Genomic DNA, 50,712 nt, shown 5'->3' with positions numbered 1-50,712 from the left:
GGTCCCTATCTGTCGTGGGCGCAGGATATTTGCAAGGAGCTGTCCCTAGTACGAGAGGACCGGGATGGACGCACCTCTGGTGCACCAGTTGTCACGCCAGTGGCACAGCTGGGCAGCTATGTGCGGAACGGATAAACGCTGAAGGCATCTAAGCGTGAAGCCGCCCTTAAGATAAGATATCCCTTCCTTTATGGAGTAAGACCCCTGGAAGACTACCAGGTTGATAGGCTCAAAGTGTAAGTGCGGTGACGTATTAAGCTAGCGAGTACTAATAGGTCGAGGGCTTAACCTTTATTATGTTAAACCTTCCCTCTTTGCTTAAACACTTTTTCACATTATTCAATTTTGAAGCTATCACTAAGCTTCTTTAGTCGGTGATGATTGAGATGAGGTCCCACCTGTTCCCATGCCGAACACAGTAGTTAAGCTCATCTTCGCCAACGATACTTGGCTGGCAACGGCCCGGTAAAATAGGTCTCGCCGACTTCTTTGCACCATTAGCTCAGATGGTAGAGCAACTGACTCTTAATCAGTGGGTCCTGGGTTCGAGTCCCCGATGGTGCACCAAATTGGCCCGTTGGTCAAGCGGTTAAGACTCCGGCCTCTCACGCCGGCGACGGGAGTTCGATTCTCCCACGGGTCACCACTTGGTGCTTTTTGCCTTGACCTTACGGGCATTAAGTATTTAATATGAGGTCAAGCAAATGCTCTTTTGCTTGATTCTTTTTATTAGTGGGCCATTAGCTCAGTTGGTCAGAGCAACCGGCTCATAACCGGTCGGTCCTGGGTTCGAGTCCCCGATGGCCCACCACTTTTAGGGGTATAGCTCAGCTGGTAGAGCAGCGGTCTCCAAAACCGCGTGCCGAGGGTTCGATTCCTTCTGCCCCTGCCACAGAAAACGCCGTAGATAAACGTATCTATGGCGTTTTTGTGTTGTCTGCACAATTTGGGGCAGTTCAATTATTATAAGGAGTTAGTAAATGAAAATAAGTTATAATGCAATCCTTGAATTTGCTGAAGATGGTATAAATATTACTTTTCCTGATATTCCTAATGCATTTACATGTGCTTATACAAAAGATGAAGCAATAAAGATGGCTAAAGATGTATTAAAAATCACACTACACAAGAATAAATATAATACGCTACCTACTCCCACTCCCAAAGAAAACATATCATTAAAAAGTGGAACTGAAATAGTAAAAATAACAATTTTCATGGAATTGCGTGATGATTTGCTTTACGGCAATGGAATAATTGATATAAATAGATAATATTATGATTTGTATTCCTTATTAACAATACTTTCAGTCATTACTAATTGAGTTAATGTACCTGCCCATTTGAAACAGCACATATCACTTTGGTATATATCAAAATATATTGGATACTCTATTGATATTAAAGCAAATGAAAAAGTCAGGAGTGTAAAATATGAAACGCAATGAGTTGATCCAACAGGTAAAGGAAAAATATGCCAGTATAGCTTCTGCTGAAAGTCAGAATCATTTTCATCAAACAACAACGGAAATAACGGCGGAAGCTTATTATGAAAAGCTGCTTCAGGCAGTTGTAAACGAAATTTCAAACGGAACCTTTGATAATGTTCAGTCAGCTGATGAGATAATAAATAAGGTTGCCGCTGATAAATCAGTTCTCTCCAATTGGAAGTAACAATTTATGTAAAAAGTAAGGAGTGCATTATAAGCACTCCTGTTTTTTGTATTTAAATTGCTTTACAGATCATGAGCCTACCATAGTTCCTCCATTCGGATGCAGTACCTGACCGGTCATATAGCTTGAATCGTCCGAAGCAAGAAAAACAAAGGAAGGAGATATTTCACAAGGCTGACCAGCTCTCATCATCGGAACCTTTGAAGTTTTTATGCCGAAGGTTTTTACCTCCTCCGCCGAAAATGACGACGGAATCAGCGGAGTCCATATGGGTCCCGGAGCAACGGCGTTTACCCTGATTCCTTTTTCAGCAAGCGACTGTGAAAGTGATCTTGTCAAGGAAACTATTGCTCCCTTTGTCGAGCTGTAATCAATCAGATCCTTGTTTCCCTGATATGCAGTCACGGAAGCGGTATTTATAATACTGCAGCCCTTTTTCATGTACGGCAAAGCATATTGTATAAGATAAAAAAACGAGAACACATTGTTTCTGAATATAAATTCAAGCTGTTCGTGGGATATGTCAAGAATGCTTCGCTGAACAAACTGAACTGCGTGATTGTTCACCAATATATCCAATCTGCCGAAACATTCGACAGTTTTTTCCACGCATTGCTTTGCAAAGCACGGGTCTTTAAGATCGCCTCTTAGCAGCAAACATTTTCCACCGAGTTGTTTTATTCTTTCAGCGGTTTCATTAGCGTCTCGTTCCTCATCGTAATAAACTATCGCAACATTTGCACCCTCTTTTACGAAATCATAGGCAACTGCTCTGCCGATGCCACTGTCTCCTCCCGTTATCAGAGCGGCTTTGCATTCAAGCCTCCGGCATTTTTTTCCGCATTCTGAAATTGGTCTTGGCTTCATTAAATATTCGAGTCCGGGCTGTTTATTCTGGTGCTGCGGCGGAAATGCATACGGCACTTCCGTGCAATCGGTCATATAACCGTAATTGTCTTTATTCTGATTCATTGGCTGATACCTCCTTGATATATATTTTATGCCGATATAGGTGAAAATGTAAACAAAGCGAAGATTTAATCAGCATTATTACAGACCAGCTGTCTTACCAGTTGTTCGCATATCTCATACCGAAAAAGCAATAATAATTATGGTGATGATATGGTAAGAAAGGTTTATGTCGAGGTAACGGCAAGATTTGACACCTTGGGAAATTTAACACCTCTGTCAATTACATGGGAGGACGGTACGGTTTATAAAATCGACAGGATACTTGACCAGCGGAGAGCTGCAAGTCTCAAAGCCGGAGGTATCGGTATGCGCTATACCTGCCGTATTCTTGGCAGAGAGACTTATTTATTTTATGAAGAGCCTAGATGGTTTGTAGAGGGTAAAAGATAAATTGGATAAAATTATGGATACAGCGCTATCGGCTTTATAAAAAAGTCTGTGAAAATTCACTTTTGTGTGGTAAAATAACACAGTAGAATGAAGATATATGGCAAGAGGAAAACGCAAACCAATTATTTACATTTTGTGCCGCTTTTGCATCTCCAAAAAATATGACATTTTTCTCCAGACCAGTCCGTAATCATACCCCAGCCATATACTCAATTTTCAATGTATTCCTCTGTCACATTCATCGTTTCATCATATCCCACCTCTAAGAATTCGTCTGTTTTTTCATAAGCTTCAATAGCATCTTTTTTAATCTCTTTTGCAGTTTCGCCAATCTCTTTAGCGAGGCTTCGTTAAATATTTCTCCTTAAAATCCTTTAAGCTGTTATCCTGTGACATATTATGCCTCCGTTGATTATTTTTAACTTATTGTAAAATTAATGAGTACGAATATAACTCCCCATTATCATTAAATAAAAATCCTATAACATTTTCCTGTGTATCTTTATCCACATAAATTAACGCATTATCGATTTTTTTATCAGCTTCACCAAATGAAAGTTCAACCTCTTCACTCGATGAACCAAGGTGAATCCCATTAAACACAAGATAATTGTTTTCATACTTATCGTTTTTGTTTTTCCAATATGTACTTATGCCTTGAACATTTGCATTGCGTAATTGATCAAAACTTTCAATATCTTTATAGTTTAATGTGAGGATCTCAATATCATTGTAATACAGTGTCGTTCCACAATCCCCACTATCTAATATCTGAGTTGTATCTTCTTTTATGCTATAGTTTTCTCCTAAATTTTCTATAGTAAATGGAACACTGATTTGGTTTCCATTTATATAAAAAACTTTTGCTGCTGCTTCAACTGTCCATCCGCCGTCTGGAATAGCTACAGGTTCAATTTTTGACATATTGGGAACAGATTCTGTCATATCCTTATTAAGATCAGATAATTCAGAATTTTGCATGGTATTGCTATTGCTGCTGTTTGTTTTAGAAACATTCCCGCAGCCTGTCATAGTTAATGATAAAAGAGCCGCCGCCATAAATAAAACAAGTTTTCTTTTCATAGAACCTCCATCTAATTCAGTAGTTAAAATTGCCTTTTATAAACTGATTATAATTTTCTTCAGAAATAAGATAAGATGCACCACCTTTATAGGCTTCAAATTCATCACTCATAGTAGGCACTCTCCATCATCTAATAAATTTTTATCCATTCTTATTATATCGCTCCATAAACCATCTTTTTGATTGATTCCTTGCCATTCATTACATACTCGTAATTTATTTTCGCTTGCTAATATAGAAGATTTAACAGAATTCCAAAACTCAACATCCTGTATAACAAGAGTCGGCTGTTTGCGATTTTTTTTGTAAACTAAATTCCAACATACGGAATAGGCGATCCAAACTTGAACGGCACTGCCTTTAGCAAGAGCTAAGATAGCTTCTTTGAATTTTTTTATAATCTTTTCATTTTTTGACTCTTCATAGAGTTTAAAAACTCCAAAATTAACAATTCTGCCGAAATCCGTTGGTACATTTGCTGGAACAAAGCGACTTATAGGACAAGAATATCCTTTTTCTCCACAAAGAAATTCAGCAACCTCATCATTCTCAAATGCTTTTTTTGTAAGTTCAAGCAGCTCTTCATTTGTAATTTGTTTTTGCAATTTCATAACATTTCCTTTCTCGCCAAACGACGAATAAACATTTTTTATTTTTATATAAATTATTATAAAATATCACTTAATATACCTATATTAATTAAAATATTAGCACAATATACACAATAATTCAAGAGTTTAATTAATAATTATTGGCAATTTAAAAAAACTATAATTTACATAAAATTAACAATATAATTTTGTCAGATTTATACATAGCCTGTCTATATACTAAAAAAGCGGACAAGTAAGATAAAATAAAAATAACAAAATAGAAGACAAGCAGGAGGAATAAAAAATGTCAGGAAAAAGCACCGCAAAGTACACAGAGGAATTCAAGAAAATAATCGTAAATCTATAATCATCAAGAAAGCAATCGTTAAAAGGAAAACCGTCATATACGCAAATGTATTCTTGAGCTTTATACAAGGACTAAAAAGCGTTTTGGCGCTGACAAAATGAAAATTTGTCTTTAGCGTGATTATCGCATAAACATCAGCGTCGGCAGAGTATACCGTCTGATGAAGGATATGAACCTGCATAAAATGAGTACCGTTAAGCCATTCAAGCAATAAAATCGGTGCGACCGGACTACCTGCCAGTTCTGCAAGATTGCGTTGTGTTTTTATCTTTGTTCCTATATATTACCATATAAACGCCCATTTTTCCATAAAAATATGGCAATCTGCTTATTACTGCAAACCGCCACATTATCATTTTCCATTATCTGCATTAACTACATGGTGCTAGAACCATGTTCAAATCACTACTAAAAAAATTTTTTCCCTTTTTCGCCACAGACCAAAATTTGCGCTACTGTTAAATCAATTCCAATGCCCTTTTATAAAGTGGGTCTAAATCACAGCCACAACTTCCACATTCTTCATCTGCCTGCTTGATTGCCGATACTAATGTATCTTTATCAGCTTTACCGTCTAACCATTCTTTTGCCGGAATGGATATTAAATTCCAACCAGACGCAGCAAACTTTTCCATAATTGATTTTAATTCTTCCATTATGTAATTCCTTTCAAATTAAAAATTTTTGATTTGTCAGTTCTACAAACTGGAATTTCACGCTTCAATACTAAATGCAAGACGAATTTATCAGAGGCTATAAAGAAGAACACCGCTATACCGAAGAGATGAAAATGTCACATCCGCTTATGCGACGGTTTATCAATTTTTATGGTTATGCGCGATTGATTCGGTGTGTTGCAGAAAAATTTGATAATGAACCTGATTGGCTGGTAGAATTGAGGATAAAACTAGATAAATCTATTTCTGAAAAAGAAACAATCATCTTAAAGTAACCAACACGAAATATCAGAGACGGGCGCCCTTATCAACGATAAATGAACGGGCTGCGCTTGTCGTTGACAAGCCCGTCTGTCTCTGTTTATGCGGCCAATTAAGAGGGCGAAAGCAAAGAGTGCTATCGCCCTCTCTGCGATGAAGACAAATCTATTCAGCCTTGGTTCAAGCGGCTTTCAAATAAAAGAAAACGCCATAGTAAGGGGTTAATGCATAAGCTATCAAAAATGACATTCCATCATGTGACAATTACAGGCAAATAAAACTCGGAATTTTACAGCTTGACTTTACCATATTTCTTTATAACTTCATATTTGTCTTTATTCGCTCCCGTAAAATCCGGGCACTATTTGGACACCGAAGCGTCAAAAGTTGAAGCTTTTTCCGCCGTTTGGATACCAAAAAAGCCCGTAGCTACGGGCTTCAAGACACTTTTATCTATTATTTTGTCAGTGTAATATGGTGGAGCATAGGGGACTTGAACCCCTGACCCCCACACTGCCAGTGTGGTGCGCTCCCAGCTGCGCTAATGCCCCTTTGATATGTATAAATAAAAGAGTAAAAAAGCATTCACTATGTGAATGCCTTTTAAATTTTGGTGGGAGAGGATGGATTCGAACCATCGAAGCAAATGCAACAGATTTACAGTCTGCCCCCTTTGGCCACTCGGGAACTCTCCCAAAATAAAATATGGAGCTGGTGGACGGACTCGAACCCCCGACCTGCTGATTACAAATCAGCTGCTCTACCAACTGAGCTACACCAGCTTGTTTTCCGCCGCCATAACGTAAATTATTATAGCATATCCTGTCCGCTTTGTCAATACTTTTTTCTGAGAAAATTTATTGTTCAAACATGATCAGACAGCTTAATTATTATACACTTATTTTTTCTGTCTGTCAAGGATAAAATATTTTTTTGTCGGAATATACAATAATATAATGACGTATCAACAGTATATTGTGCAATTTAAACCTCAATTATAGCTTTGATCTAATATTATTATTTACAAAACCAAATTTAAATAATGTCATACTTGACGTGAACTGATAAATATATTATAATATATAATTGTAATTGGAAAGATCTGCGGAAGGACTGATTTTTAATGTCAAACAATGCCGTTATTCTGGCCGGAGGTCAGGGGAAGAGAATGAAAACCAACAAGCCTAAGGTTCTTTGCAGCGTAATCGGAGAGCCTATGCTTGAATGGGTGCTGACTGCCTGCGAAAATGCGGATATAAACGATATCTGTGTTGTTAAGGGATATGAAAGCGCACAGATAGATAAATTTCTTGAAGAGCGCAGCTCAAGAGCGGAGGTTTCCTCTGTTTTACAGGAGGAGCAGCTCGGAACAGGTCATGCGGTAATGCAGGCCCGAGAATTTTTGGAGGAGTATAAGGACGGGAATACGCTGGTGCTGTGCGGCGACGCCCCGTTTATTGACGCTGATACGATAAGCAGCGCTCTGGAGCTGCACAAAAGCAAAAGCTGTTCCGTTACCGTTGTAACGTCAAGGGTCGAAGATCCGTCGGGCTACGGAAGGCTGATCAGAAATGAAAACGGTATAAGCGGGATCGTTGAGCATAAGGACTGTGATCCTATGCAGCTTGCGATTACCGAGGTTAACAGCGGCTGCTATTGGTTCAATACTGCGGATCTGCTGGAAGTGCTTTTTGAATTAAAACCGGAAAACGCTCAGGGAGAATATTATCTTACCGACTGCATTGAGCTGATCATTTCAAAGGGCAAGACTGCCGACGCTTATATATCAGGAAATCCTAATGTCGCTCTCGGCGCAAACGACCGCAGAGGACTGCTCAGGCTTAACGATATAGCACGAAGTGAAATAATAGGAAAATGGCTTGACGAGGGGATCGAATTTTGCTGCACGGACGGCGTTTCTATAGGGAACAGCGTTAAAATAGGGCAGGGAACAGTTATTCATTCTGGTGTAATTCTTCGTGGAAACACCACGATCGGTGAAAACTGTGTAATCGGAAATAACTGCATTATCGATAATACTCAGGTCGGAAACAACGTAAACCTCAACAATGTTCAGGCTTATGATTCAGTTATTGAGGACGATGTTAAAATCGGTCCTTACGTTCAGCTCAGACCGAATTCGCATATTAAGAAAGGTGCGAAGATCGGAGATTTTGTTGAAATCAAAAATTCCACTATCGGAGAATATACCGCTGTATCTCATCTTACCTATATCGGTGATTCCGACGTAGGCGCAAACGTAAACTTCGGCTGCGGCGTCGTAACGGTAAACTATAACGGCGATAAGAAGTTCAGGACAGTTATAGAGGATAATGCGTTTATCGGCTGCAATACAAATCTTGTAGCGCCGGTAAGAATAGGAAAGGGCGCTTATACTGCGGCAGGTTCTACAATTACCTGTGACGTTCCCGCGGATGCTCTGGCTATCGAGCGTACTCAGGCTCAGATAAAGGAAGGCTATGCAGTGCGCAAGCTTAAAAACCGTACCGAAAAATTTGAAAAGCAGGTCAAGGTAAAGGGTGCGGAGAAATAAGTATAAACAGGTCTTATACGGCATTTTTTAATATGCTGTATAAGACTTTTTTGCATCCCGGCTTATTGAAAAGCATTGCAATTTGTTTTGCAGTATGCTATAATAATTTTATATATTTCGTGAAAGAGGTTGATCATCTATGACAAACAGCTATGAAAGTCCTTTCTGCACCAGATATGCCAGCAAGGAAATGCAGTATATTTTTTCGGCTGATAAGAAATTCACCACATGGAGAAAGCTCTGGGTCGCTCTGGCAAGAGCTGAAATGAAGCTCGGACTTCCCGTAACTCAGGAGCAGGTGGACGAGCTTGAAGCAAATATTGAAAATATAGATTACGCCGTTGCCGCAGAAAGAGAAAAGCTTGTGCGCCACGACGTTATGTCGCACGTTTACGCTTACGGAAAGGTATGTCCAAAGGCGGCGGGAATTATACACCTCGGAGCGACCTCCTGTTATGTAGGCGACAATACCGACGTTATAATAATGCGTGACGCTCTTAAGGTCGTAAAGAGAAAGCTTGTCAAGGTTATAGACCAGCTTGCGAAGTTTGCCGATAAGTATAAGGCTCTGCCTTGTCTTGCATATACTCATCTTCAGCCTGCTCAGCTTACGACAGTCGGCAAAAGAGCTGCGCTTTGGTGCAACGAGCTGCTTATGGATCTGGAGGATCTGGATTTCAGGCTTTCAAAGCTGAAGCTTTTAGGCTCGAAGGGAACAACCGGAACTCAGGCTTCGTTTATGGAGCTTTTTGAGGGGGACAGCGCAAAGGTAAAACAGCTTGAGCAGATGATCGCTGAGGAGATGGGATTTAACGAGTCAGTTCCCGTTTCGGGGCAGACCTATTCCAGAAAAATGGATTATCAGGTATGCTCGGTACTGGCGGGTATCGCTCAGTCGGCAAGTAAGTTTTCAAACGACATCAGAATACTTCAGTCCTTTAAGGAGATAGAAGAGCCGTTTGAAAAGAATCAGATAGGCTCGTCGGCAATGGCATACAAGAGAAATCCTATGCGTGACGAAAGAATAACCTCACTTGCGAGATATGTTATGTGCGATGTGTTAAATCCTGCGTTTACGGCAGGAACACAGTGGTTTGAAAGAACTCTCGACGACTCGGCAAACAAGAGGATATCCGTTGCGGAGGCATTTCTCGGAACAGACGCTATTCTTAATATCCTGCTTAACGTTACCGACCCTGAAAACGGTCTGGTAGTATACGATAAGATAATAACCCGCAGGGTAATGGCAGAGCTTCCGTTTATGGCTACGGAGAATATAATGATGGACGCTGTAAAGAAAGGCGGAAACCGCCAGGAATTGCACGAGCGTATCAGAGAGTATTCTATGCAGGCAGGAAAGCGGGTCAAGCAGGAGGGACTTGACAATAATCTGTGCGAGCTTATTCTTGCTGATCCTATGTTTATGATAACGAAGGAAGAAATGGACGCAATAATGAAACCCGAAAACTTTATAGGAAGATGTCCTCAGCAGGTTGAGGAGTTCATAGAAAACTGCGTCAAGCCTGTAGTTGAAGCCAACGGCGTTTCGGACGATACAGCGGAGATCAGCGTATAACAGTTCGTACAGAGCTTTAGAGGGGTTAAACGTTATGAGCATATTTGACAGATTTAAGAAACCCGGGAACGGTCTTCAGATAAGAGCCGGTACGATAGATAAGCAGCCGTCGTATATAATGCTGATACCAAAGGACGGAGTATTGCCTGATGACGCTTCGGAGCTGATGGAAAGGCTTATGGTACTGCCTTTTATAAATATCATTTCCAAAAAGCTTACGGATAACGGAGGTTTTGAGGTTACGCTTGAATACAAAGGCTCGGAATATAAATTCGAGGCGTGGATAAACGAATTTCAGCTCCCAGAGCTTTTCAGGATAGGACACGATTTTACCGATGAGGAGATTCAGGCTATGGAGTCTGCCGAAAGCGGACTTGAAAGCTGTATGGTATTTTCCGGAGATAACTGCGAATCGTTTCATTTGCAGATAAAGCTTTTGTGCGCAATGGTCGGAGAACCTGCGGGAATAGTGGATTTTAGCGGCGAAAGAATGCTTTCCGGCAGATGGGCCGTGCTTGCGGCTCAGTCGGAGGTTCCCCCGTCTCCGGAATACCTGTACGCTGTTCAGGCGGTAAGCGGTGATACAGACGACGTCTGGCTTCACACCCACGGACTCAACCGCTGCGGAGGGATAGAGCTTGAGATACTCAATTCCGATAAGGAGTATTATAACGATCAGGCGTGCGTTATAAATACTTTGGCTTCAAATATTATTTCAAAGGGCGGGTTTATTGACGAGTATGAGCCGGTTTATATCATGCGGCTCTCGCAAGATACCGAGATAGTTGCGACCTGGATAAGCTGGGAAAAAGCCGTTGCTATGTATCACAAGGATATCCTCGGCGGCGCAAAAGACAGAACAGAGGGTCACAATGAAAATACCGGAGCAGTATATCTTTACAAAAGTGAAGCTGACAGCCGAAGCCGCAGACTTTCTCATATCAGCGTATATAACAGCCAGTTGAGAGAAAATCCAATCCTTATGATTACAACACAGGAAACCGAGCGAATGTGCCGTCTGGCAACTGAAAGACTTGAATACATGACAAAACTTTTTGAAAACAGGGATAATTTCAATGATTTCGGAATTATCGTCAAGGTAGGATTAGAGGTTGACGAGGAATATAAAGACGGAGATATGAAAGAGCATATCTGGTTCGAGATCAGGGATATCGATATTCAGGCCGGGAGGTTTACAGCCGAGCTTACTCAGGAGCCGTATTGCATAAAGGCTATGAAGCAGGGGGATATAAGAGAATGCCGTTTTGACGAGATAACCGATTGGATAGTTTATGCAGACGGAGAACGAATAACCCCTGACAGCGTATACAAGCTAATAAAATAGAAAGTAATTAATTCCGAAAGGATCTGATAATAATGAAAATCGAAACACAGCTTCTGCATGAGGGCTATACTCCTAAAAACGGAGAACCGAGAGTAGTGCCTATAGTACAGAGCACGACGTATGTCTATGATTCTACTGACGATGTTGCGGCGGTTTTTGACGACCCAACCAAGAGCTTGATCTATTCGCGTTTTGAAAACCCTACTACAGACGCTGTAGAAAAAAAGATAGCTGCGCTTGAGGGCGGAGCTGCAGCAATGTGTACTTCGTCGGGTCAGGCGGCGTCGCTTATCTCGATACTTAATATCTGCCAGGCGGGCGACAGCTTTATTGCGGCTTCATCTATTTACGGCGGTACGGTAAATCTATTTGCCGTAACCTTTGCTAAAATGGGTATCGAGTGTATATTTGTAGACGTAGATGCTTCGGTAGAAGAGCTTGCGGCGGCGTTCAAGCCAAACACAAAGGCAATGTTCGGTGAAACTATAGCTAATCCTGCGCTTACGGTTCTTGATATTGAAAAATGGGCAAAGGTCGCTCATGCAAACGGAGTTCCGCTTATTGTGGATAATACCTTTGCAACTCCTTATCTCTGCCGTCCTATCGAGTGGGGCGCAGATATAGTAATGCATTCAACCTCAAAGTATATGGACGGTCATGCCGTTCAGGTAGGCGGAGTTATCGTAGACAGCGGCAGGTTCGACTGGACAAACGGAAAATTCCCATGCATGACTGAGCCTGACGAAAGCTATCACGGAATTGTTTACACAGAAAAGTATTCGTTTGCGCCGTATATTGTCAAGGCAAGAATGCAGCTTATGAGAGATTTTGGCTGTTATCCTGCGGCAAACTCGTCGTTCCTGCTTAATCTGGGGATCGAAACTCTTGCAGTAAGAATGGATCGCTACTGTGAAAACGCTGTAAAAGCGGCAAAGTTCATACAGTCTACAGGAAAGGTAGAATCGGTTTCATATCCTGGACTAGAGGGCGATAAATACTACGGTATTGCACAGAAATACCTGCCTAAGGGCTCAAGCGGCGTAATTTCATTCTCTATAAAGGGAGGACGTAATGCGGCGGTCAAATTCATGGACAGCCTGAAGCTTGCTTCCAATGAGGTTCATGTAGCCGATATCCGAACCTGTGTGCTTCACCCGGCTTCCGCTACTCACCGTCAGCTTACCGACGAGCAGCTTGCAGCGGCAGGGATAGACGGAGGACTTATCAGATTATCGGTAGGCCTTGAAAATATCGACGATATAATCGAAGATCTTAGGCAGGCTTTTGAAGCAATAGGTTAAAGTCTGACAATCTTAATTACCGGCTGAATTTAAAGTATTAACTGAAAATTCCGACACAGATATATTAAATAAAAACAACCTGCGGTGTCAGCTTTGATACCGCAGGTTGTTTTTTGTCTTATTGGTTACTGTCCTCCGTTTTCCGCAAGGAATTTTTCCGTATCAAGAGGATAATTTTTCAGATCGGGCAGTTCGTCCAGAGTCAGCACCCTTTCGCTGTTATATATCTTCTTCCACAAGTCGATCGAGGTATATTCGCCTGATAGCTGAGCGTCTTTGATTGTGAATTCGCCGTTCCAGGTTGAGAACCAAGCCCAGCGCGAACCGTCGTTGAAGGCTGCGTCAGGATCAAAAAGAGAGCCGTTTTCAGTCATTGCAATGATTTTATTTGTATCGGTCACCGTTTTCATAAGATCGTAGGTATCCTTCTGGGAAGAACTATCCTGAGGATCGGGATACAGATCGTAGCCTATAATGTCAACATATTCATCACCCGGATAATATGTCGGATCCTGACCGTTCCATACCCAGATAAGATTGTTTATATTATGTACGTTTGTAAGTCTGTCGTACATCAGCTTCCAAAGCTCGATATAAGCGTCTGCCCCTGACGAACCCCACCAGAACCACGGATTTTTCCACTTCGGATCTCCGCCGCCCTCATGAAGCGGTCTCCAGAGTATCGGAACATGATTGTCATCAAGATCCATAAGAATTTCGGCTATAGCGTCAATATCTCTTATCAGATAATCATAGCCTTCGGGGTCTGATCCGTTAAGTGCGGCGGCAAGATCAAAGTTGGTATATTCTGAATAGAAGCCTTCAAACCATGCGCCTCCGTTATAGTTAAGGTAAGGCTCGGGAGCGTTCCAGTGCCAGCACATAGAAACTATGCCGCCCTTGTTTTTCCACCAGTCCATAGCCTGAAGCGGGACCATATCTCCTCCTCCCGAACCGTTTGCAACCCGGCTCGGAGATGATTCTATAAGGTCTAGACCGAGTATAGCGGGGGTTTTTCCCGTCTTATCCTGAATTTCAATAAATTCGCGGCAGTCTGCTCCGAAATTGTTTGAGGAATACTGACCAGAGATCGTATATTTTCCGTAAACATCGGTAAGGAAGTTATAAAGACGTCTGGTTTCCTCGGAAGCATTTGGATTGCTGAGCGTATTGCTTACTTCATACTGTGAAAGGTCAAGCTCCTTTGCCGGAGTGATGACGAGCTTATCTATATAGCAGAGACCGTCGGAGGCCTTGAAGCCTATCTTATGCTTTCCTTTCGGTATAAGTACGTTTGAGGCGGTATTTTCTCCGAACTTTGTTGTGTTTGTTTTGAATGACGTGAGGGAAGCTCCGTCTACGGTAATAAGATTTGAAACGCCTTCCTTGTCTGCGGCGGCAGTAATACTTATATCATAGCTGCCCTCTGCTTTAAATTCGATCTCAAATTCAACCGCATCGTTTTTTGAGGAGATCGAAACAAATCCCGAACCGCTGTAATCTCCGGCAAAGTTCTGATCCAGTACGGCGGCAGTACCCGACAATTCGCCGTCCTCCGCTTCGGCTTCGTACTTGAAATTAGCCGGGATATCGTTTTTGTTCTGAACGTCAGACAGATCCAGATCGCCGAGAGTTTCAACTACCGGGGCGGTAGTGATAGTCTTTCTTGTTGTCGTTGTTTCTCCTTCAGAGCCTTCATCTGACGAAGAGCCGCTTTTGCCGCAGCCTGCCATTGCCGCAGTAAGCGCTATGGCGGTTATAAAAGATATTGCTCTTTTTGAGGTTAAATACATATTCCGTTTTCTCCTTAACTGTTTTTAAGATTCTGCACTCTGCCTGCCGCCGGACGTTTTCTGATCAAGGCAGGACAGTACATACCTATTGGTGCTGAATTTCATTTTATACTCACTTTAAAATGTTGTCAATAGGTTTTTCAGGGTTTTACAATCAGTTCAAAACTGGAAACGTTTTCGACTGTAACTCAAACGTTTACGTAAAAATTATCTTCTCAATATCTTTTTATAGACCCATCCTGTAAAGCTTGAAGGAAGTATAAATAGTCCAAGCTGTAAGGCACAGGGAATGACCATATCGGCAAAGGAAGAAAAGCCGGAGCTGTGAATAATGCGTCTTACCTTTATAAAACCCTTTGTCTGCTTCCAGCTTCCGCGCTTCTTAAAGTCGCCGCCGTAGGTTCTGTAGCGTACAAGCGTTTCGGGAATGTTCTGACCGACTGCGCCGTTTTGAAGCATTCTTACAATAAACTCATAGTCCTCGCATAATTTCAAGTCAGAATATCCGCCTGCCTTTACAGCTGCTGCTTTTTTAAAGGCTATCGTCTGGCGGTTAAAAGGGTTTCTTCGCCTTGCATATTTCAGTATCTGCTCCTGCTTTACAGGCATTTTTTTAATGCTTACCGTTTCGCCGGTACCGCTGTCAAATTCCTCAACAAAGGTTCCGACTATATCAAGCTCAGGATGCATTGCAAAAAGCATTATCTGCTTTGCGCAGCGGTCGGGCAAGGATATATCGTCTGAATCCATTTTAATTATTATCGGGCAGGAACAGGCTTTTATCCCGGCGTTGTTTGCCGTTCCTGCTCCTGCGTTTTCATCTGTCCTGATAATTTTTATTGTATCTCTGAATTCGCTTTGGAATGATTTGGCAATAATATTCAGCTCACAGGTCAGCGTTCCGTCGCAGACCAGCACAAGCTCCTCGGGCGGATATGTCTGCATAAGCATACTTTCAAGGCTTTCGTTGAGGTTAGCGGGCAGCTCCTTGTCGTACACAGTCATAAGAACACTGTACGGCGGCAGATTATACCTTTTATTACCGGCTCTGATACATATCCCTCCCTTTCTTCAGTATAATTCGCTTATAAACAGTATAACAGACGTTCATAATTTTGTCAATTATTTTTTTACAGCATTTTGAGCTTTGAAAAAGTTTAAACTCAATATCTTGTTGTTCAGAAATAAGTGGTTGGTTTTTTGTCTTTTTATGTAAAATATTTTGAGAATAAATATATGGATAGAATATACTGTTTTGTTTGTTAATTTATTGAAAATGAGCTTCAGTACTTGATTATAATACGAAACTATGATATACTGTATATCGACAAAGATTTTAAGAAAAAATGAAAGTTGTCGCATTGCTAAAAATGAAAGGAGAGCGAAGCGGAATGAAAAATAAAGAGCAGTTTAAAAGAATATTGATTTTTATTGCGGGCTTGATCATTGTACTTGCATTTTCAAAAGCGTTCGCTCATGTATGGTACGAATACTATAACAGCAATATGCACGATCCTTACTGGAAAAGAGGAAACATACTGCTGATACTTATATACGCTTTTGTATATGTGCTTGTAACGAGAAGCGTCAGCGGCTTCAAGGTATCATATCTTAAAACAGGAGCGCTGTTCGGCTCTCAGATACTGGGGATACTTGTGACCAACGTTATAACCTACGTTCAGATAAGCCTTATTGGACGAGGACGTCTTGATGTTCTTCCTATGCTCTGTCTTACGGCGGCGGAAGCGGTCTTTGCGTTTGTTTGGAGCTTCTGCTTTACGAAGCTTTTTACAAGGATCTATCCTCCGAGGAAAATGATCATAGTATACGGAAACGTAAATGCGCGGGAGCTTGTTCAAAAGATGAGCAACCGTCAGGACAAATACCTGATCTGCGAATCTATCAGCTGCGACGAGGATATAGAAATAATAAAGGAACAGATATTAAAATACGAAGCGGTAATAATTTCTGACGTACCCAGTGAACTTAGAAACAAGCTTTTGAAATTTACGCTTGACAGATCAATAAGAACCTACATAAATCCCAAGCTTTCGGACATAATTATCAGGGGCGCGGAGGATTTTCATCTTTTCGATACGCCGCTGCTGCTCAGCAGGAATGACGGTCTTACATTTGAGCAGGCGTTTGCAAAACGGTTTATGGACCTGTTTTTGGCGGTTATTGCTTTTGCGGTCGCTTCACCGTTTATGCTTATTACGGCTCTTGCCATAAAGCTGTACGACCGCGGGCCTGTGCTTTATTCTCAGGAAAGGCTTACTTCCGGCGGCAAGGTTTTTAAGGTATATAAGTTTCGCAGTATGATCGTAGACGCCGAGAAGGACGGAGTGGCAAGGCTTGCCGGACAGAAGGACGACCGAATTACTCCGGTAGGTAAAATAATCAGAAAAATACGCTTTGACGAGCTTCCGCAGATACTTAACATTTTAAAGGGAGATATGTCGTTTGTAGGCCCGCGTCCCGAGCGTCCCGAGCTTGCGGCAAAATATCAGGAAACAATGCCTGAATTCCGCTACAGGCTTAAAGTAAAAGCAGGACTTACAGGCTACGCTCAGGTAATGGGCAAATATAATACTACGCCGTACGATAAGCTGAAGCTTGATCTGATGTATATTGAACGTCAGTCGGTACTGCTGGATATAAAAATAATTCTTATGACGATAAAAACCTGTTTTGTTCCGGAGGCTTCCGAGGGCGTTCAAAGCAATGAAATGCTTGAGACCAAACGTCAGGAGCACCCGAAGAGGGCAAAGGAAGAGCTTGATAAAATACTGAAATAAATTGACCGGCAGGCAGAGAATCATACCCTCTGCCTGCCGGCTTTAATTTTGTAAATTGCTGCGGTGAAATTACGCTGATGGTTTTAATTGTCACTGCTTTGCTTTGTAATACAGCTTGCAATGGCAGTAGCCCTCAAATTCCGGGTCGGCGATCTGCTCTCTGAATTCTTTGCATATACATTTGGTTTCGTCGTTTTGCTGTAATCTGCAAGGACAGTAACCGCCGGTACGCTTTAATCCCTCCCGTATCTGCTTTACAATTTCTGAGTCTTTATTTAAGGTAACATTTTTATTCATATTCCGCTCCTTTAAGTTCAGTTGCTTTCAAGCGTCTGCCTGTAGGTCTTAACAAAAGCGTCAGCAACGATTTTTCCGCCCTCTCCGTTGGGGTGACCTCCGTAAATCGCCGCAGAAGGATCGTCTGGATTGCTGAGATACGAGGCAAAGTCGAAAAATTCCGCTCCGTATTCTTTTGCCGTTTTTTCTGCAAGCTTATTATATTCTGTTCTTACCGCTTCAAGTTCTTCATTAAAATCCTGCGGCGGCGCGCTGAAAACTATTACTTTGCATCCGGAATCGGTAAGTACGTCCAGCAGAACCCTGAGGTAAGAGTCGATCTCTTCGGCGGTATCTCCTTTGTCTGCTCCGTATTTGCCGGAAACTATATCGTTTGTGCCAAAGGCTACGATCACTGTATCTGCGGTTTTGGTTCTTGCCAGCCAGTTCCCGCATTCGGCGGCGTCGCTGGCTCTTGCCCAGCCCAGTCCGCAGTTCCAGAAGCCGCAGTCTTTACCAAGCTGCTGAGAGATCCCTGCTGCCCAGAATTCGTATTTCATAAATTCAGTCTGACAGCCCTGCGTTATAGAATCTCCGATTGCCGCAATACTGTACTTTACTTCTCTTTCAGCGCCTATCAGCTGCGGCAGCGGTATCCTGTCGCAGTAAGCAAATTCGCCATCTCCGTATTCGTCAGCTGTCGCTGAGGTAAGATTGGACATATTGGTGCAGGGTATATTCTCTCCTGTCAGCGTCCACTCCCATACCAGATAATGTCCATCCGGAACATTAAATTCAACGGGATCACTCCAGTAGGCTTCGTCAGGCTTTACCTCTTTGGCTTTGCTTCCGCTGAAAGTTACCTCGGTTTTATTTTTTATCTCGTCTTTCGGATCTGTTCCGCCGTCTGCGATAAATGCGCTTTCTATCTTGTACGCTCCGCCGGACTGCCCTGCATAGGCATTCTTTCCTTTGTCATAGGTTGAATCTACGGTGTTTGAAAAATAGAAACGGTATTCGAGACCGCCGTATTCTTCCACCGGGAAGTATGCTCTGTAGGTGACCTTATCCGCACTTTTTACCGTAAAGTTATTGCCGGTTGCGACAACAGTATTTGATATGTATCTGTCAAAGTTATCGTCGTTCAGCTCGCAGGCGGCTTTCTTTTCGGCATACGGATCGTTCTGCTGCTGTGATGATGTTTCAGGACTGCTTGCTGCGCCGCTGTCCTTTTCTGCTTTGCTTCCGCATGAGCTTGCCGTAATCGTTATCAGTCCGCAAAGCAGGACCGTCAGTATTCTTTTCAATTTATTAACCTCCGCTTCGATCGTTTTTTAAAATTATACCACTACTTTTTCATTCCGTCAATCCTGAACGGAACGTATAGGCAGATTGTACATTATTGAAGCAGTTATTTTATGCATTATTCCAAATCCCATGTGCCTTTTTTCTGTTTACATAATTAATGATCTGTGATATAATGTAATTAAATAATAAATTATAAAACGGTTATGCAAGACTATTGTTAAACGGCGGACATTGACATTCAATAAAGGAAGTGCTTTTATGAGTTTAGTAAAAAAGCTTGCGGCATTTGCTCTTTCGGCGGCTGCGGCAGTTACGGTTTTGAGCTTTGCACAGGCTTCGGAAGGAAACGGAACGTACAGTTCTGCGGTAATGACCTGCTCGGCTGCCGATTATGCTCCGGCAAAGGTCACGGTAAAAACCGATTACTCATGTACGACAGACGCTATACGTATTAACTGGAATAAGGTAAGCGGAGCGACAGGCTACAGAATATATCGGTATAACGGAAAAAACTGGATAAATATTGCTACTGTTAATAATTCTGATACGGTCACATACCGTAATTCGGGTTTAAGCTCCGGAACGCTTTATCAGTATAAGGTAAAAGCATACAGAAAGGTAAACGGAACAAATTACTGGGGCAAGGCAAGCGACGCCAAATACGCCGGTACAAAATCAAAGGCGGTAAAGATAACCTCGACTTCACAGACTGAAAATGCCGTAAGGCTCAACTGGACGAAGCAGACGGGAAACGGCTATCAGGTCTATCAGTATAAATCGGGAAGCTGGGTAAAAATTGCGACTCTCAGGGATATGAATACTACTACCTACAGGGTAGGAGGTCTTTCAAACAATACCGAGTATCAGTTTAAGGTTAGAGCCTACAGAACCGATACAAAGGGTAAGGTAAACGCAGGAACGTGCGGCTATGTAAGGCGTATGCTGGGTTCTTCGCCTCTTGCCAAGAACGGCCCGCTTTCCGTAAGCGGAGCTAATATAGTTAATATGAAAGGTTCAAAGTTCCAGATTAGAGGTATGTCTACCCACGGCATTATGTGGGAAAACTTCTCGGATATTCTTACTAAAAACAGCCTAAAGGTACTGCGTGACGACTGGGGAGTAAATACAATAAGAATTGCTATGTATACCGAAGAATACGGCGGCTATACTACAGGCTCTGCTTTTGCTTCTCAGGCAAAGGCTAAGGTAGATCAGGGAGTCGAAAATGCACGTTCGCTCGGAATGTACGCTGTTATTGACTGGCACGTTCTCAATGACCGTGATCCTAAGAAGCACCAGGCTGAGGCTGTAAAGTTCTTTACTGAAATGTCCAAAAAGTATAAGGATTACAACAATGTTATCTATGAAATATGCAACGAGCCGAACGGCGGAGTTACATGGTCGGGGCAGATAAAGTCTTACTGCGATACGCTTGTAAAAACAATCAGAAAATATGATAAGGATGCTATTATAATCTGCGGAACGGGAACATGGTGTCAGGATATAGATAAGGTCGTAGGAAACAGGCTTTCGGATAAGAACTGCGTTTATGCACTGCATTTCTACGCTAACACTCATACAGACTGGCTGAGGTCGAGATTTACCGGCTGCTACAATAAGGGCCTTCCGATTCTTGTATCGGAGTTCGGGACCTGCGACGCTTCCGGAAACGGCGGCTATAACGCTTCACAGACAAAAACATGGCTCAAGCTTCTGGATTCAAAGAACGTAGGCTATATAAACTGGAGCGCCTGCGGAAAATCCGAGACCGCTTCAGCCTTTAAAAGCGGAACAAATCTGAAAGCGATCAAGAGCGGCACTTCACAGCTGACTGAGAGCGGAAAGCTTATACGCTCGTGGTATCGTTCAAGAGCAGGCAAGTAGAAGCTTCTGATCATCGTAAGATTATTAAAATTAAGGACGAACGCAGTTATTAAATACTGTGTCCGTCCTTTTTGCTGTATTTTTATTTTACCGTTTCAAAGTAAATATTCATATACATAAATTCCTTCAGAGGGTATTCGTTTTGATTTATTCCGATAAGCAGCTTTATATAAGCGGCAACATCCGAGATACGTCCCAGAGGTATAATACCTGCGTCGAACATATTTTTATGAGAGGAATAAAGCTGTCCGCCGACTTTTACTCCGCATATATAAAGTGGAATATTCTTTTCACGGCATCTTTTTGCAAGAGATGTAATATTTTTGTTATCGTCAGGGCTTCCCGTACAGGCTGTTCCGCTGTGATAAGGAACGTATAGAACCGCGCCGATATTTTCAATAAGCTTGTAGGAGGAAAAATCTATATCGGGATAACCGGAGATCTTAAGCACTCTTTTTTTCAGCTTCAGCGGATTTTTCAGCAGAGGTTCAAAGCTGTTGTCAAGCATTTTTTCACTTACCCGATAAAATTCATTTCCGCCGTATGAGGAAAATTTGTCGAGGCAGGTATCGGCGGGAATGATCCTTGTGGAAAGGTAAATACTTTCATAGGATGCAAAGACCCCTCTGTATTTTCCCTCCGAAATAACCTTTACGGCGCAGGTGAAATTATAAAGTCCGTTAGTTCCCTTTTCGTCCAGCGGAAGATTTGAAGCTACAAGAATAATAGGAACTGGGGAATGTCTGAACAGCATTCCGATAAAAGCGGCGGTATAGGCAAGGGTATCGCTGCCGTGAGTTATTATCACGCCTGAATAATCGCTGAAATTTACCTTTGAAAGCTCGTCTGCAAGCAGCTCCAGTTCGCTGACGGTAATATTTTCGCTGAGAACGTTCATGATCTGACGGCATTCAAACTGAGTATCATGACCGTAAATGTTCTCATATTGGCTTATAAGCAGGAATCTTTTGCTGCTGTCAACGTCTGCTATTCCGTTATATGAAGTGCTTCCTATCGTGCCGCCGGTAAAAAGCACTAATATTTTATTCATAGATATAAACCGTACTTTCTTTATAATATATATTCTTACTGCTAATAATAACACGACTTTCTTCAAAAGTCAATTAATATGCATATTTTGCCGATAAAACAGTATTGTATTATAAGCTGTTATCTGTTATAATTATTATGACCGTTGAAGCTAATAATAATCACTGCCGTTTATTCGGTTTTTGATAAAGAAGTTAAAATTGAGAGGAATGTTGAAAAAATGTGGGCATATGAAAGCGTATTTTATCAGATATATCCGCTGGGATTCTGCGGAGCGCCGTTTGAAAACGACGGAGTTACCGAAAGCAGAATAAATAAGGTAACTGACTGGATACCTCATATAAAGAGTCTGGGCTGCAACGCAGTCTATTTTTCTCCGGTGTTCGAGTCTGATACACACGGCTACAATACAAGGGATTACCGTAAGCTGGACTGCCGGCTCGGTACTAATAAGGATTTCGCAGCGGTATGCGGAAAGCTTCATGAAAACGGGATAAGAGTGGTTCTCGACGGCGTTTTCAATCACGTCGGCAGGGGTTTCTGGGCGTTTCAGGACGTACTAAAAAAACGTGAGTCCTCGCCCTACAAGGATTGGTTTCATATAGATCTTGGAGGAAATTCAAATTATAACGACGGTCTTTGGTACGAGGGCTGGGAGGGGCATTTTGATCTTGTAAAGCTCAATCTCCGCAATCCCGAGGTTGCAGACCATATATTTGAATGCATTAGGGGCTGGATAGAGGAGTTTGATATAGACGGTCTGCGGCTTGACGTTGCTTACTGCCTAGATTTTGATTTTTTGAGAAATCTGCATAATTTTTGTAAATCGCTGAAGCCTGATTTCTTTTTGCTCGGCGAGCTTCTGCACGGAGATTATGCGCGCTGGGTAAATCCCGAAATGCTTGACAGCGCCACTAACTATGAGTGCTATAAGGGGCTTCACTCCAGCTTCAACAGCATGAATATGTTTGAGATTTGCCATTCTCTTAAAAATCAGTTCGGCCCTGAAAACTGGTGCCGCTACAGAGGAATGCATCTGCTGTCCTTTGTGGATAACCACGACGTTTCAAGGATCGCCAGCGTACTGAAAAATGAAAAGCATATTCCGCTTATCTATGCGCTTATGTTTGCAATGCCGGGTATACCCTGCATATACTACGGTTCGGAATGGGGAGAAAAGGCGGATAAAAGTCAGGGCGATCCTGCGCTCAGGGTATCCTTTGACGAGCCTCAGAGCAATGAACTTACCGAATGGATCTCAAAGCTTGCGGCGGCGCATCGTGAAAGCAGAGCGCTCTGCTTCGGCTCGTTCTCCGTTTTGCTGCTTACTAATAAGCAGTGTATAATAGAGAGGGAAGCCGACGGAGAACGGGTTTTAGCGGCAATAAATGCTGACGGCGAAAGCTTTGACGCTCATTTTGACGCGCGCTGCGGAAAAGCGGCAGACCTTATTACAGGCAGGGAGCATGACTTCGGCGGCGGAAGCGAGCTGCCTCCTTACTCTGCATTCCTGTGGAAGTGCGAGAGATAAAAATTTTTTTTCACGCCGTAATTTTATGTTAAGGAGTATTGCCATGACCTCGGTATTTACTGCGCAGGAACTGCCGAAAAGCATTATAGAAAAAATAACGGGAGTTACCTACCGCGAAAATCCCCATATAAAGCTTTCTCAGCTGTCTTATCTGAGGATCAGCTATATTGACTTCGAGGGCAGCGTTCAGACGGGGGAAATGATATGCAATAAAAAGCTCTCCTCCGAGATCACGGATATTTTCAGAGAACTTTTTGAAGCCGGTTATCCTATAGAAAAAATGAGGCTTGCCGATGAATACGGCGGCGATGACGATAAGATAATGGCTGATAACAATACCTCTTGCTTTAACTATCGGACAGTAGCGGGGACCGATACCGTTTCTCTTCACGGTCTGGGCAGGGCGGTAGATATAAATCCGCTTTATAATCCGTATATTGCAGGTGGAAAAATAATGCCTGCAAAGGCCGCTCCTTATGCGGACAGATCGAGAGATTTTCCATATAAAATAGTTAAGGACGATATATGCTGGCGGATATTTACGTCTCATGGCTGGAAATGGGGCGGAGAATGGAAAAATTCCAAGGACTATCAGCATTTCTATAAGCCCGGTTCGGCAATGCTCAGAACAATAAGAAAAATATTCAGAATATAAAAGCTCGGAAAAAGATTTTATTCTTTGATGAATAAGATCTTTTTTATTTCAGAGCGATAATTTAATAATGATTGTTTTTTGCTGCTGTTAAGGCTTCTGTGAATATATCAGGCATTATTAAAGCATACTGATATAGCGGCTGTAAAAACTTTGTTTTTGATAAAACGGTGAAAAATCGAATAGTTTTTATTTATAATTATAAAATTCGGCAGAAAATATGTAAGAATTTCGTCATATTTGCGTGTTGTATTTTAAGATATTTTAGTATATAATTATAAAGAAATATTGTGTAATCAAATTGTAATCTTTTTTATCGCTGAGTAATAATTATTTACAGTATGATTTTAAATACCGGAAATGAGGCTTGTTATGTCAGAGAATAACAAAATACTTAATAACGATATAGATTCTGGAAATAAAGCAGCTTCCGACGAAGAACTTGAAGAGCTTATATCTACGGTAATGGCAATAAAAAAAGGTAAGAGGAAAACTGCCGTAGAAAAATCTGAGGATAAAGATCCCGAGGAAAAGTATGACGTAAGCTTTAAAAAAGCCAAGGCGTGCAGCGCTCCGCTGACCGGAGGCTCCGGCGCAGATAAGGCTACACCTTCCGAAAACGGTAAAAGCTCTGGATCTAAAAAGAGCGGAGGTACAGGCAAACGAGGCTCTGACTCCGCAGGACGTAAAAATACGGATAAAAGCTCAGACGCTTCAAAACGATCCGCTTCCCAAAGCTCAAAAAAGTCTAAAAAAGGCTTCCGAAGCTGGTCTGCCAAAAAAAAGACAGGAGTGATCTTAGGCTTTGTTTTTCTGCTGATCTGTATTCTTGCGTTTGCGGCGTGGCTTAAATTAGTAGGCTATATTTCATTGTTTAATAAGGATAACGGCGGAATAAATACCGATAAGCCTGTTTACAGCGACACGGATCCTACTAAGCAGGACACTATCGATGAGCTTACGGAGGAAGAAAAGCTGAAACAGCAGCTTGAGAAAAGTGCTTCTGCTCTGATGAGCGACAGCGACGTTTTCAACGTTCTGCTGATAGGTGAGGATATACGGGATACTGAGCAGGAGACCCGTGGAAATACCGACGTTATGATGCTCATTTCTATAAATTCAAAGCTTGAAACAATAACTATGACCTCTTTTATGAGGGATATCTATCTTTATTTGCCTGACGCCGGATACTCTAACCGTCTTAACGCTGCGTATTATTACGGAGGAGCAGAAAGCCTTGAGAATACTCTTGAGCAGTATTTTGGAGTTACGATCGATAAATATGTTGTTGTTAATTTCTATTCCTTTATTAAAATAGTAGATACGGTAGGCGGACTTAATCTTACGGTATCAGATGAAGAAGCGGCAGGAATGCAGGCTCCTATGGCCGAGCAGAATAAATATCTCGGAAATAAGAAGGGGACCGATTACCTGAAGCAGGGAGGAGAAAATATTCTCCTTAACGGAAACCAGTCCCTTGCCTATGCACGTCTGAGATATGTCGGAGACGCTGACTTTGAAAGAACGCAGCGCCAGCGCAAGGTTATCTCCGAAATGATAAATAAATCAAAGAAGCTCAGCCTTGTAAAGCTTGATAAGCTCCTTAAAGAGGTTCTGCCTGAGGTTACTACCGATCTGGTCGAGTCCGGAAAGATAGCTTCCTTGCTGCTAAATTCATTTGAATATATGGATTATGATATTCAGGAGCTTAGGATTCCTGCTGACAATACCTTTACAAATGAAACTATCAACGGAATGGCTGTGCTGAGCATTGATTTTGACGCAAATATGAAGCTGATTCAGGAAACTATATACGGCGAATCGGCAGTAGAGTCAAGTACAGAGCCGGTCGTTGATGAGAACGGCTATGACCAATACGGTAATTATGTAGGTTTCACTAACGGATATTATGACTCTTACGGAAATTGGGTAAACTATTAGTTTAGTGTAATAAAATCGGATAAATGCAGGTTTATGCATTTATCCGATTTTTTCTTGTTCCTACGTCAGTTCTGATTAAGTCAAGGCCGGACTTTTTCTCAGAAAAATAAAAAGGACGGAAAAGATCCGTCCTTCTAAAAGCTTTTATTTTACAAGACGCTGTATTTTTATTTTGTCCAAGGCGAGTCCGAGAACAATGTATACAGCTGAGCTTACAGCCACCTGTACGCAGTAAAACGGCGCTTGACCGAAAGCTGCGGCTATAGCTGCTGAGGAAAAGCCGTCAGTCATAACAAGTCCTTCGTAAAGGCTGTAACCTGCCGTACATAAGATCAGCGACGGTATTATCGCTGTGATATTTCTTGTACAGATTATCCTTCCGCTTTTGTTTGAAAAGAATAATGCTGTAACCGCTTTTATTATAATAGTTGCCGGCATCCATACTGCAAATCCGGTAAGTCCGTCTGCCAAAGCTCCCCCCACTGCTGACGCCGCTGCGGCATAAGGAGCGGGCAGAAGACTAGCGGCAAGATATATTATCCCGTCGCCTGCGTGAGTATAGCCAAGTCCCGTAGGAATGTGAATATAAGCGGTGACTGCAAATATTACCGCTGCAAAAAGTCCGGATAGTGCCAGAAGCCTTGTTTTTGTGTGAGCTGGTTTCATATGTTTTCTCCTTTAGTTTATTATCAGCTGTTGACATGCGAAGCTGACAGATCCGGGATACGTTTTTTTATTCCGGCTCTGTCAAAGGCAGCGCCTGCCGCTATAAAGAGTATCGCGCTGGCTGCTGTCTGAACAAAGTTTGCCGCAGCGTCCGCAAAGCCCATAGCCAGAGAACCGTAGATAACCAGTCCGCTGTAAAATCCGTAGCCTGCTACGCATAGTATGAGCGCAGGCAGAAGTGCGGCGTAATTGCGGGCGCATAGTATCTTTTCTCGCTTTGAAGTAAAGAATAAAGCAGTCAGTCCCTTGATCATAAGCGTTGCCGGGACCCATATCCAATAGCCTGAAAGCGCGTCCGACAGCGCACCTCCTATTGAAGCCGCCGCAACCGCATACGGGGCGGGCAATATTGACGCTGCGAGAAATATTATTCCGTCTCCGATATGAACATAGCCTTTTGCAGTAGGGATATGCAGATATGCCGTTAAAACGTAAATAACAGCCATAAAAAGTCCTGTGAGTGCAATAAGCCGTATCTGTTTTCCTGATCTTGATGGAAATGCCATGATTAAAAACCTCTTTCCGTTTGCTTTTCTGATATAATAATACTGCTGAGCTTTGCCGTTTGCAAATTCCTGAAAAGAGCAGCGCCGTTATTCTATTTTGTGCAATTTAGTTAATCGGATGTGTAATAAAAACGCTTTCGGATGTGCAGAATAACGTTAAATAAAAATGAAAAAAACCGTTTTCAAATCTGTCTGCACTATAATGCACAAACAAATCATATTATTCTGCTCTGAATTGTGCAAAGGGTAGAAAATTATACCCGATCATGCTTATAAGATGCTGAAGTATACCTGACAAATTGAATGTAACGCAGATTTTATGCAGGATTTAATTCGGAATCATTCATATTCTGCATATTTTTTGCAATTTAAAGCAATATATAAGGTTTTTGCTGAATTGAATTGTAAGTTTTCATGCATAATCGCGTTAAAAATTTAACAAATATAGTGTTGACAAAAGAAAGGTTATAGGGTATAATGGTATCTATGGGAAATTTGATTTTTTTAAATCATCTTCCGTCAAGTCAGTTTTAATTTTGAGAGGAGTTTTAAATTTATGGCAAGTCTTACAAAGAACCCTAACGTTAACGCTTGGGTCGATGAAATGATTGCGCTTACAAAGCCGGATAATGTCGTATGGATCGACGGCTCCGACGAGCAGCTTCAGGCTCTCCGCGACGAGGCTATATCTACAGGTGAAATGATCGAACTTAATCAGGACGAGTATCCAGGCTGTCTGTATCACAGAACGCTCCCTAACGACGTTGCACGTGTTGAGGACAGAACCTTTATCTGTTCAAAAAACAAGCAGGACGCAGGCCCGACAAACAATTGGTGCGATCCTGAGGAGATGTACGCTAAGCTTACCCCTATGTACGACGGCGTAATGAAGGGAAGAACAATGTACGTTATCCCTTATTCCATGGGTCCTATCGGCTCGCCTCTTGCTAAGGTAGGCGTTGAGCTTACAGACTCTATCTATGTTGTACTTAACATGGATATTATGACAAGAATGGGCGCTAAGGCTTTCGAGAACTTGGGTGATACGTCTAATGACTTTGTAAGAGGACTTCATTCAAAGGCTCAGGTTGATCCTGAAAACAGATATATCGTTCACTTCCCCGAGGATAATACGATATGGTCCATAAACTCTGCTTACGGCGGAAACGTTCTTCTGGGCAAAAAGTGCTTCGCTCTCAGAATCGCTTCCTTCCAGGGTAAGAATGAAGGCTGGATGGCTGAGCATATGCTTATTCTCGGCGTAGAAAAGCCTGACGGAGAGGTTAAGTACATTACTGCCGCTTTCCCGTCTGCCTGCGGAAAGACAAACCTTGCTATGCTTATCCCGCCCGAGTGCTATACAGAGCAGGGCTACAAGGTATGGACTGTCGGTGACGATATCGCATGGCTCAAGCAGGGCGAGGACGGAAGACTTTATGCGATCAATCCTGAGAACGGCTTCTTCGGAGTTGCTCCCGGAACAAACGCTAAGTCTAACTTTAACGCTCTTGCTTCAACTAAGAAGAATACGATATTTACTAACGTAGCTATAAATAACGACAATCTGACCGTTTGGTGGGAAGGTCTTGACAAGAACCCGCCTGTAAACGCTACAGAGTGGAAGGGTGAGAAGGTCAACGGACCTGAATTTGTTGCCGAGGGCGGCAAGCTTGCTCATCCTAACTCCAGATTTACCGCTCCTGCCGAGAATTGCCCGTGCATTTCTTCTGAGTTCAACAATCCTCAGGGTGTGCCGATCTCTGCAATTATTTTTGGCGGAAGAAGAGCAAAGACAACTCCGCTGGTATATCAGGCATTTGACTGGAACCATGGTACTTTCATGGGCTCTGCAGTTTCATCTGAAACAACTGCAGCAGCTACAGGCGCAGTAGGCGTACTCCGTCACGACCCGATGGCTATGAAGCCGTTTATCGGCTACAACGTAGGCGATTACTGGGCACACTGGATCGAAATGGGCGAAAAGCTCGGCGATAAGGCTCCTAAGATATTTAACGTTAACTGGTTCAAGAAGGATGACGAGGGCAACTTTATGTGGCCGGGCTTCGGCGACAATATGAGAGTTCTTGACTGGATCATCAAGAGATGCGAGGGCACGGTTGACGCTCAGGAAACCGCTATCGGTTATGTTCCTAAGCCTGAGGATATCAATGTAACAGGTATCGAGGACGAGATCACTCCTGAGAGAATGAATGCTCTTCTTGATGTTGATAAGGAGCTTTGGAAGGACGAAGTTGCTGAAATGAGAAGATACTACAACGACGACATTGCAGCAAAGGGCGGAAATATCCCCGATGTTCTTTACAAAGAGCTTGATGAGCTCGAGGCTAGACTGGCTGATTAATAATCCTGAATATAATAAAAAGGACTTTCCGAAAGGGAAGTCCTTTTTTGTAGCTTTTTTTAATTAATAACCGAAAACTTTCAGCAGTTTTTCTGAAACTTTGGTTGTAACCTTTAAGACCATTAGTGTCAGATTAGGTTAATTGTCTATGTTTTCCGACTCTTTATTAATTTTCTTTTGCTTTGAAAAAGAAATGAAGCCTAAAATTAGCAGCGGCACTGAAAACATAAAATAAATCGGCATACAGCAAAGTCCAACGCAAAAAAGAATTGCGCCGACAAGCGCTCCCCAGGTTGCTTTCAAAAAGAATCCTAACCAAGAAAAAATTGCACCCAAACTCATCATTATTAAATGAGGCATAATTAATGCTGATGCAATTGCTGTACCTAACTGTTCAGCAGCATCTTTAGTTTCCGCATTTGCTCCGTATATATACGAAATCATATAAATCGCATATGCTAATGAAGCTATTGCTGTAATGAACAAAAGTTTACTTCGCCCTTTAAACATATTAACTCCTCCCGTATGTATATTAGGAAATTTATTTCCTAATATATTATAGCACATTTTACAATAATATATCAATATATATACAAGATAAAATTATTGCAATATTATTGTATATTTTGTACAAATTGCGGTGCATAATAGATAATAAGGAGCGTGTATAAAATGTGGAAAATACAAAAAGGATATACCTATGTTACAAAAACCTTTCGGCTGCCGGAGGAGGTAGTTGAAAAGCTTGACAAGCTTGCCTATGAAAACAATCTTTCGCTTAATCAGCTGGTGATTCAATGCCTTAAATATGCTATAAATGATCTTGAGCATGAAGAAAATAAGCCGGAGTAAAAATCCCCGTAGGCAGAAATGACAGCGGGGAGGTTTTGAACAATATATTCTTAATCTAAAATGTTGAATAAACAAAAAAGCTCCGATAATCGGAGCTTTTCTCATCTGAAATTTGCTTATGGAGCTGATAGTCGGACTCGAACCGACGACCTGCTCATTACGAATGAGCTGCTCTACCAACTGAGCCATATCAGCTTATATAAAATTTTCAGTCTACTAATCCGCCGTCATGCCGCTTTATCAAGAACCGACGACCTACTCATTACAAATGAGGGGTTTCAACAGAGTTGAAACTCTCTACACAACTGAGCCATATCAGCATATTCGTCAAAAGCGCTGCAATGCAGCCGACGCAACAGTTATATTTTTGAAACTGTCAAAGGCACTTTACCGCAACGCATTAAATATTATAAACTAAAAACAGTTTTTTGTCAATAGCTTATAAGTAAAATCCAATAATATTTTTGAAGGTTCGGACTTATCATAAAAAATATTCTAAAGCGGTTGAAATTCGGGAAAAGATGTGCTATAATAAATTTAATATACCGTTGTTTAAATGCGGTCTTGTGTAAAAAAATAAAGTGTAAATATTCTTTGGGAAGGAATGTAAATTATGAGCCAGACAAAACAAAGATCTTCAGCTGCAAAGAGTGTGGCAATATTTTTTGTAGTGTTTATTATTTTGGAAATGCTTATCATTTTCGGAGTTTCAAGAGTTTTTAAGAATAAGGACGTAACTCCAAGCTTTGCGGGTTACAGCCTGTACATAATGAACGACAGCAAAATGGGGGAGGATGTTCCTCAGGGCGCTCTTGTTGTTGCAGCTAACGGCGTTCCCAGCGTTGAGGGGAAAGGAAAGGCTGTTTTGGTTGAAAACGTTCCGAATATCGGCACATCGGTATTCTGGCTTGCAGATGTTTCATCTAAGGGCGACAGCGTTGACGGAGTTGTTTATACTGTTTATCAGGAGAAAAATCCATCAAAGCTATATGAGGTAAAATCTTCGGACATAGTAGGTTTGGCGTCCAGCTATTACCTGACTGCCGGAAAGGTAATAAGCTTTGTGACTTCAACGTTCGGAATGGCCGTATGCGCTATCGTTCCTCTGTTTTTCCTTGTGCTTATAGAGCTGATCATAGCTATCGCTTCTCATTCCAGCAGCGACGATGAAGAAGATGAAGCTGAAGAGGAGGAAGAGGAAACTAATGTAACGCTTGACGATTTTCTTTTCGGCGGAGAAAATGAGAAAAAGCTTCACCGTTCTCATATTCAGACGGAGGAAGAGGAATCTGAAGAACCAAAGTCGGAGTCTGAGTCGGAAGAGCAAGCTGCCGCAACTGACAGTACGGTAAAAGTTGACCAGTCTTATTATGAAAAGGCATCTAAGCTGCTTGACGAATCGGTTTCGGTTTCAACTGAAGAAGCTGCTGTATCGACGGAAGAAAAGTCAGACAGCGAAATACAAAAGCCGGTTTCTAAGTCTGCGTCCGCTTCTCTTGAAGACCTTATGAGACTTATGGAGGAAGAGCAGAAAAGGCTGAGGGATCAGCTTAACAAGTAAATATAAAAAAATATTGAATTAAGCGTCCTTCGTTGATCGGAGGGCGCTTTCAGTTCTTAAACAGGTATTTTTTCAATATATATTATAATAAAGTGGAAGCTGTTATAGGCAGGGGATAGCCTGAGGGCTTATTACCAAAAACGTTTAAGTGACCTATTTACGGATTATAGCAGAATTTTATCCGCATTAAAAGTGTAGTTGCCGCAGTTAAAAGCACGCAATAGGTGAAAATGCACAATAAAAAGAATGATAAAATTATCACAATATGAAAATTTTAAACTCAAAAACTTAAAGCACGAAATTTTTTTATCGCTTGAAACGTTTACAGCGGTAATAATAAATACTATCTAAATAGATTTCGTAATTCATTCAGATATTAAGGAGATTTTTGTCGAAAACGTTTAAAATGATTGTCATAAAAATATCAAAGGTATTGTTTGTTAATAATATACTAATTAAGCCTTGAATTGTTGAAATAAATATATACAATATGCACATGGAAGTAGATTGAATTTTACCAATCAAATGGATAATCAAAGCCGATCAGGAATAGTTTCGCCGCTTTTGACGCCGGCAGCTGAAAATAATTACAAAACGGTTACAGCGGTGATGATTTTGTGGGCAAAATGCACAAATTATGTGTTGAAAGACTGTTCATTTAACCATATTTTATTACATTCAGCATAAAAGTTTGCAAAAATACTTGAAATCTGCGTTGATATATTGTATATTTTTATTAACGGAAACGTTTGAAATTCAGATTTTCTGTTTGACGTTTATCTACTTAAACGTTTAAATCAGACGAAAGGCGGAAATCTCATTGGTTTCACTGAAAGATATTTCCGTTCGTTGCGGCGTTTCAGTTGCAACAGTAAGCAAAGCTCTGAACGATCATAAAGATGTCAGCGCAGCAACTAAGGAAAGGCTTATTAAGGCAGCTAAGGAAATGGGTTATTTCCCTAATTCTCAGGCAAGGGCTCTGAAAACGAACAGAACCTATAATCTGGGAGTTATGTTTCTCGATGAGGCGGGAAGCGGTCTTACTCATGAGTTTTTTGCAAAGGTGCTGAACAGCTTTAAAACAGAAGCGGAGTTCTCTGGTTATGATATTACTTTTATCAATAAGGATATCGGACGTCAGAAGATGTCAACCTATGAGCACTGCAAGTACCGCAATGTCGATGGTATCGTTATCACCTGTACGGATTTTACCGATCCGGATGTTTATGAGGTAATAAACGGAGATATTCCCGTCGTTACGATCGACCATATTTTTGACTGCCGTACAGCTGTTATGTCGAATAATGAAGGCGGAATGGAAGAGCTTATAAACTATGTGACGGATAAGGGTCACCGTAAAATAGCTTATATCCAGGGAAATAAATCGGCGGTTGCCGAAAGACGTCTGGCAGGCTTTTATAAGGCGTGTATCAACAGAGGCGTAACGGTTCGTTCCGAATGGATACTGAGCGGAGATTACCATAATCCGGACAATACATATAAGCTTACTGCTGAGCTGCTGAAGGGCGATGACAGACCGACTTGTATCTTTATGCCGGACGATTATTCGGCGATAGGCGGCTTTAACGCCATTAAGGATATGGGGTTGTCGGTTCCGGAAGACGTTTCGGTAGTGGGATATGACGGAATAGCTTATGCTCAGTTTCTGTCACCAAAGCTGACAACCTATCTTCAGGATACAGCTCAGATAGGCGTAACGGCGGCAAAACGGTTGATTTCTCTTATAGAGAATCCACAGACTACCTTTACGGAGGTCGTAACGGTAAACGGACGCTTTCTGGAAGGCGAATCCGTTGCACGGATCTAGGCATTAATTTATTGCAGAAATCTCTGCAATGCAATCACAAATATAATGCGATATTTAAGGAGGAAATTTATTATGACACAGTTAAAGAGAATCCTTGCCGGCGCACTCAGCGTTTGCATGGTAGGTTCAGTAATGACGGCTTGCGGAAATGACGACAGCTCGTCTGCTTCCGGCGGATCAAATTCTACCGGCACAACGAATTCAAACGGCGGCAGCACAGAGAGCAGGATCGATACTTCTACTCTTCACGGTAAAGAGTCTTCTGAAGAATCTAAGAATACTCTTACGATCTACTGCTGGAACACAGAGTTCAAGAGCAGAGTTGACAAGTATTATTCTAAGTATTCATCCCTTAACGTAAAGACCGGAACTGATAAGGACGGCAAGGAGTTCGTTGAATCTATCAACGGCGTTAAGCTGAACTGGGTTCAGAACGAAAACGAAGGAAACGTTTATCAGACAAAGCTTGACGAAGCTCTTAAGGGTCAGAAGGATTCAACTGAAAAGGTTGATATGTTCCTTATTGAAGCTGACTACGCTCTCAAGTATATTAACGGCGACGTTGCTCTCTCGGTTCAGGATATCGGAATTACAGAGGAAGATCTTGCTGAGCAGTACAAATACGTTAAGGATGTTGCTACCGATACAAAGTCAGGCGAGCTTAAGGGTGTTTCCTGGCAGGCTACACCGGGTCTGTTCCTGTATAACGCTGAGATAGCTAAGGATGTACTCGGAACTGACGATCCTGCTGAGGTTCAGAAGGCTGTTTCTGACTGGGATAAGTTTACCGAAACAGCTAAGAAGATGGCTGACAAGGGTTACAAGATGGTTTCCGGTTATGACGATACATACAGATGCTTCTCCAATACTGTATCAGGTCCTTGGGTAACTGACGATAAGATCACTATCGATCCTCAGATCACCAAGTGGGTTGAGCAGACCAAGGATCATACAGATAAGGGCTACAACAACAAGACTTCTCTCTGGGATGACGCTTGGGCTGCCGGACAGAAGATCGACGGTAAGGTATTCGGATATTTCTTCTCTACATGGGGTATTCCTTTCACACTTCTCCCCAACACTGTTGACGAAGAGGTCAAGCCTGATAACTCCAACGCTGTTGAAGGCAACGGCGGTTACGGTAAGTGGAGAGCCTGCGAAGGTCCTCAGGCATATTTCTGGGGCGGTACATGGATCTGCGGCGCTATCGACTCCGATAACACAGATATCGTTGCTGATATAATGAAGGTTATGACCTGCAATAAGGAATGCATGAAGGCCATCACAGAGGGCGAGCAGGACTACACAAACAATAAGGCTGCTATCAAGGAGCTTATCGACGGCGGTTACACCAACCCGTTCCTTGGCGGACAGAACCACCTTGCACTCCTTACAGAAGCTGCTGATAAGATCGACCTGTCTAATAAGCTTTCCGCATATGACCAGGGCTGCAACGAAAAGTTCCAGGCTGCTATGAAGGCTTACTTTGACGGAACCAGCACATATGAAGAGGCTCTTGAAGCTTTCAAGAAGGAGATCACAGCTCTTTACAGCAACCTTTCAATGGACTAATTAAAGCACAATGAAAATTCAATAGGGGGCGGAAGTTTATCCCCCCCTATTATTTTTCACAGTATACTGATTTTGCTTAGAAAGGATATGTCTTATGAAGAAAAAAAGCGTAAGCTATGCAAAATGGGGTTATATCTTTCTAATACCATTTTTCGTAGTTTATATAGTATTTTCGCTGTATCCGTTAATTCAGACGTTTTATAACAGCTTTCATGAGTATGTTATAGACCGCGGCTCTATAGGCGGCGGATGGACAACAGAGGTCGTAGCGGCTGAAGAGCAGATTAAGTTTTCAGGATTAGATAATTACAAGGAAATCTTTAATACAAGCGGAACTCTTATCCACAGCTTCGGCAATACTATCGTTATCTGGCTGGTAGGTTTTATTCCGCAGATCGCGGTTTCACTCCTGCTTGCAACATGGTTTACAGATCTTAGACTGAAGATCAAGGCGCAGGGATTTTTCAAAACGATAATTTATCTCCCGAATGTAATAATGGCTTCTGCTATTGCGTTCATGTTCTATTCTCTCTTTAATCAGGGCGGAGCGATGTATGATCTGGTATGTAATCTGACCGGAAGAGAGGATACGCTTCTAAATTCGATATGGGGTACAAGGGGAATAATTGGATTTATCAATTTCCTTTTATGGTACGGTAATACGACTATACTGCTTATGGCAGCGATAATGGGTGTTGATACCTCATTGTACGAATCGGCTCAGATAGACGGAGCAAATCCGACTCAGACTTTCTGGAAGATCACAATTCCTCTGATAAAGCCACTGCTGTCTTATGTACTTGTTACTTCTATGATAGGCGGCTTACAGATGTATGATGTTCCGGCGCTTCTGACAAACGATGAAGGAAATCCTATCGTCGGAGGTATAAGAACGGCGAGAACGCTTGTAATGGAGATCCAGACCCGAAAGGATTCAAACGTAGGTCTGGCGTCTGCGATATGCGTTGTAATTTTCATAGTATCCGCAGTTCTTGGATTTGCTATTAACTTTATCGGAAACGATAAACGCGACGGCAAGAAGAAAAAGAAGAAAGCGAAAAGGGGGTAAAATATATGCCGATGTCAAATGATGTTGTAGGTCAGAGCAATGACCGTACTAAGCTTTTAGTAAGAAGAATAATTGCATATTTAGTTTTGATACTGCTTGTGATCGTATCCCTGTTTCCGTTTTACCTTCTTATAATCAACGCTACAAGAGGTAAGGTTCAGTCAGGTATTGAATGGGTTCCCAGCAATCTTCTCAGCAAGAACTTTTCAAGTCTGTTTAATTCAAAAACCTCTACTGCTTACGGAAGCGTATTCGGAGCTTTGAAAAACAGCCTGATAATTTCAGGGCTTTCAGCAGTGCTTTCAATTTATTTTTCAGCGCTCACAGCTTACGCTATCCATGTTTACGATTTTAAGCTGAAAAAATTTGCATTTACATTCATATTGATTATAATGATGGTTCCGACTCAGGCTGCCGCTATCGGTTTCTATCGTCTGATGAAGGACTGGGGTCTTACAAACTCCTACATACCGCTTATAGTTCCGGCTATTGCTGCTCCTGCTGTATTTTATTTCATGAAGCAGTATATGGATTCTGCTTTGCCCCTTGAAATTGTTGAGGCGGCGCGAATCGACGGCTGCGGTGAATTTAGGACATTCAATTCAATTGTAATGCCGATTCTGAAACCTGCTTTTGCGGTTCAGGCGATCTTCACCTTTGTAACAAACTGGAACAACTACTTTATGCCAAGGCTTATTATTGACGATAAGTCCAAGTATACAGTTCCTCTTGTGCTTTCGGCAATGCGTAACGCAGGACCTTTGGAAACAGATGCAGGCTTGTTCAATCTTTATATTGTAATAGCTATTCTGCCTGTAGTTATTGTTTACCTTTGCCTTTCAAAGTTTATTATCCGCGGTGTTGCTCTTGGTTCCGTAAAGGGATAATTGAAAACAAAATAATAATAATGCCGAGGCGTTAAGCTTCGGCATTTTATTTTTATAAAGCGGTATCCGTATCAAAGGAGTACCAGTTATCGGCAAGAAAGTATTTTTCAAAGCTTTCCTCCGATGCAAATGAGTTTACGTCGGATATATAGGAAATTCCATAGCTTCTGTTATTGATTTCAAATTCGATCATAACAGCGCCTGTATAGTTTTTATTTACGCTTACTGAAGTGACCCCGGCATTGTCCTGAAGTCTTGTAAAAATATCGCATATCTCAGGATCTCCGCTGTAATTTTCAATCAGATCTGAAACAGTACCGGAGGTATCCGAATTGTCGGAAAGAACTGCCGAAGCCGCCTGAAAATCTGAAAGGTTATCCTCAAGAAGAGATTTTAAACGGCTGCTGCTTCTCATATAATATTCATACGCAAACCCTGAACCAATTATCACAACCAGAATCAGTATAATTATATTTTTGACTTTGAATTTTTTATTCATCAGCTGTCCTCTTATACGCCTCAAGCCTGTAGATAGGAAATCCCTCCTGTGAAAAACGCTTTTCATATTCGGTAACGATATTTCCTTCAAAATCTGAGTTGTGCAGGTCAAGGGATATATTTTTCAGGATCCAGCCGTTCTGAGAAAATTCCTCCAGGGAAAACTCAAAGAATGGTCGGTTATCGGTTTTCTGATGGATCTCTCCGCCTGCTGCCAGAAGCTTTTCGTAAATTGCCAGAAAGTTTCTGTGAGTAAGTCGATGGGCGGCGTAGGATTTTTTAGGATACGGACAGCTGAAATTAAGATATATCATTCCTATAGATCCCGTTGGAATATAGCATTCCAGATATTCAGCGCCGCCGCGCATAAACCTTAGATTTTGGATATTCTCTGCGATAGCCTTCTCTGCGGCGTCAACGATAACGTTGCTTGACTTTTCAACGGCAAGATAATTTATTCCCGGATTGCGCTTGGCGATCTCACAGGCAAACTGTCCCTTGCCGCAGCCAATTTCAAGATGAACAGGATTTTCGTTTCCGAAAAGCTTATTAAAATCCAGAAGATTTTCCGTATCCTTTACCTGATAATTTCTGTCCTCGCGGTCCATATAGATAATATAACTGCCGCATTCCTCGAGCCGTTCCTCAAGGTGCTTTTTTCTTCTCATTCTCATATTATTTATTATGCCTGAGTATGCAGGCGTCCTCCTTCGGGTATCAAGAATATGTCATTTCATGTCTCGGTGAGTAAAATAGTCTTTGTCGGACGTACAGCTTTTCCAGATAACAGAAAGTCCGTTAAGCGGAGCTGCAATAGGATATACAGTTATCATGATTTCACATTCTTCGCTAAGCGAATAATGAGGTACGGTCCGAAAGGCGATCTCGGAGCTGACGGATTTAAAAAAATCCTCACGTCTGCGCTTTAAGCGGAAGCCCGGACTCTTCGCAGCGGCAGGGATAGGTAGATCTGTAAATCGGGTCTGATAAATTCTTTTACCGTCTTTCTTGGTTATAAACTCAGGATTTTTCTCGGTTTTTTCTGCCGTCTGTCCGCAAGCTGTTACAGCTTCTATTTTTTCAAATGTAACAATTCCCTTGTCAACGGCTTCTCCAGAAAAGGATACTACAAGTCCTTTATCAGAAGCGGAGCCGGCGCTTGCAACGGTAAATGAAAAGGGAAGTCCGTCTATAAGTATTTCTCCGCAGGAGGAGATTTTAAGCTTAGGCTGAGGATCATTTAATTTTTTTAAAAACTGTCCCGGACGGCTTAAAGGATTTTTCATAGCATTTCTCACGCCTTACTTTTGGATTAAAACCTCTGTGCCGCCGACAGGTCTTATTGACAGCACATAGCAGGAGCCTTCTCCGAATACCTTTTCCATTTCACTTCTGAAAGCTTCAAGCTTGCTTTCCGGAACAAACGCCTGAATAGTTCCCGCAAAGCCGCCGCCGTGAACGCGGAATGCTCCTTCGCCGTCGAGAACCTGCTCGGCTATGTATAAAGCGGTTGAAAGTCCCTGCTCGTCAGGAGCTGAGGAAGCGTATACGTTCTGCAGATACATATACGACGATCTGCCGGATTCTTTTACAAGCTTCAGGAAATCATCAAAGCTTCCGTTTTTCAGAGAGTTGGCTTCCTTAATTACTCTTTCGTTGTCGTCCATAAAATGAAGCGCACGAAGAACGGCTCTGTCGCCGTATTTTTCACGAAGCGCTGCAATGTTCTGCATTATATCTTCCTTTGAAAGCTCCCTTAGGAAATCCTTTCCGAAGTGATTTGCGATCTTTTTCATTTCTGAGGGAACGGCGGCGTATTCGGGAGTAAGATCGGCATGATTGCCCTTAGTGTCAACGATACACAGATAATGTCCGCTTTTTGCAAAATCAAAAGCTATAGAATCAATTACAGGCTTAGACGGATCGGCAAAATCAATAGTAATAAAACCGCCTACCGACGAAGCCATCTGATCCATAAGTCCCGACGGTTTGCCGAAGAATACGTTTTCGGCATACTGGGAGATCTGAGCAATTTCAACGGCGGAAACACTATGCTCGTTATACAGTCCGCTGAGTACAGTACCTATAAGCACTTCAAAAGCGGCGGAGGAAGAAAGTCCCGAGCCTTTAAGCACATTTGACGTAGTATACGCTTTGAAGCCGCCGATCTTGTGACCGTTTCTGGCGAAGCCTGCGGCAACTCCTCTTATAAGAGAAGCCGAGGAGTTTTTCTCTTCATCATGAACCTTTAGGTCTGATATATCTACGGTATCTGCCGGAAAACCCTCAGATTTTACCTCTATAATTCCGTCACAGGAAGGAACAACAGCCGCAATAACGTCCAGAGAAACTCCTGCGGCAAGCACCCGTCCGTGATTATGGTCGGTGTGATTGCCTCCGACCTCTGTTCTTCCGGGTGCTGAAAAGAACCTTTCGGGTGCGGTTTTAAATAGCTTTTCAAATTCCGCAGCGGCTTTTGAATACCTGTCTTTTTGCAGGGCTGTTTTGTCCTCCGTATATATTCTGTCTAATGTGTTAACGCTCATTTGCTTTACCTCCGATAGAGTATTTTTGCAGTAATTATTGGGACGGCGTTTTACAGCCTTCCGATTTAAGCGATGCTTGAACAAGACCTATTCCCGTAAGCATTGTGACCATTGCCGTTCCGCCTGCCGAGAAAAAGGGGAGCGGAACGCCGATAACAGGCATAAATCCCAGTACCATGCCTATATTTATAAATGTATGGGAAAAAATCAGACCAAATACGCCTGCGCATACCAGACTTCCCGGCTTTGTACATTTAGAACTGTCAATTACAAGCCTTAAACAGACAGCGAAAAGTATCAGTATAATTATACCGCACCCGATAAAGCCTGCGGTCTGACCTGCATATGAAAAGATAAAATCGTTCTGTGATTCCGAAACATATATAAATTCCTTGCTGTCTCCGGAAAAAAGTCCTTTGCCGAAAAGTCCGCCGCTCTGGAGGGCAAGCCTTCCCTGCGACTGCTGATAGCCTGTACCCAGCGGGTCGAGCTCAGGGTTAAAAAGTACCATTATGCGCTGCTTCTGATGTTCCAGCAAAACCCATTTCCAAACCGCCCAGAGTATTACCGGAGAAAGAATAAGCGCCGAAACGATATATTTCCAGCTAAGTCCTCCTGCGAACATCATTATTGCTGCAATCATGATAAAAATCACGCCTGTACCCTGATCTCCCTGTAAATATACGATCAGCAAAGGAACGGCGGCGTGAGCGAGAAGTCCCAGAACTGTCAGCGGCTTGTTGAAATGCTCTCTTACCCGTGTTATGTGAACCGAAAAGGTTATAATAAAGCAGAGCTTCAGGACCTCGGCAGGCTGAACAGTAAAGCCGAAAAGACTGATCCATGCCCGGTCGTCTGCTGAGGACGGACCGGTTCCTATGGGCGTAAACGTAAGCAGTGTAAATAATACTCCCGCTGCGCCTATCAGCTTCCAGTGTTTAGTGATCTTTTCTATTTTTATTGCAGAGAGAACGAACATTGCGGAAAGTCCTAATATCACCGCTGCGATCTTTGTTATCCACAGTGAAGCTGAGATGCCGTAAGATATTTTCTGATACGAGTTTGTATCGACAAGGGAAAATACCAGAACGATACCTGCGGTACAGGCGAGAACGGTAAAAATTATCAGAATAAAATCCATATGCTTAATTTTATTATACAACAAAAACGCCTCTCTTTCAATAATAATTTATTAATTCAGCCGCACCGTTTTATTATGTGCAGTTTTTTTAAAGCGCCGGCTTGTTAACTGAAAATTTTAAACTTGAATTATGTAAACATAATTATTATAGCATGAATTCTGAAAAAAAGACGGTTATAAACATAAAAAATATCTTAATACCGTTTTTTTTGGAAAAAGCAATTGATTTTTGTCTATTATTATGGTATAATTATTTTTATTGATAAGGACAGTTGTTGTATTTTAACAAATTTATCGTGAGATGTCTTAGCTGCCGTTTCGGTTCAGGGACGTCGCATTTTACGAAAGGAAAGATTTTTATATGAAAAAACTTATGCTTGGCAACGAGGCGCTGGCCAGAGGTTTGTATGAGGCGGGCTGCAGGATCGCTTCTTCATATCCTGGAACGCCATCTACGGAAATAACCGAAGAGGTTGCTGAATATGACGAGGTTTACGCAGAGTGGGCGCCGAACGAAAAGGTCGCTATGGAGGTAGCTTTGGGCGCTTCTATAGCGGGTGCGAGAAGTTTCTGTGCAATGAAGCACGTCGGTCTTAACGTTGCCGCCGATCCGCTTTATACCGCGGGATATACGGGAGTAAATGCCGGTATGGTCATTGCGGTTGCGGACGATCCCGGAATGCATTCCTCTCAGAACGAGCAGGATTCACGCCATCATGCGATCGCTTCAAAGGTCATGATGCTTGAGCCGTCGGATTCCTCCGAGTGCAAGGAGTTTGCGAAAGCGGCGTTTGATCTTTCGGAGCAGTTTGATACTCCTGTTATCGTAAGGCTTTCAACAAGGGTTTCTCATTCCCAGTCGGCGGTTGAACTGTGCGATAGGGAGGAGCATGAGCTTGCAGAATATAAGAAAAATCCTCAGAAATTCGTTATGATGCCGGGAAACGCAATACGCCGTCACCCTGCTGTTGAAGAAAGAATGAGGGCAATTGCGGAATATGCGGAAACCTCTCCGCTTAACAGGCTTGAAATAAACGATACAGGAATAGGCGTTATTACCAGCGGTGCGGCTTATCAGTACGCAAAGGAAGCCCTTGGAACAAAGGCGTCATACCTGAAGCTCGGTATCGTAAACCCTCTTCCCGAAAATATAATCAGGGAGTTCGCTTCAAGGTGCGAAACGGTTTATGTTATAGAGGAGCTTGACGACGTTATTGAAACACATTGCAGAAAGATAGGTCTTAATGTTCACGGTAAGGATACATTCAGTCTTATGGGAGAGATCTCCCAGGCTATCGTAAGGGAAAAGATACTGGGAGAAGCCGCAGAAAGCCAGGAATTCAGCGAGCCTGTTCCGGTACGTCCGCCCGTTATGTGCGCAGGCTGTCCTCACAGGGGACTGTTCTACTGCCTTTCAAAGTTGGGCGTAATGGTTTCGGGAGATATAGGCTGCTATACCCTCGGCGCGGCTGCCCCGCTTTGCGCTATGGATACAACAATATGCATGGGCGCTTCAATAAGCGGACTTCACGGTTTCAATAAAGCAAGAGGAAAAGACGCTGAAAAGAAGTCGGTAGCGGTTATCGGCGATTCTACCTTTATGCACAGCGGTATGACGGGACTTGTAAACATTGCTTACAACGCTACCAATTCTACCGTAATTATTCTTGATAATTCAATTACCGGAATGACGGGTCATCAGCAGAATCCTACTACAGGCAAGAACCTTAAGGGCGATCCTGCCGCAGCGGTAAATCTTGAAGAGCTTTGTCATGCTATCGGTATCAAAAGCGTAAGGGTTGTCGATCCTTACCATATGGCTGAAACGGAAGCAGTAATAAAGGAAGAGCTTGAAAAGGACGAGCCGAGCGTAATTATCTCACGCCGTCCATGTGCATTGCTTAAATATGTAAAGCATAATCCGCCGCTCAAAGTAAATACGGAAAAGTGCGTTGGCTGTAAGCAGTGCCTGAAGATAGGCTGTCCGGCAATTTCCATACATAACGGAAAGTGCGTGATCGACCATACTCAGTGTGTAGGCTGCGGAATCTGTACTGAAATGTGCAGGCCGGGAGCTATAACGGAATAAGGCTCAGACAGTTTAAAATATAGTGGGGAGGTATTATACATATGATAATAATGTACGGCTGGGGAGATAAGCTGAAAAGAGATGTTTCGGTAGGAGTTATGGTATGTCAGAACTGCCGCAGCTTTGCTCATTATTATCTTGGACGAGTGGTTTTCAAGGTGCATATATGCTATATCCCTGTTTTCTGGAGAACCAAGGGTTATTTTATCTTCTGCGATAACTGCGAAAAAGGGCATGAGCTTACAAAGGAGCAGTACAGAGAACTGAAAAGCGTATATGGAATGTTCAGCAATAAAAAGCTGATCGCCGACTGCTATCAGTATGCGGTAGAGCTTTCTTCCGGACTTGAGCTGAACGAGCATAACGTTGAGTATGTTTTATCTCAGCTTCAGCAGAAGTACCCTATCCAGGATCAGCTGCTGACCGATCAGTACCGGAGAATGGTGGCTGATATTATGCGTTATCAGATACAGCCGCAGCGAGATTTTGAATAATAAAACGTGTATCAGGCGTTTTTATGAAAAAGACTGATCGATCTTAGCCGGTAATAAATACAGGAGCGGATAAACCATGAAGCTTATATCAATTTTTGCCGTTGCTGCCGGAGGAGCGGTCGGCGCGGTTTTAAGGTATCTGACGGGTCTGATTCCCTTTCGCGGTGATATGCCATTTGCTACGCTTACAGTGAATCTTCTTGGCGCTCTGGCAATCGGTTTTATTGCAGGAGCTGCCGCTTCAGGTACGATTAATAAAAATCAGACTCTGTTTTTTAAAACGGGGGTCTGCGGAGGATTTACGACTTTTTCAGCCTTTTCCCTTGAAAGCTTGTCGCTTATAGAGAACGGAAGAACGGGAGCGGCATTGCTGTATATGTTTGTCAGCATAGCAGGCTGTCTGCTGGGTGTCTGGCTGGGAACGGCGTTGGGAAAGATCCTGTTCGGTAATTAAATTAATAATATGAGGTGTAAATAATGGAAACAAAATCAATAATGATAGTCGGAGTCGGCGGTCAGGGTTCGCTGTTGGCGTCGAGAATAATAGGAAACGTTCTGCTTTCTCAGGGCTTCGACGTTAAGGTAAGCGAGGTTCACGGAATGAGTCAGCGAGGAGGCTCTGTTGTTACATACGTCAAGTACGGCGACGAGGTCTGCTCTCCGGTCGTAAACAAGGGCGAAGCGGATATAATTATCAGCTTTGAGCAGCTTGAAGCGGCAAGATGGCTTGCATATCTGAAAAAGGGGGGACATCTTGTTACTTCTACTCAGCAGATCGACCCTATGCCAGTAATAACAGGTGCAGCTCAGTATCCGGAAAATATTATTGAAAAGATAAAAGCTCAGGATATCGACGTTACCGCTGTTGACGCACTTTCTCTTGCTGAACAGGCAGGAACTGCAAAGGCTTCCAATGTAGTTCTGATGGGCGTAGTTTCAACAAAAATGTCCTTTGACGAAAGCGTATGGCAGTCTGCTCTTGAGCAGTGTGTTCCTCCTAAGTTCCTTGAGCTGAATAAAAAGGCATTTGAACTGGGAAGAGCAGTAAAATAGGAGATTCATACGGTATGAATTTGTTTAATAGGCTGTATAATATATTTTCGGATACTCACAATGAACGCCTTATTGCGGCAATGACCAGGTATTTTTCCGGCGACCCAAAAAGGATCCAGCATTTCATTAAGGTTTATTCGTTTGCAAAAACGATAGCCAAAATCGAATTGCTTGACGAATATACTGCTGATATCCTATATACTGCGGCAATAGTTCACGATATAGGGATAAAGCCGGCGGAGGAGAAATACGGCAAGGGAGTATGCGGAGGGGACTTGCAGCAGGAACTGGGAACAGAGCCTGCAAGGAATATGCTGTCGGAGCTTGGCTATTCTAAGAAATGTATAGAAAGAGTCTGCTTTCTTGTAGCTCATCATCATACATATACAGATGTTGAGGGACTTGACTGGCAGATACTTCTTGAGGCTGACTTTCTTGTCAATGCCTATGAGGACGGGCTTTCAAAGGAAAGCGTCATTAAATTCAGGGACAAGGTATTCAGGACCAACAGCGGAATAAGATTGCTTAACGATATGTTCGGACTGGAGGAGAAGCTTTGAGCTGAACCGTAAACAGCTGTCAGCCGAAAGCTCAAGTACGATATATATTGAAATTGCCGTAAAGCTTAAGGCGCTTAGGATTCTGCTTGGAGAGAATCGTTTCTCGGAGGTTATTGAGTTTTGTATTTGCAGAGTCCTGCCGACGAAACAAGAAATCTGCACAACCGTTTATGCTTAACGGGAATTTCAGTAAACAATTACAGGAGGTTGATTCCAATGGCGAATTATTGGAACAAGGAAATCGAGTGTATGTCCCGAGAGGACATGAAAAAGCTTCAGAGCCAGCGTCTTGCGGCTCAGGTAAAACACGTCTGGGATAACGTTCCTTACTACAGGAAGCTTATGGAGGAGAAGGGCGTTTCTCCTGAGGACGTAAAGGGAATAGAGGATCTTCATAAGCTGCCTTTTCTTACAAAGGCTGATCTTCGTGAAGCTTACCCCTATGGTCTGCTTGCAAAGCCGCTTTCGGACTGCGTAAGGATTCAGTCCACAAGCGGAACTACAGGCAAGAGAGTCGTTGCGTTTTATACCCAGCACGATATTGACCTTTGGGAGGACTGCTGTGCCAGAGCGATAACAGCGGCAGGAGGAACAAAGGAAGACGTTTGCCAGGTATGCTACGGCTATGGACTTTTTACCGGAGGCCCGGGACTTAACGGCGGCTCTCATAAGGTAGGCTGCCTTACGCTGCCGATGTCGTCGGGAAATACCGAGAGGCAGATACAGTTTATGCGTGATCTTGGTTCGACGATACTATGCTGTACTCCGTCTTATGCTGCGTACATAGGTGAAACTCTGCATGATATGGGCTACGGGCCTGAGGACATAAAGCTTAAGGCAGGAATATTCGGAGCTGAGCCTTGGACGGAGGAAATGCGTCATGAGATAGAGAGATCTTTGGGAATAAAGGCTTATGATATTTACGGTCTTACCGAAACCAGCGGCCCGGGCGTATCCTTTGAATGCGAGGAGCAGACGGGTATGCATATCAACGAGGATCATTTTATTGCGGAGATAATCGACCCTGATACGGGAGAGGTGCTTCCGGAAGGATCAAAGGGAGAGCTTGTATTTACAAGCATTACAAAGGAAGCTTTCCCTCTGCTGAGATACAGGACAAGGGATATATGTATTCTTTCAAGAGAAAAATGTTCCTGCGGCAGAACTCTTGTTAAAATGACAAAGCCTATGGGAAGAAGCGACGATATGCTTATAATAAAGGGCGTAAACGTATTCCCGTCGCAGATTGAATCCGTGCTTCTTAAGGTAAGCAAGGCGACTCCAAATTATCAGATAATAGTTGACAGAGTAAACAATTCCGATACGTTTGAGATAAGGGTTGAGCTTTCGGACGATATGCTGTCCGATACGATAAGCTCTATTGAAATGCTTGAAAGAAAAATATCCGACGATATTCATTCCATACTGGGGATCAAGGCAAAGATAAGGCTTGTAGAGCCTAAATCTATACCCCGCTCCGAAGGCAAGGCAGTAAGGGTTATTGATAAGAGAAAGCTGGTTTAGCCGGACTTTCAGATCGGAGGGGTATGTAAATGAGCTGTCTCGGAGTTCTGTTCGCAGTTCCTGAGGACGTTGTAAAGCATATAAGAGCTTTGCCTATGGCGCAGAGACCGGAGTATATATCCGACGAGCTTGAGGAGGAATATTTCGAGGAATATCCCGAACGCACAGCGGAGCTTGACAAGGCGTGGGACGCGATCCACCGCAGTCTTACCGATGGAACGCTTTCGTTTGACTGCGAAAGCTATCCGCTTGGCGGAGCAGTTCTCGGCGGCGAGCTGCTTTATTACGACGGGGATAAGTACGACGATTATATAATAACCGCAAAAAGTCCGTCTATGGTCAGGGAGCTTTACAGCCGGCTTGTAAAACTGACAAAAAAGCAGTTCAGGGAAGGCTATAGTAAAATCGACGAAACCTATCCCGATGAGCTGAGCGGCGAGGATCTTGAGTATTCATGGGAGTATCTTCAGGATTCGATACCTTTTTTCAGACTTGCGGCTGAGAAGGATCTGTGGGTGCTTTTTACAGCTGACCAGTAAATAACTAAAAATTGAGGGAGGTTTTATTATGACCGTTAAGCAATTATCAGTTTTTGTAGAAAACCGTCCCGGCAGATTGTCTGCTATAACAAGACTGCTGGGAGATAATAATATCAACATCAGGGCGATGAGCATTGCCGATACAAAGGATTTCGGCATTTTAAGGCTTATTGTAAATGACGCAGACAAGGCGCTTGAGATCCTTAAAGAAGCAGGCTGTTCCGTTACTATAACCAACGTGCTTGCTATAAGGATCTCCGACAGACCGGGAGGTCTTGCCGAAGCTATGGATACGCTTTATAAGGACAATATAAGCGTTGAGTATATGTATGCAGCTTTTATAAACGAAAAGGAAGAAACAGCTTATCTGGTGCTGAGAGTAGACAGCAATGACAAGGCTGTTACGGCATTTGCTGAGGGTGGCTTTCATCTTCTCAGTCAGGAGGAGCTTGGAAAGATCTGACGGATAAGATATTCGCTTGATATTCTGACGAAATATTATGAAAAAATTGTGATAATATCAGAAAAGCACTTGCATTTTTCAGAAAATATGATATTATATTAGTATAGGAACTTAAATTGGTTCTTAAAATATTGAGGAGGTATACTATCATGGCTTATAAGATTAGTGATGAGTGCATCGGCTGCGGCGCTTGTGTTGACGCTTGCCCTGTAGGAGCTATTACAATGGAAGACGGAAAGGCTGTTATTGACGCTGAAACCTGTATTGACTGCGGTTCATGTGCAGGCACCTGCCCGGTTGAGGCTCCTAAGGCTGATTAATTACATATAGTCGATGTAAATTTTATCAGAAGATAAAGTCCGTGCTTTAAGTGCGGACTTTTTGTTTTCTTATTTTATCAATTGTATACTATTGATACCGAAAACCTTTTCTGTAATCGGTTTAAGCTGTTAATTGTAGAATATTAAGAATAACTGCAATGTAAGGTTTACTTTATTATTGAATTATGATAAAATATCTATAGAAACATTAAGGAAGGTAATTAGTATGAACAGTATATCAAAGAAAGTATTTTCGATGCTGTGTGCGGCACTGTGTACAGTTACGTCTGCGCCTGCTCCGACGCTCGCTTCGGCAGACGTAAGCCTGAAGTATGAGGCTGAAAACGCTCAGCTTTCGGGTGTTCAAACAGGATCAGGCTCGTCATATTCCGGAGGAAGATATGTGATCTTTCAAAATTCGGGAAGCTGTACCTTTACGGTATCCGTACCTGAAAACGGTTTTTACGATCTTAATTTCAGAAGCAGCGGGATAGGAAGCGATAAATATAATTATGTATCCGTTGACGGAGAGGGAATAGGCGAGTTTTATTCACGCAAAGGAACGCTTGGCGACGGCTTTATCAACAGGGTATATCTTACCAAGGGAAGCCGCAGTATAAAGGTTACTCCGTCTTGGGGATATATCAATCTTGACTGTCTGATAATTACCGGCTCTGAAAACTCCAACAGGGATTATTATGATGTATCAAAGGCACTTATAAATCCGTCCGCTTCTGATTCGGCAAAGCGCCTTATGAGCTTTATTGCTGATAATTACGGTAAAAACGTTATCTCCGGACAGACCTGTGACGACGGACTGAACGGAAATGAATTTAAGGCAATAAAAAATCTTACCGGAAAAACTCCTGCTATACTGGGAATGGATCTTATGAGATATACTCCCACAAGGGTTTCAAAGGGCGATAGCTGCAAAACCGTTGAAAACGCAGTGGAATTTACAAATGCGGGCGGAATAGTAGAGCTTTGCTGGCACTGGAACGCTCCTGACAAGTATCTTAAATCGGGAACGGACAGCAGCGGAAATCCCAGATGGTGGGGCGGCTTTTATACTGATAACCTTAATATAGATTTTTCCAGAATAATGGACGGCTCCGATCCTGAGGGATATGATCTGCTTATGAAGGACATAGACGCTATAGCCGTTCAGCTGAAAAAGCTGAAGGATGCCGATGTTCCTGTACTGTTCAGACCGCTGCATGAGGCAAGCGGAGGCTGGTTCTGGTGGGGTTCTGACGGAGCTGCGCCGTATATTAAGCTATGGAAAACGATGTACGATAAGCTTACCGGTGAATACGGACTTGATAATCTTATATGGGTTTGGAACGGTCAGGATAAATCGTGGTATCCCGGCGATGGATATGTAGATATAATCGGCGAAGATATTTATCCTGGAAATCATGTGTATAATCCTCAGTCCTATAAATTCCTGGAGGCGGCTGAATATACGGATACAAATAAGGTAGTAGCGCTGACTGAAAACGGCTGTCTTTTTGATATTGATAAGGCGCTTTCTTCAGGAACGGTATGGAGCTGGTTCTGCGTCTGGGGAGGAGATTTCTGTTCAAACGGAACTTCTATCTCAGAAAAATACACTGAATCGTATATGTGGAATAAGGTTTACAATCATACAAATGTAATTACCTTAGATGAAATGCCGGATCTGAAAACCTATCCCGTAAACGGCAGCGGACATACCCACAGCTATACGTCAAAGGTAACGAAAGCGGCAAGCTGTACAGGAAAGGGAGAAAGAACGTATACCTGCGCCTGCGGAGAAAAGTATACAGAGGCAATACCTGCACTGGGGCATAGCTGTAAAACCACGGTAACAGCGCCGACCTACGCAGCACAGGGTTATACGCTGCATAAATGCACAAGATGTTCATACAGCTATAAGACAAATTATACCGAAAAGAAAACAGTGCCTACGGTAAGTGCAAAAAGTGCGTATACCAGCGTAACTGACGCGGTACGAGTAAACTGGACGAAGGTAAGCGGAGCAAGCGGGTACAGGATATACAGGTATAACACGTCCACAAAGAAGTGGGTAAATATAAAGACTATAGAAAACGGA

At 42.5% G+C, this 50,712-nt stretch carries 46 protein-coding genes, 8 tRNA genes and 2 rRNA genes; 35 read left to right on the top strand and 21 right to left on the bottom strand.

Annotation, left to right across the window (positions count from 1 at the left end; translation table 11 throughout):
• The 8 genes from ACYQ0H_RS11245 to ACYQ0H_RS11210 all read left to right on the top strand — a co-directional run.
• Positions 1-292, top strand: a 23S ribosomal RNA gene (locus ACYQ0H_RS11245); the annotation flags it as partial.
• Between the two features lie 78 nt (positions 293-370).
• Positions 371-486, top strand: a 5S ribosomal RNA gene (gene rrf, locus ACYQ0H_RS11240).
• Between the two features lie 5 nt (positions 487-491).
• Positions 492-567, top strand: a tRNA-Lys gene (locus tag ACYQ0H_RS11235).
• Between the two features lie 4 nt (positions 568-571).
• Positions 572-646 (top strand) — tRNA-Glu (locus ACYQ0H_RS11230).
• A gap of 88 nt (positions 647-734) precedes the next feature.
• A tRNA-Ile gene (locus tag ACYQ0H_RS11225) sits at positions 735-811 on the top strand.
• 5 nt (positions 812-816) lie between these two features.
• Positions 817-892: transfer RNA gene (locus tag ACYQ0H_RS11220), tRNA-Trp, on the top strand.
• 88 nt (positions 893-980) lie between these two features.
• Complete coding sequence (locus ACYQ0H_RS11215; protein WP_459812925.1) at positions 981-1,274, top strand: type II toxin-antitoxin system HicB family antitoxin; 294 nt, start codon at positions 981-983, stop codon at positions 1,272-1,274.
• A 160-nt stretch (positions 1,275-1,434) separates the two neighbouring features.
• Positions 1,435-1,674: a hypothetical protein gene (locus ACYQ0H_RS11210; protein WP_459812924.1), complete on the top strand. Its 240-nt coding sequence runs from the start codon at positions 1,435-1,437 to the stop codon at positions 1,672-1,674.
• A gap of 69 nt (positions 1,675-1,743) precedes the next feature.
• Here ACYQ0H_RS11210 and ACYQ0H_RS11205 read toward each other — a convergent pair whose 3' ends face one another.
• Positions 1,744-2,646 (bottom strand): SDR family oxidoreductase, encoded by a 903-nt coding sequence (locus tag ACYQ0H_RS11205; protein ID WP_459812923.1) that lies wholly within the window; start codon positions 2,644-2,646, stop codon positions 1,744-1,746.
• 150 nt (positions 2,647-2,796) lie between these two features.
• Between ACYQ0H_RS11205 and ACYQ0H_RS11200 the strand changes: the two genes are divergently transcribed.
• A complete protein-coding gene (locus tag ACYQ0H_RS11200) occupies positions 2,797-3,036 on the top strand; it encodes a hypothetical protein (RefSeq protein ID WP_459812922.1) in 240 nt (79 codons plus the stop codon).
• Between the two features lie 423 nt (positions 3,037-3,459).
• Here ACYQ0H_RS11200 and ACYQ0H_RS11195 read toward each other — a convergent pair whose 3' ends face one another.
• The 6 genes from ACYQ0H_RS11195 to ACYQ0H_RS11170 all read right to left on the bottom strand — a co-directional run bounded on the left by ACYQ0H_RS11195 (position 3,460) and on the right by ACYQ0H_RS11170 (position 6,800).
• Positions 3,460-4,119, bottom strand: coding sequence for a hypothetical protein (locus tag ACYQ0H_RS11195; protein ID WP_459812921.1), 660 nt, complete (start codon positions 4,117-4,119; stop codon positions 3,460-3,462).
• Between the two features lie 108 nt (positions 4,120-4,227).
• Entirely contained in the window at positions 4,228-4,731 is a 504-nt protein-coding gene (locus ACYQ0H_RS11190; protein ID WP_459812920.1) for a hypothetical protein, read from the bottom strand.
• A gap of 807 nt (positions 4,732-5,538) precedes the next feature.
• Positions 5,539-5,736, bottom strand: a complete 198-nt coding sequence (locus ACYQ0H_RS11185; RefSeq protein WP_459812919.1) for a hypothetical protein — start codon at positions 5,734-5,736, stop codon at positions 5,539-5,541.
• A gap of 757 nt (positions 5,737-6,493) precedes the next feature.
• Positions 6,494-6,569, bottom strand: a tRNA-Ala gene (locus ACYQ0H_RS11180).
• 60 nt (positions 6,570-6,629) lie between these two features.
• Positions 6,630-6,713: transfer RNA gene (locus ACYQ0H_RS11175), tRNA-Tyr, on the bottom strand.
• Between the two features lie 11 nt (positions 6,714-6,724).
• Positions 6,725-6,800 (bottom strand) — tRNA-Thr (locus tag ACYQ0H_RS11170).
• A 341-nt stretch (positions 6,801-7,141) separates the two neighbouring features.
• Here ACYQ0H_RS11170 and glmU point away from each other — a divergent pair.
• The 4 genes from glmU to ACYQ0H_RS11150 all read left to right on the top strand — a co-directional run bounded on the left by glmU (position 7,142) and on the right by ACYQ0H_RS11150 (position 12,794).
• Positions 7,142-8,572, top strand: coding sequence for a bifunctional UDP-N-acetylglucosamine diphosphorylase/glucosamine-1-phosphate N-acetyltransferase GlmU (glmU, locus tag ACYQ0H_RS11165; RefSeq protein WP_459812918.1), 1,431 nt, complete (start codon positions 7,142-7,144; stop codon positions 8,570-8,572).
• A gap of 139 nt (positions 8,573-8,711) precedes the next feature.
• A complete protein-coding gene (gene purB, locus ACYQ0H_RS11160) occupies positions 8,712-10,148 on the top strand; it encodes an adenylosuccinate lyase (RefSeq protein WP_459812917.1) in 1,437 nt (478 codons plus the stop codon).
• A gap of 34 nt (positions 10,149-10,182) precedes the next feature.
• On the top strand, positions 10,183-11,493 hold the full coding sequence (locus ACYQ0H_RS11155; protein WP_459812916.1) for a DUF4026 domain-containing protein: 1,311 nt from the start codon (positions 10,183-10,185) through the stop codon (positions 11,491-11,493).
• Between the two features lie 32 nt (positions 11,494-11,525).
• Complete coding sequence (locus tag ACYQ0H_RS11150; RefSeq protein WP_459812915.1) at positions 11,526-12,794, top strand: O-acetylhomoserine aminocarboxypropyltransferase/cysteine synthase family protein; 1,269 nt, start codon at positions 11,526-11,528, stop codon at positions 12,792-12,794.
• Positions 12,795-12,919: 125 nt separating this feature from the next.
• On the opposite strand, the gene ACYQ0H_RS11145 is transcribed toward ACYQ0H_RS11150, so the two are convergent.
• Together ACYQ0H_RS11145 and ACYQ0H_RS11140 are read right to left on the bottom strand one after the other, a co-directional pair.
• Complete coding sequence (locus ACYQ0H_RS11145; RefSeq protein WP_459812914.1) at positions 12,920-14,587, bottom strand: glycosyl hydrolase; 1,668 nt, start codon at positions 14,585-14,587, stop codon at positions 12,920-12,922.
• Positions 14,588-14,794: 207 nt separating this feature from the next.
• Entirely contained in the window at positions 14,795-15,613 is an 819-nt protein-coding gene (locus ACYQ0H_RS11140; RefSeq protein WP_459812926.1) for a glycosyltransferase, read from the bottom strand.
• 365 nt (positions 15,614-15,978) lie between these two features.
• Between ACYQ0H_RS11140 and ACYQ0H_RS11135 the strand changes: the two genes are divergently transcribed.
• Positions 15,979-17,385, top strand: coding sequence for an exopolysaccharide biosynthesis polyprenyl glycosylphosphotransferase (locus tag ACYQ0H_RS11135; RefSeq protein WP_459812913.1), 1,407 nt, complete (start codon positions 15,979-15,981; stop codon positions 17,383-17,385).
• Positions 17,386-17,475: 90 nt separating this feature from the next.
• Here the strand turns inward: ACYQ0H_RS11135 and ACYQ0H_RS11130 are convergent, their stop codons facing one another.
• Together ACYQ0H_RS11130 and ACYQ0H_RS11125 are read right to left on the bottom strand one after the other, a co-directional pair.
• Positions 17,476-17,682 carry a ferredoxin-thioredoxin reductase catalytic domain-containing protein gene (locus tag ACYQ0H_RS11130; protein ID WP_459812912.1) on the bottom strand — a complete coding sequence of 69 codons (207 nt, stop codon included), beginning with the start codon at positions 17,680-17,682 and terminating at the stop codon, positions 17,476-17,478.
• Positions 17,683-17,699: 17 nt separating this feature from the next.
• A complete protein-coding gene (locus ACYQ0H_RS11125) occupies positions 17,700-18,968 on the bottom strand; it encodes an SGNH/GDSL hydrolase family protein (RefSeq protein WP_459812911.1) in 1,269 nt (422 codons plus the stop codon).
• A gap of 259 nt (positions 18,969-19,227) precedes the next feature.
• On the opposite strand from ACYQ0H_RS11125, the gene ACYQ0H_RS11120 reads away from it, so the two are divergent.
• A complete protein-coding gene (locus ACYQ0H_RS11120; RefSeq protein WP_459812910.1) occupies positions 19,228-20,853 on the top strand; it encodes a glycoside hydrolase family 5 protein in 1,626 nt (541 codons plus the stop codon).
• Positions 20,854-20,935: 82 nt separating this feature from the next.
• Here ACYQ0H_RS11120 and ACYQ0H_RS11115 read toward each other — a convergent pair whose 3' ends face one another.
• Positions 20,936-21,904 (bottom strand): asparaginase domain-containing protein, encoded by a 969-nt coding sequence (locus ACYQ0H_RS11115; protein WP_459812909.1) that lies wholly within the window; start codon positions 21,902-21,904, stop codon positions 20,936-20,938.
• 219 nt (positions 21,905-22,123) lie between these two features.
• Here ACYQ0H_RS11115 and ACYQ0H_RS11110 point away from each other — a divergent pair, with 219 nt between their 5' ends.
• The 3 genes from ACYQ0H_RS11110 (at position 22,124) to ACYQ0H_RS11100 (ending at position 26,027) form a co-directional block, all read left to right on the top strand.
• Positions 22,124-23,434, top strand: a complete 1,311-nt coding sequence (locus ACYQ0H_RS11110) for an alpha-amylase family glycosyl hydrolase (RefSeq protein ID WP_459812908.1) — start codon at positions 22,124-22,126, stop codon at positions 23,432-23,434.
• A 43-nt stretch (positions 23,435-23,477) separates the two neighbouring features.
• The gene (locus ACYQ0H_RS11105; RefSeq protein WP_459812907.1) at positions 23,478-24,089 is read left to right on the top strand and encodes a M15 family metallopeptidase; all 612 of its coding nucleotides are present in this window, start codon (positions 23,478-23,480) and stop codon (positions 24,087-24,089) included.
• Positions 24,090-24,458: 369 nt separating this feature from the next.
• On the top strand, positions 24,459-26,027 hold the full coding sequence (locus tag ACYQ0H_RS11100) for an LCP family protein (protein ID WP_459812906.1): 1,569 nt from the start codon (positions 24,459-24,461) through the stop codon (positions 26,025-26,027).
• Positions 26,028-26,171: 144 nt separating this feature from the next.
• On the opposite strand, the gene ACYQ0H_RS11095 is transcribed toward ACYQ0H_RS11100, so the two are convergent.
• The gene (locus tag ACYQ0H_RS11095) at positions 26,172-26,693 is read right to left on the bottom strand and encodes a TIGR04002 family protein (RefSeq protein WP_459812905.1); all 522 of its coding nucleotides are present in this window, start codon (positions 26,691-26,693) and stop codon (positions 26,172-26,174) included.
• A 23-nt stretch (positions 26,694-26,716) separates the two neighbouring features.
• Positions 26,717-27,259: a TIGR04002 family protein gene (locus tag ACYQ0H_RS11090; protein ID WP_459812904.1), complete on the bottom strand. Its 543-nt coding sequence runs from the start codon at positions 27,257-27,259 to the stop codon at positions 26,717-26,719.
• A gap of 556 nt (positions 27,260-27,815) precedes the next feature.
• Between ACYQ0H_RS11090 and ACYQ0H_RS11085 the strand changes: the two genes are divergently transcribed.
• Positions 27,816-29,621, top strand: a complete 1,806-nt coding sequence (locus tag ACYQ0H_RS11085) for a phosphoenolpyruvate carboxykinase (GTP) (protein ID WP_459812903.1) — start codon at positions 27,816-27,818, stop codon at positions 29,619-29,621.
• 138 nt (positions 29,622-29,759) lie between these two features.
• Here ACYQ0H_RS11085 and ACYQ0H_RS11080 read toward each other — a convergent pair whose 3' ends face one another.
• The gene (locus ACYQ0H_RS11080) at positions 29,760-30,131 is read right to left on the bottom strand and encodes a hypothetical protein (protein WP_459812902.1); all 372 of its coding nucleotides are present in this window, start codon (positions 30,129-30,131) and stop codon (positions 29,760-29,762) included.
• 162 nt (positions 30,132-30,293) lie between these two features.
• Between ACYQ0H_RS11080 and ACYQ0H_RS11075 the strand changes: the two genes are divergently transcribed.
• Positions 30,294-30,473, top strand: a complete 180-nt coding sequence (locus ACYQ0H_RS11075) for an Arc family DNA-binding protein (RefSeq protein WP_459812901.1) — start codon at positions 30,294-30,296, stop codon at positions 30,471-30,473.
• A gap of 119 nt (positions 30,474-30,592) precedes the next feature.
• Here the strand turns inward: ACYQ0H_RS11075 and ACYQ0H_RS11070 are convergent.
• Positions 30,593-30,668: transfer RNA gene (locus ACYQ0H_RS11070), tRNA-Thr, on the bottom strand.
• 418 nt (positions 30,669-31,086) lie between these two features.
• Between ACYQ0H_RS11070 and ACYQ0H_RS11065 the strand changes: the two genes are divergently transcribed.
• From ACYQ0H_RS11065 to ACYQ0H_RS11045, 5 genes are all read left to right on the top strand, one after another.
• Positions 31,087-32,034, top strand: coding sequence for a hypothetical protein (locus ACYQ0H_RS11065; RefSeq protein ID WP_459812900.1), 948 nt, complete (start codon positions 31,087-31,089; stop codon positions 32,032-32,034).
• 820 nt (positions 32,035-32,854) lie between these two features.
• Positions 32,855-33,862 carry a LacI family DNA-binding transcriptional regulator gene (locus ACYQ0H_RS11060; protein ID WP_459812899.1) on the top strand — a complete coding sequence of 336 codons (1,008 nt, stop codon included), beginning with the start codon at positions 32,855-32,857 and terminating at the stop codon, positions 33,860-33,862.
• Positions 33,863-33,934: 72 nt separating this feature from the next.
• On the top strand, positions 33,935-35,434 hold the full coding sequence (locus ACYQ0H_RS11055) for a carbohydrate ABC transporter substrate-binding protein (protein WP_459812898.1): 1,500 nt from the start codon (positions 33,935-33,937) through the stop codon (positions 35,432-35,434).
• 94 nt (positions 35,435-35,528) lie between these two features.
• Entirely contained in the window at positions 35,529-36,503 is a 975-nt protein-coding gene (locus tag ACYQ0H_RS11050) for a carbohydrate ABC transporter permease (RefSeq protein WP_459812897.1), read from the top strand.
• 5 nt (positions 36,504-36,508) lie between these two features.
• Positions 36,509-37,390 carry a carbohydrate ABC transporter permease gene (locus tag ACYQ0H_RS11045; protein ID WP_459812896.1) on the top strand — a complete coding sequence of 294 codons (882 nt, stop codon included), beginning with the start codon at positions 36,509-36,511 and terminating at the stop codon, positions 37,388-37,390.
• A gap of 52 nt (positions 37,391-37,442) precedes the next feature.
• Here ACYQ0H_RS11045 and ACYQ0H_RS11040 read toward each other — a convergent pair whose 3' ends face one another.
• The 5 genes from ACYQ0H_RS11040 to ACYQ0H_RS11020 are packed head-to-tail and all read right to left on the bottom strand — an operon-like array spanning position 37,443 to position 41,596.
• A complete protein-coding gene (locus ACYQ0H_RS11040) occupies positions 37,443-37,889 on the bottom strand; it encodes a hypothetical protein (protein WP_459812895.1) in 447 nt (148 codons plus the stop codon).
• Complete coding sequence (gene trmB, locus ACYQ0H_RS11035; protein WP_459812894.1) at positions 37,882-38,562, bottom strand: tRNA (guanosine(46)-N7)-methyltransferase TrmB; 681 nt, start codon at positions 38,560-38,562, stop codon at positions 37,882-37,884. The genes ACYQ0H_RS11040 and trmB overlap by 8 nt, the downstream gene beginning before the upstream one ends.
• A gap of 54 nt (positions 38,563-38,616) precedes the next feature.
• Entirely contained in the window at positions 38,617-39,174 is a 558-nt protein-coding gene (locus ACYQ0H_RS11030) for a hypothetical protein (RefSeq protein ID WP_459812893.1), read from the bottom strand.
• A 15-nt stretch (positions 39,175-39,189) separates the two neighbouring features.
• On the bottom strand, positions 39,190-40,434 hold the full coding sequence (locus ACYQ0H_RS11025; RefSeq protein ID WP_459812892.1) for a galactokinase: 1,245 nt from the start codon (positions 40,432-40,434) through the stop codon (positions 39,190-39,192).
• A 34-nt stretch (positions 40,435-40,468) separates the two neighbouring features.
• A complete protein-coding gene (locus ACYQ0H_RS11020; RefSeq protein WP_459812891.1) occupies positions 40,469-41,596 on the bottom strand; it encodes an FtsW/RodA/SpoVE family cell cycle protein in 1,128 nt (375 codons plus the stop codon).
• 340 nt (positions 41,597-41,936) lie between these two features.
• On the opposite strand from ACYQ0H_RS11020, the gene iorA reads away from it, so the two are divergent.
• The 10 genes from iorA to ACYQ0H_RS10970 all read left to right on the top strand — a co-directional run.
• Positions 41,937-43,664 carry an indolepyruvate ferredoxin oxidoreductase subunit alpha gene (iorA, locus tag ACYQ0H_RS11015; RefSeq protein ID WP_459812890.1) on the top strand — a complete coding sequence of 576 codons (1,728 nt, stop codon included), beginning with the start codon at positions 41,937-41,939 and terminating at the stop codon, positions 43,662-43,664.
• Between the two features lie 41 nt (positions 43,665-43,705).
• Positions 43,706-44,158, top strand: coding sequence for a zinc ribbon domain-containing protein (locus tag ACYQ0H_RS11010; RefSeq protein WP_459812889.1), 453 nt, complete (start codon positions 43,706-43,708; stop codon positions 44,156-44,158).
• Positions 44,159-44,234: 76 nt separating this feature from the next.
• Positions 44,235-44,612: a fluoride efflux transporter CrcB gene (gene crcB / locus ACYQ0H_RS11005; protein WP_459812888.1), complete on the top strand. Its 378-nt coding sequence runs from the start codon at positions 44,235-44,237 to the stop codon at positions 44,610-44,612.
• Between the two features lie 23 nt (positions 44,613-44,635).
• The gene (locus ACYQ0H_RS11000) at positions 44,636-45,211 is read left to right on the top strand and encodes an indolepyruvate oxidoreductase subunit beta (RefSeq protein ID WP_459812887.1); all 576 of its coding nucleotides are present in this window, start codon (positions 44,636-44,638) and stop codon (positions 45,209-45,211) included.
• A 14-nt stretch (positions 45,212-45,225) separates the two neighbouring features.
• Entirely contained in the window at positions 45,226-45,771 is a 546-nt protein-coding gene (locus ACYQ0H_RS10995) for an HD domain-containing protein (RefSeq protein WP_459812886.1), read from the top strand.
• A gap of 216 nt (positions 45,772-45,987) precedes the next feature.
• Positions 45,988-47,295: a phenylacetate--CoA ligase family protein gene (locus tag ACYQ0H_RS10990; protein ID WP_459812885.1), complete on the top strand. Its 1,308-nt coding sequence runs from the start codon at positions 45,988-45,990 to the stop codon at positions 47,293-47,295.
• 29 nt (positions 47,296-47,324) lie between these two features.
• Positions 47,325-47,834 carry a DUF1877 family protein gene (locus tag ACYQ0H_RS10985; RefSeq protein WP_459812884.1) on the top strand — a complete coding sequence of 170 codons (510 nt, stop codon included), beginning with the start codon at positions 47,325-47,327 and terminating at the stop codon, positions 47,832-47,834.
• Positions 47,835-47,862: 28 nt separating this feature from the next.
• Positions 47,863-48,297: an ACT domain-containing protein gene (locus ACYQ0H_RS10980; protein WP_459812883.1), complete on the top strand. Its 435-nt coding sequence runs from the start codon at positions 47,863-47,865 to the stop codon at positions 48,295-48,297.
• 149 nt (positions 48,298-48,446) lie between these two features.
• Positions 48,447-48,617 carry a DUF362 domain-containing protein gene (locus tag ACYQ0H_RS10975; RefSeq protein ID WP_459812882.1) on the top strand — a complete coding sequence of 57 codons (171 nt, stop codon included), beginning with the start codon at positions 48,447-48,449 and terminating at the stop codon, positions 48,615-48,617.
• 226 nt (positions 48,618-48,843) lie between these two features.
• A partial coding sequence (locus ACYQ0H_RS10970; protein WP_459812881.1) for a glycosyl hydrolase occupies positions 48,844-50,712 on the top strand: 1,869 nt, incomplete at its 3' end.

The organism is Hominimerdicola intestinalis (genome assembly GCF_054655215.1).
Note: the sequence above shows the minus strand (reverse complement) of the source record. Positions and strands in the feature narration are given on the sequence as shown.

Coding starts and splice junctions, on each gene's coding strand:
- ACYQ0H_RS11190 (WP_459812920.1), bottom strand. CDS start 4,731: ATGAAATTGCAAAAACAAATTACAAATGAAGAGCTGCTTGAACTTACA.
- ACYQ0H_RS11065 (WP_459812900.1), top strand. CDS start 31,087: ATGAGCCAGACAAAACAAAGATCTTCAGCTGCAAAGAGTGTGGCAATA.
- ACYQ0H_RS11155 (WP_459812916.1), top strand. CDS start 10,183: ATGAGCATATTTGACAGATTTAAGAAACCCGGGAACGGTCTTCAGATA.
- iorA (WP_459812890.1), top strand. CDS start 41,937: ATGAAAAAACTTATGCTTGGCAACGAGGCGCTGGCCAGAGGTTTGTAT.
- ACYQ0H_RS11080 (WP_459812902.1), bottom strand. CDS start 30,131: ATGTTTAAAGGGCGAAGTAAACTTTTGTTCATTACAGCAATAGCTTCA.
- ACYQ0H_RS11050 (WP_459812897.1), top strand. CDS start 35,529: ATGAAGAAAAAAAGCGTAAGCTATGCAAAATGGGGTTATATCTTTCTA.
- ACYQ0H_RS10995 (WP_459812886.1), top strand. CDS start 45,226: ATGAATTTGTTTAATAGGCTGTATAATATATTTTCGGATACTCACAAT.
- ACYQ0H_RS11200 (WP_459812922.1), top strand. CDS start 2,797: ATGGTAAGAAAGGTTTATGTCGAGGTAACGGCAAGATTTGACACCTTG.
- ACYQ0H_RS11130 (WP_459812912.1), bottom strand. CDS start 17,682: ATGAATAAAAATGTTACCTTAAATAAAGACTCAGAAATTGTAAAGCAG.
- ACYQ0H_RS11000 (WP_459812887.1), top strand. CDS start 44,636: ATGGAAACAAAATCAATAATGATAGTCGGAGTCGGCGGTCAGGGTTCG.
- purB (WP_459812917.1), top strand. CDS start 8,712: ATGACAAACAGCTATGAAAGTCCTTTCTGCACCAGATATGCCAGCAAG.
- trmB (WP_459812894.1), bottom strand. CDS start 38,562: ATGAGAATGAGAAGAAAAAAGCACCTTGAGGAACGGCTCGAGGAATGC.
- ACYQ0H_RS11100 (WP_459812906.1), top strand. CDS start 24,459: ATGTCAGAGAATAACAAAATACTTAATAACGATATAGATTCTGGAAAT.
- ACYQ0H_RS11010 (WP_459812889.1), top strand. CDS start 43,706: ATGATAATAATGTACGGCTGGGGAGATAAGCTGAAAAGAGATGTTTCG.
- ACYQ0H_RS11205 (WP_459812923.1), bottom strand. CDS start 2,646: ATGAATCAGAATAAAGACAATTACGGTTATATGACCGATTGCACGGAA.
- ACYQ0H_RS11105 (WP_459812907.1), top strand. CDS start 23,478: ATGACCTCGGTATTTACTGCGCAGGAACTGCCGAAAAGCATTATAGAA.
- ACYQ0H_RS10975 (WP_459812882.1), top strand. CDS start 48,447: ATGGCTTATAAGATTAGTGATGAGTGCATCGGCTGCGGCGCTTGTGTT.
- ACYQ0H_RS11185 (WP_459812919.1), bottom strand. CDS start 5,736: ATGGAAGAATTAAAATCAATTATGGAAAAGTTTGCTGCGTCTGGTTGG.
- ACYQ0H_RS10980 (WP_459812883.1), top strand. CDS start 47,863: ATGACCGTTAAGCAATTATCAGTTTTTGTAGAAAACCGTCCCGGCAGA.
- ACYQ0H_RS11120 (WP_459812910.1), top strand. CDS start 19,228: ATGAGTTTAGTAAAAAAGCTTGCGGCATTTGCTCTTTCGGCGGCTGCG.
- crcB (WP_459812888.1), top strand. CDS start 44,235: ATGAAGCTTATATCAATTTTTGCCGTTGCTGCCGGAGGAGCGGTCGGC.
- ACYQ0H_RS11030 (WP_459812893.1), bottom strand. CDS start 39,174: ATGAAAAATCCTTTAAGCCGTCCGGGACAGTTTTTAAAAAAATTAAAT.
- ACYQ0H_RS11110 (WP_459812908.1), top strand. CDS start 22,124: ATGTGGGCATATGAAAGCGTATTTTATCAGATATATCCGCTGGGATTC.
- ACYQ0H_RS11055 (WP_459812898.1), top strand. CDS start 33,935: ATGACACAGTTAAAGAGAATCCTTGCCGGCGCACTCAGCGTTTGCATG.
- ACYQ0H_RS10985 (WP_459812884.1), top strand. CDS start 47,325: ATGAGCTGTCTCGGAGTTCTGTTCGCAGTTCCTGAGGACGTTGTAAAG.
- ACYQ0H_RS11045 (WP_459812896.1), top strand. CDS start 36,509: ATGCCGATGTCAAATGATGTTGTAGGTCAGAGCAATGACCGTACTAAG.
- ACYQ0H_RS11115 (WP_459812909.1), bottom strand. CDS start 21,904: ATGAATAAAATATTAGTGCTTTTTACCGGCGGCACGATAGGAAGCACT.
- ACYQ0H_RS11095 (WP_459812905.1), bottom strand. CDS start 26,693: ATGAAACCAGCTCACACAAAAACAAGGCTTCTGGCACTATCCGGACTT.
- glmU (WP_459812918.1), top strand. CDS start 7,142: ATGTCAAACAATGCCGTTATTCTGGCCGGAGGTCAGGGGAAGAGAATG.
- ACYQ0H_RS11085 (WP_459812903.1), top strand. CDS start 27,816: ATGGCAAGTCTTACAAAGAACCCTAACGTTAACGCTTGGGTCGATGAA.
- ACYQ0H_RS11150 (WP_459812915.1), top strand. CDS start 11,526: ATGAAAATCGAAACACAGCTTCTGCATGAGGGCTATACTCCTAAAAAC.
- ACYQ0H_RS10990 (WP_459812885.1), top strand. CDS start 45,988: ATGGCGAATTATTGGAACAAGGAAATCGAGTGTATGTCCCGAGAGGAC.
- ACYQ0H_RS11215 (WP_459812925.1), top strand. CDS start 981: ATGAAAATAAGTTATAATGCAATCCTTGAATTTGCTGAAGATGGTATA.
- ACYQ0H_RS11145 (WP_459812914.1), bottom strand. CDS start 14,587: ATGTATTTAACCTCAAAAAGAGCAATATCTTTTATAACCGCCATAGCG.
- ACYQ0H_RS11075 (WP_459812901.1), top strand. CDS start 30,294: ATGTGGAAAATACAAAAAGGATATACCTATGTTACAAAAACCTTTCGG.
- ACYQ0H_RS11090 (WP_459812904.1), bottom strand. CDS start 27,259: ATGGCATTTCCATCAAGATCAGGAAAACAGATACGGCTTATTGCACTC.
- ACYQ0H_RS11210 (WP_459812924.1), top strand. CDS start 1,435: ATGAAACGCAATGAGTTGATCCAACAGGTAAAGGAAAAATATGCCAGT.
- ACYQ0H_RS11195 (WP_459812921.1), bottom strand. CDS start 4,119: ATGAAAAGAAAACTTGTTTTATTTATGGCGGCGGCTCTTTTATCATTA.
- ACYQ0H_RS11135 (WP_459812913.1), top strand. CDS start 15,979: ATGAAAAATAAAGAGCAGTTTAAAAGAATATTGATTTTTATTGCGGGC.
- ACYQ0H_RS11040 (WP_459812895.1), bottom strand. CDS start 37,889: ATGAATAAAAAATTCAAAGTCAAAAATATAATTATACTGATTCTGGTT.
- ACYQ0H_RS11025 (WP_459812892.1), bottom strand. CDS start 40,434: ATGAGCGTTAACACATTAGACAGAATATATACGGAGGACAAAACAGCC.